Genomic DNA, 57671 nt, shown 5'->3' on the forward strand with positions numbered 1-57671 from the left:
AACGTCTCATCGTAATACTCCGACTCCGCAAACATGCGCTCACCTTCTCCTGGCTTTTTTCATGATAACGAAAATCACGCGCTACTTCGCCGGCAGCGACCTGACATAACGCAGCGCGTCGTAAGCGAGCGGCTCCCACCGGTCGGCGTAAATCGCCGGCACTTCGACCCAGCCGTTCATTTGCCGTCCGCCCGCCATCGGCTCGAACATGCGCACCCCTTCCAGTTCGAACAAGGCGGGGAACGTGTCCGGCGGCAGCTTGAACACCATTTTCCCCTTGTGGAACATGGCATAAGCTTTGCCGCCAATCTTCAGGCACTTCGCGCCGAACATCGAGCCCGCGGCGACACTGTCGGTGTGCTTCATGTGCTCGGCAATCGCCAGGTACTTTTCCATCTCTGCCACTCCTTCCGTTTCCCCAAAATTCAGCCCGCATACTGGCTGGCGTGAAGCTGCGCATAAAATCCTCCCGCCGCCATCAGCTCCGCATGAGTGCCGCGTTCGATCAGCCGGCCCCCGTTCAGCACCAGAATGGTGTCGGCGTCGCGGATCGTGCTCAAACGATGGGCGATGACGAGGCTCGTCCGGTCCTTCATCAGCCGGCGCATCGCCTCCTGAATATGCATTTCCGTACGCGTGTCGATGCTGCTCGTCGCTTCGTCCAGAATGAGAATCGCCGGATCGGCGAGAATCGCCCGCGCAATCGTCAGCAGCTGCCGCTGGCCCTGACTGAGATTGCTCCCTTCCGGAGCGAGCGCCGTGTCGTAGCCGTGCGGCAAACGCGCGATGAAGCTGTCGGCGTTGGCCAATCGCGCCGCTTCGCGGATCTGTTCGTCGGTCGCGTCCAGTTTGCCGTAGCGGATATTGTCGCGGATCGTGCCGGAGAATACGTACGAATCCTGCAGCACCATCCCGATCAAACCGCGCAGCGCGTCCTTGTCCAGCGTGCGGATATCGGTCCCGTCGATCCGGATCGTACCGGCGTTCGTTTCGTAGAAACGGTTTACCAGGTTGACGATCGACGTTTTGCCGGCGCCGGTCGGTCCGACGAGCGCGATCATTTGCCCCGGCTTCGCTTCGAACGTCACGTCCGTCAACACCGGCGTGTCCGGGCGGTACGAGAATGAAACTCCTTCAAACGAAACGTGGCCGCGCGTATGCCGCGGCTTATTCGTATCCGGCGGAAGCTCCCCGCCCCGCTGCGCATATTCCGACTCCATGTCGATCATCTCGAACACGCGCTCGGCCCCGGCGACGCCGGACTGGATCAGGTTGTACTGGTTGGCCAGGTCCGCGATCGGCCGGCCGAATTGCCGGGAATAGTTCAGGAAAGCGACCACAACGCCAAGCGTCGTCCAGTCGCGGTACACCATCCAGCCGCCTATGGCGGCGATCAGCGCGAACCCCAGATTGTTGAACAGGTTCATAAAAGGACCGACAAGGCCGGAGACGATTTGCGCCTTGATGGCCTGTGTCGTCAACTGACCGTTAACCGCCTGGAACTGTGCGGCCGACTCCCGCTCCCGGCGGAAAATCTGCACCACCTTCTGACCGCCCACCGTTTCTTCGATCAAACCGTTCAGTTCGCCAAGCTTCTTCTGCTGTCCGGCAAAATAAGTCCGCGACAGCCGCGCGATCGAACGCGTGGCCAGCAGCACAAGCGGGATCGTGATCAGGCTGACCGCCGTTAGCGGCAAATTCAGTCGCAGCATGAGGAACAACGAACCGCCCAGCGTAATCAGGCTGGTCAGCAGTTGGGTCACCGTCTGGTTTAGCGTATTGGCGACATTTTCGATGTCGTTGGTCGTCCGGCTCATCAGGTCGCCCTTGGACTGCCGATCGAAAAACGACAGCGGCAGCAGTTGATAACGGTCGAACAAGTCGCTCCGCAACGATTTGACCATGCGCCCCGTAATGCCTGTCATCACGTACGTTTGCAGCCACGTAAACACGCTACCGGCAAAATAAAGGACGAGCAGAAACGCACACAAACGAAGCAAATCGTTCAAATCGCCCGCAAGCACATACTTGTCGATCGCCGTGCCGAGCAAATACGGGCTGAACAAGGCAACGCCGGCGGCGCACAGCGTCAGCGCATAAACGAGCCCCAGCCCGCCGCGCTGCCGGGCGAGGTAGCCCCACAGCCGGCGCACGGTTGCGCCCGTGTTGCGGGCGCGCACCTTCGGCACCGGCGCGCCGCCGCGGCCCGGTCCGCCGGGACCCGGCAGGCCCGGAATCGCCTGCGGGCGCCCGTGGTCGCGCTCTGCGCCGGCCCGGTTGGCGCCTCCATTTTCGTTAACCGACATGCAAGTTGTCCCCCTCCCGCACCTGCGACCGGTAAATCTCCCGATAAATTTCGCTGTCCCGCAGCAGCGATTGATGCGTGCCTTCGGCCGCAATCGCGCCGTCCTCCAGCACGAGGATGCGGTCGGCGTCCGCCACCGAAGAGATGCGCTGCGCGATCAGAATGTTCGTGCTCCCGCGCATGATCGTGCGCAGCGAAGCGCGGATGCGCGCTTCGGTCGCCGGATCGACGGCGCTCGTGCTGTCGTCGAGAATGAGAATGCGCGGCTTCAGCAGCAGCGCCCTGGCGATGGCGACCCGCTGCTTCTGCCCGCCGGACAAGTTGACGCCGCGCTGGCCGAGCTGCGAATCGTAGCCTTCCGGCATCCGGGCGATAAACTCGTGGGCTTCTGCGGCGCGAGCCGCTTCCTCGACTTCCGCGTCGGTCGCATCGGGCTTGCCGAAGCGGATATTGTCGCGGATCGTGCCGCTGAACAGCGTCGTCGCCTGCAGCACCATGCCGATTTGCGCGCGCAGATGATCGAGGCGAATGTCCCGCACATCGGTGCCGTCAATCAGCACCGCTCCTTCTTCCGCGTCATACAGCCGCGGGATGAGCTGGACGAGCGACGTTTTGCCGGAGCCGGTCGCGCCGAGCACGGCCAGCGTTTCGCCGGGACGCACCGCGAACGACACGCCGCGCAGCGCCTCCGCACCTTCCGCGCCGGCATAAGCGAACGACACGTCGCGAAATTCCACCGCTCCTTCGCGGATGACGCCGTCCCGCGCAGCGGGGCTGTCCTGGATGTCCGGCTCGGCGGCGAACACTTCGTTGACCCGGTCGGCCGACGCCTTGGCCCGGGAAACGAAGCTCAGCATCATGCCGAGCATCAGCATCGCCGACAGCAGCTGCGTCACATAGTTCAAATACGCGATGAGATCGCCGACCGGGAGGTCGCCGTCCCGCGTCAGCTGCCCGCCGAACCAAAGCACGGCGACAACGCTCGCGTTCATGATCAAGCCCAGCACCGGCTGGTTCAACGCGAGAATGCGTCCCGCTTTTGTCGCAACCTTCGTATAGTCGCCGTTGGCCGCTTCGAACCGTTTCCGCTCGAACGGCGCGCGCACGAACGCTTTGACGACGCGGATGCCGGAGAGGTTTTCCTGCAGCACGTTGTTCACGCGGTCGAGTCCCGCCTGCACGCTGCGGAACAGCGGGAACGAGCGGCGGATCAGCAGCGTCAGGAACAGCGCCAGCAGCGGGATCGCCACGGCGAGAATCGGGCTGAGCCGAAGGCTGATCAGGATCGTCATCGTCAGGCTGCCGATCACGAGCAGCGGGAAACGCACGAACGTGCGCAGCGTCATCTGCACGAACGTCTGCAGCTGCGTCACGTCGTTCGTCAGCCGCGTGATGAGCGAACCTTGCTGCAGTTGGTCCAGGTTGCGGAACGACAGCGACTGCACCTTCTCGTACAGGCGGTTGCGCACATCCTGGGCGAACCGCTGCGAGGCGATGCTGGAGAACAGCGTGCAGCCGGCGCCGCCGATCAGCCCGACGAGCGCCACGCCGATCATCAGCAGCCCGGTATTGCGAATATGGGCAAAATCATGCTTGGCGATGCCGTCGTCGACGATGCTGGCAATCAGCGCCGGCTGCAGCAGGTCCATGCACACCTCGAGCACCATCAACAGCGGCGCCAGCACGGATGACAGCCAGTACGGCTTGAGGAATCGCGTCAGCTTGCGCATCGCGGGGTCCCTCCTTGCGCGCGGACACAATCGGCCGCGTCGACACAATCGGCCAAATCGATACTTCCGTTACGCTTCGTCATCGGGCGATTCTCCGTTAGCCGCTGCATCGTCGTCAGGCACACCATCCGCTGCTGCTCCAGGGAGCTTCTCTTGTTGTTCGCCGGATTCCGGCGGCCGATTGGCCTCGTACAGCTCGAATGCGTGAATGAACTCTTCGATGATTTGGTCCGTCGCTTTCAGTTCCCCGCCGATCACGTCGCGAATGCCGCTTAGCTCCGGCCGGGCGAGCTGGCGCTCCAGCGTGCTGCGCCGCAGCTGCAGCCGATCCAGAAACGCCAGCGCCCTCCCCCGACGAAACGTCTGCGCGTTGCGGCCATCCTCCCGCTCGCCGTGCCTTCCGTGCCGGCCGCCGCCATGCCCGCCGTGGCCGCCGCGTTCGCCGCGCCCTTCCCGGCCGGGCCCGCCGTGCCCGTCATGTTCGGGCCCGCTAGGCCCATCATGCTCGGGCCCGCCGCGCCCTTCTCGGCCCGGTCCCCCGCGGCGTCCGTGCCGGCCGTCGGGGCGAAACTCATTTTCCGCCATCATTGGTGTCACTCCCATGCGTTGTCGATGATACAATTGTATACGTTTGTATACATCGAAGTCAAACCATTTCACTGCGAGACCAGACAGGGCAGGGATAGCCGCCTTGGAAAAGCGGCGTTTGGCAAATAGGCCATGTTTTACTGGCTATTGCCTCAAAAATCGAGGACAACAAAAAAATAGCCAGCGAAATCGCTGGCTATTGCGGAGAAACGTCCCATTTTGAGGTAGTTTGGCCAGAATAGCCAGTGTTTTCGCTGGCTATTTTCGGCGAAGCGCGCGAAATGAGGCAAATAAGCCATTTTTCATGGGCTATTTGGCAACTTACTTCCGGCGAACGCCCGCCCGCGACGGGTCGAACGGCACGAACCCGAGTCCGGCGGCCGGAGAATCGCCCGGCATGGCGAAATTGCCGCCGGCGCTGTCGGCAAACTGCGGATCTGCCGCAAGCGAATGCAGATCGAATCCGCGTCCGCGCCATTCATCCGGCCCGATCTCGCGAAGATAACGCCACGTCGCCGTGTCGTCGTAGCGGGCGTTGGCCGCGTAAACCGGCTCGCCACGCGCCGTGTCCCAGATCAGATTCAAGTCGCTGATCAAATGGATGCCGGCAAAATCGGACTTGCAGACAAAGGCCGGCGTGTTGTCCGCGAGCACGATATTCCGCTCGAACACAATCGAGATGTGCTCCTCCTGACGGGTGAAGCTGATTACGCCTTCCTTGCCGAAAGCGAAAATGTTGTTGCTGATCCGGTTCTCGCGGCCGTAATGCTGGTGGAAGCACTGGCTGCTCAGCCGGTAGACGAGGTTGTCCTCCACCGTGATGTGAGAGCTGCCTTCGTCGAGATAGATGCCCCAGCCGCCGTAGTTTTTTTTGACGATGTCGTGAATGACGTTGCCCCGAATGACCGTGCCCGGTTGGACGCCCAGCATATAAATGCCGCCCATGTCGTTCAACATCCCGTGGCCGAGATCGTGAATGTGGTTGTATTCGATCCGGTTGTCGCGCGATACGTTGTCCGCGTAGCCCCACACCCACCCGCAGGAAATGCCGGTGTAATACAAATCGTGAATATGGTTGTGCGCGATCACATTGCCGTACGCATGCCGCGACACGACGCCGATCCCGCTATGGAATACAAGCCCGCCCCGGTGGATATGGTTGTCCGTAATATGGTTGAGTCCGGTTCTGCCGGCCAATGACTTTGCCGCATCGGAGCCGCTCAGCTTCACGCCGCCCGCGCCCATGTCGTACATCGTGTTGCCGACCACATGATTGCCCGTGCAGCCGGGTCCAAGATTGACCGCGTAAAAGCCGACATGGCGAATATCGCAATCCTCCAGCACGCAATGCCGGGCCCCCGTCCAGTCGATGACCCCGGGGAGATGATAAGCGGCTTGCGGCGCGCAAGCCAGGTCGCGCTGCTCCATGCCCGGGTGGCCGCTGGCCCGCTCCGGATCGCCGCCGCGAGGAAGACTCCAGTCGGTGTGGCGGAACGACAGCCCGCGAAAGTGGAGGTGATCGATATAAACGCCGCGCTCGGGATCGCCGAACAAGCGCAGCAACTGCTCCGTCCGCGGAGCGCTGATTTGCGTTCCGTCGATCGTTTCGCCGTCCATCGGCATATAGTAAAGCTTGCCGCTGAGGCGGTCCAAATACCATTCGCCCGGCTCGGTCAAATGCTCAAAAACATTGTCGACGTAATATTGCGCGTAATTCAGCGCCACGTCGTCCTTCAGGCCAAACGTCGAACGCCGGCTCGACTTCACGAGGCGACGCTCCTCGTCGAGCGAAACGATCGGCATCCGCTCCTCGACCCAATAATGCAGCACGACGATATCGACGTCGTCCAGATTGGACCAGCGCCCCAAATCGCCCGCCGCGTAATGAAACGTGTCCGAACCGTCGAAAAAACCGTTCAGCAGGCCCGGCACCAGCTCGAACCCCGGCACGCTTTCGATCCGCAGCAGCCCCTGTTTCGGATAACGCGGCCGCATGCGCCGTTCGCCGTTGACGAACAAGGAGCGGAAATACCAGCGGCCCGCCGCAACCTCCGGCAGCTCGGCCACCCAAACCGTGCGGCCGTGCAGCTGCTCTTCCGTCCAGCCCGCGATCGCCTGGCCGCCGTCGAGAATCGGCTCTTCCCCGGGATATGCCTCGTAAACGACGGTTGCGCTGTCCTCCGCTTCAAAATCGAGCGGTTCCTTCATCGCGTACACGCCGCCGCGAAGCTGCACGCGAATCAAGCCGCGCACGAGCCCCCGGCGTTTCAGCTGGCGAACGGCGTCGCGCGCCCGCTTCAGTGTGGCGAACGGCCCGTCCGTTCCTTCCCCGCTGCGATCAGGCAATAGGCCCGTCCAGGAATCGTTCCCGCTTGGAGACACGTAGTATACGGTTTCTTCCATGTTCTCTCTCCTCATGGCAGCAGCCGGTCAGGCTCGCCAAGTATCGACTTCCCCCTGATTATAGCGAAAATCGCCGCGGGAATGTTGGAGAAAACCGGAACAATGTTGCACGTTTCGCGCTTCCGGCGGCGCCAAATTCCAGTTCAGCAGCATCGCGCCGCAGGTGAACCCGCCCCCGAAGCCGCACAGCAGCACGCGGTCGCCCGGCCGGATCCGGCCGTCCCTGACTCCCATATCGAGAGAGAGCGGAATTGTCGCCGCCGAAGTATTCCCGTAGTATTCCAGGCTGTGAATCGTCCTGTCCATGCCGATGCCGGTTTTGTCGCACAGCGACTCGATCATGCGCAGATTGGAGCTGTGGGGGACGAACCAGTCGATGCGGTCCTGTGTCCAGCCGAGCTGCTGAAGCAGCGCCTGCACGACCGACGGCACCTGGTTCACGACGAAGCGGTACACCTCCCGGCCGTTCTGCCGGAACAGGCCTTCGCCCGTCAGCGGCTGGCCTTCCATGGTACTGCTGAGTCCGGAGCGGTACAGATGGGGAGCGCCGCGTCCGTCGGTGCCGAAACGATGGGCCAGCAGCGCGTTTTCTCCCGCCGCCGCTTCCAGCAGTACCGCGCCTGCGCCGTCGCCGAACAGGATGCACGAGCCGCGGTCGTCGTAATCGACGATTTTCGATGCGGTATCCGCGCCGAGCACGAGTATTTTGCGGTGCATGCCGGCCGCGATCAGCCCGTGCGCCACATGAAGCGCATAAACGAAGCCGGTGCAGGCTGCGTTGATGTCCATCGCCCCCGCGGCCGCGATCGCAAATCGCCTTTGAATCAGGCACGCTACGGAAGGAGTCTGGTAATCGGGCGTATACGTAGCCACGAGAATCAGGTCCGTGTCGCTTACGGACACGGCATAACGGCTCATCATATTTTCGATTGCCGCGTAACAGAGGTCGCTGGTAAACTCGCGCTCCCCGGCGATTCTTCGCTCGCGGATGCCGGTGCGTTGCACGATCCAGGCATCGCTGGTGTCGAGCCGCCGCTCCAGATCGGCATTGCTGAGCACGGCCGACGGCACATGGCTGCCGACCGCGACAATGCGAACGCCCGTCGTCATGAGCCCACCCGCTCCCCGCCTGCCGGCGCCAGCCGCGTTTCGTCAAAGCCGTGGCCAATGGCGAAAGCGAGCAACGACGGCAGCGCGGCCGACATATCGGGCTCGGGAATATCCGGCAGCAAACCCCGCAGGCTCGCCGGATCGAAGCGGTTGTCGGGATGGATGACATACGGCGTGAAGGCGTTGCCGGCGGAACGGTAATACATTTTTTCCAGCGGCTGCGGATTGTCCGGTTGTTCGCCGACCCAGCGGCAGCCGGCAAACCCGAGTTGGCCGACGATTTCGTTCAAATATTCAAGATGGGGCACCGAGCGGGAATGCACGATATTCAGCTCGCGCATGTCCGTGCGGCTCATGCGAATGCACGCTTTGGCCACATAATCGACAGGCACGATGTTCAGCGCGCCGTCCTGCCGGACGGCGATGCGGATCGGCGCCTCCGCCCGGCGCCGCACGAGCGCCCAGATGAATTTGCCCCAGCCGTAGATGACGTCGAATTTCGATGTATAGTAGAGCGGCGCATCGAGCAGACGGCCGACGACGACGCTGGGCCGGGCGATCTGCATCGGCAGCCCGGTTTCTTCCGCGTAAGCGAGCAGCCACTTTTCAATCCGGTGTTTGGCCGCTTCGTACGGGTTGCGATAAGCCGTCGCTTCCGGCAAGTCGGCGTAGCGATCGGTAAGCGTACCTTCGCGAATGCCGCAGGAGAACGCCGTGCTGACGAACAGCAGCCGGCTGTTGAAGCCTTGCAGCGACTTGACCATATTCTGGGTGCCGCGCAAATTGTGCGTCTCAATCTCCGACCGCGCCGATTCGTGATTGTACAAATTGACGCTGCCTCCGCTGTGATACACCTGCAGCGGCGGCTGAACCGGGATATGCCGCAGCAGCGTTTCGCGCAGATCGGGGTCGGTCAGATCGCCTTCGATCGTCACGATCGGCGCAAGCAGCTCCTCCAGAGAATACGCGCGCAAATAATCGGGCGACCAGCGGCCGCCCAGCATGGCGGTCAGCAGCTCGTCCGCGCTGCGGCCCGGTTTGCTCCGAATCAGCAAATAGATGGCGCCCCGGAGCTTGCCGCTCATATAATCCGGCAGAAGCTCGAACAGCAGATGCTGTCCGATCAACCCGGTCGCGCCGGTAATCAGAATGTTCTGTTCCATTGGCAATCCCCTCTCGAACCGCTACGGCATTTGTCGAACCATAGCGACAGTATAGAAAGGTCACCCAAACAAAATCCAAACAATGAACGCGCGGGGAACGTGCAGCCACCCTTCCCCCCGTCTGCTATAATGAAAGAAAACGGAAGGACGGCAAGCATCCGATGATATCTGTCGTGGTCATAGACGATGAGCGGCGCGCCGCGAACATGCTGCATCGGCTTCTGGAGGAGATCGGCGGCGTGCGCGTGGACGGCGTATTCACCAATCCGCTCGAGGCGCTGGAGCGGCTGGAGAGCGGACAGTTCCGGCCGGACGCGGTGTTTCTCGACATCGACATGCCGGGTATGCGCGGCACGGAAGCGGCGCAGCGCATCCAGAATGTCGACGAAACGATCCATATTCTGTTCGTTACCGCCTATCGCGACTATGCGATCGAGGCATTCGATCTTCACTCCCTGGATTATGTGCTGAAGCCGGTCAGCAAGGAACGGCTGGAGAAATCGGTGGCGCGCATCGACGCGAATTTGCGGCGGAGAGCGACGCGTCCTCGCGCCGTTCCGGCTCCGCTTGCGGTCCGCTGCTTCGGCAAATTCCAACTGATCGGCCCGGATGGCGAACCGCTCAAATGGCGAACCGCACGAACGAAGGAATTGTGCGCCTTTCTGGCGCATTACGCCGGCCAGGCCGTCGAGCGGGACGTCATTCTGGAGACGATATGGCCAGACACACCGCTTGAGAAGGCGCTGGCGCAGCTCTACACGATCGTTTCCTATCTGCGCAAAATGTTCGCCGACGAAGGGGCAAGGCAAGTCATTACGAAGGGCGATTCGGGGTACAAAATGGATTTGTCCGGCCTCGGCAGCGACGTGCGGGAGTTTGAAGCGCTCATTTCCGCAGGCGGCGAGGAAAACCAACGAAAGGCTGCCGCATTGTACGAGGACCACTACATGCAGGAGGAGCAGTATCCGTGGGCGGTCGGACGGCAGGAGCAGCTGAAGCGCGAGGCGATGGCCGTTTTCGGCCGATTGTCTGCCGGCTGCCGGGCTCGCGGCGAACGGAAGGAGGCTGCCGTCCATGCGGAGCGGATGCTCCAGTTGGCCCCTTACTCCGATGAGGCGTGCAGACGGCTGATGGAGCTGTATGCCGAAGCCGGCAGGCGCTCCGATGCGCTGATCGTCTTCCGCCGCTTCGAAGCGGCCCTGCGCGGCGAGCTGCGCGTGGAGCCCGAAGATGCGACGCTGCAGCTGAGCCGCGCTATATCCGGCGCCGCCGCGCCTTGATTTGCCGTCCCCGCCGTCATGTCGCGCGCTCCGCTTCCCCGGCCGCCGCTTCGGACGCCGAAATTGGAATGAACAGCCGGACGACCGTTCCTTTGCCCGGGGCGCTTTCCACCTGCAAATCCGTGCCGAAGGCGTGCTTCAACCGGCGCCGGACGTTGCGCAGCCCGATGCCGGCCGCATCGGCCTCGTCTTGCTTCCATCTCGCCAGCGCGGCGGCGTCCATGCCGACGCCGTCGTCCTTGACCTCGATGACCAATCCGTCCGCCGTCCACGCTGCCGCCACAACGACCGTGCCTCCTTCCAGCCGCGGCGTGATGCCGTGCCGGATCGCATTCTCCACCAGCGGCTGCAGCAGCAAGGGCGGCATGTGCGCGTCGCGCCGCTCGGGAAGCGCAAATTCGACGCGCACCCGCTCCTCAAAGCGGTACTGCTCGATGATGCAGTACGCCCGCACCAGTTCGATTTCCTTGTCCAGCGTAACCAGCGTTTCCGAGTTGCCGAACGACAGGCTGCCGCGCAGAAACTGCGAAAAATGCTGGATAAGTGCCCGCGCTTCGCCAACATCCTCGTAGCTGAGCGCCGTAATCGTATTGAGCACGTTGTCGATAAAATGCGGGCGGATCTGCGCCTGCAAAAACGCGAGCTCCATCCGTTTCGCCAGCTCGGCGGACTTGCGGGTCGACAGCAGGCTCTGAATGCGCATCAGAAACTGTTTGTAATCGAACGGCTTGTTCAGAAAATCGTTCGCCCCCGCCTGGAACGCCAGCAGGCTGTCCTCCGGCTGAACGGCCGCCGTCAGCATCAGCACCGGCAGCTCCGTCATGCTGTAGCTCTCGCGGATGGCCGCGCACAGCTCGTAGCCCGGCATGCCCGGCATCATCACGTCCAGAATGGCGAGATCGACGGAACGGCCGGACCGCAGCTGCTCCAGCGCTTCGTTGCCGTTGCCGGCCGCGATGACGGCGTATCCTTCCGCGGCGAGCAAATCCGCCAGCATGTCGAGGTTGGTCCGATCGTCATCGACGATCAGCATGGTCACCGGATTGGCGCCATTGATCCGATAGGGCGTTGCGCGAGCCGCCTCGTCTCCGGTCGACGCGGGACGCGGCGCCGAAGGAGTGCCGTCGGCATAAGGCGAGACGGGGAGCAGGAACGTCACCTCCGTTCCCGCACCGGGAGCGGACGCGATGCGCAGCTCGCCTCCGTGCAGCGCGACGAGCTGCCGGCAAATGCCGAGTCCGATGCCGCCGCCCGGCGTATCCTGCGGCGTCTCCAGCTCCCGTTGCTTGTCCGCCGGGATGCCCGCGCCGTTGTCCGACACCGTTATCGCGAGGAAGTCTTCTCGCCGTTCGGCGGCCACCGTTATCGTTTCTCCTCCGGAATGTTGGAGGGCGTTGTCGACGAGGTTGGAAAGCACCTGCCGGAGGCGGTTTTCGTCGGCCCATACGGGCGGCAGCTCCGCGCCGACGGCATTGACGAACGCAACGGCGCGTTCGCTGGCAATGAAGCGAAACACGTCGAGCACGACCGTTACGGAAGCGCGAACATCGGCATGCGTGCGCTCGAGCCGCAGGGCGCCTTCCTTCAGGCGGGAGCGGTCGATAATATCGTGGACGAGCGTCGACAGCCGTTTGGCCGTCGACACGATGAGCGCGAGCCTTTCCCGCTGCTGCGCGTGCGTCAGCAAGTCGAGCCGCTCGCTTAGCGAATCGGCGATATTCATAATGCCGTGCAGCGGCGTGCGGAACTCGTGCGACGTGCGGACGAGGAACTCGTCCTTCATGCGGTCGGCCGCAAGCAGCCGTTCCGACAGCTTCCTGTTCGTGTGGAAGGCGTTCGTATAACGACCGGACATCAGAAGCGCAAGGCCCAGCGATCCGACGAAAGGAAGCGCCTGGAACACGGGGGAGTTGCGGCCCGCATTTTCGACGGCGTACAGGCTGGCATCCAGCCCGCACAAAATAACGAGCGCAACGATGCCCATATAGACGGAACCTTCGTATCGCCGCATAACGCCCGTCGCAAGCATGAACAGGATATAGCCGAGACAGAGCAGCACGAACAACGAAAAGGCCGGATCCAGCAGCGTCAACACCTTCAGAGGCAACAAGAGCGCCATGGCCAGCAGGCACAGGAAAACGGCGCCGCAGGCGCGCATCATCGTTGCCTGCGCAAGCTCGCGAAACGAAAAGCCGACATGAAGCAGCAGGCAATAAATGCCGACCAACCCGCTCCCGTATTGTAGCCGGATCAGCACCTCGAACGGCAGGCCGGGCAGCAGCCGCAGCAGCGTCATTTCACCGTGTGTCATAACGAATAAAGCGCCGCCGAAACAGAAGCCGGCCAATTGAATCACATAAACGTCCTCGCGACGCTTGAAGTACAAGCCGAACAAATAAAGCCCCATCATGAACAGCGACGCGGTCAGAATCCAGTCGTACTGCAGCTTCCTCTCCTGAAGCCGGATGACCGGCCCGGGTGCGCCCAGCGCAATCGACTGCTGAATGCCGCTGCCGCGATCAAGATCGAAATTGGCCGTTTGCACGATCAGATCGGCCTCGCGGTGCCGCACGTCGACAACGGCAATGCCGGGTTTGATGCCGGGCGTATACGTATCGTCCGCTTTGGGCTCCCCGGCCTGCGCCACGAGCCGGCCATCCAGGTAAATCCGCTGCGACGACCGGATCTCTCCCGTCTTCAGCGCCACCGGGCCGGCGTCGTCGAACTGCAGCCGCAGCCGGTAAGTGCCGAATCGCGCCGGCTCCTCCCGCTTGCCGTTCACGATCTGCGCCGACCACCGGTTGGGAACGGCGATCCGCTTCTTACCGGCCGGCGAAGCGCCGGCTGCAAAATCGTCCGGCCCGAGCAGCACGCCCGGATAAAACTCCCATTCGCCGTCCAGCAGCACGACGCCTTGCGCCAGCGTCTCGCGCGTCAGCTCGAGCTTGCCCTCACGCACGACAGGCTGCGGCTCCATGCTCGCGTTCCAGAACAATACCAAGGCGCCTACCGCCGCAAACAGCGCCAGCGTAACCGCAATGGCGATTCGATTGTGTGCGATTGCCCTCTCCCCCGCCCGTTGCCGCGCTTCATTTCTTCTCATGCTTATCTTACCCGCTGCGAGGGGAACGCGGGAAGAGCAAATTTTGCCGGGACCACATCTTGCGAATCAAAGCGCCGTTCCAGGCATCTGCCCGTTAATGGCTCTTCACCAGCAGTTCGATCGCTTCCCGAACCAGCTTGCCGGTGTCCTTGTTGCCTGCCGCTTGTTCCTCCATGATGCATTGCTGCAAATTTTCCGCCACGATCTGGGCGAGCGCTTTATCGGATGCGTTGCGGACCGCGGACAGCTGCGCCACAACCTCCTTGCACGGCTTCCCTTCCTCCATCAACCGGAGCACGCCGCGGATCTGCCCTTCGATCCGGCGCAGGCGTGTTTTCATCGCATCATTGTACGTGTATTCCATTCGTTGTTTGCTCCTCTCGATATACCAGTATAGGTATAGTATAGAGCAAAAAATAAAACCGGGCACGCGGATATCCAACCCCCTCCGACCACGGATTTCATCATCAAAGAATGGAAGCCCAAATTTTCACCGCGGTTGCGGCAATCAGCAGCACCAGCCCGCGCCGCAGCACCTTCACATTGACCAGCGCGCTTGCCCGGGAACCGAGCGATGCGCCGATCAAGCTGCCGATCACGGTAAATACGGTCGGCCAGAGCGGAATATCGCCGGCCATTTTGCCGACAACTCCGCCAATCGCCGATATCATGACGATGGCCAGCGAAGAAGCGATCGTGGTGCGCAGCGGGATTCTCAGCACGGTCAGCATAATCGGAATGAGAATAAACGCCCCGCCGGCGCCGACGATGCCGGACACGACCCCAACGGCAAAAGCGGCTCCCGCCGCAACCGCCTTGGGAAAACGAAGCTCGGCCGCAGGCTCCGCATCCGCCCCTCCTCCCCGCGGCACCAGCATGAGCATGACGGCGATGACGGCCAATATGCCGTATGTCAGGTTGATCGCGTCGCCTCGCAGCAAGCCGGAAACGAAACCGCCGATCAGGCTGCCTGCCAGAATGCCGCTTCCCATATACAGCACAAGCTCCCTGTTGACCGGCGAAGGTCCGTTCTTGTTCTTTTTCCGATAGGCCCATACGCCGGCCAACGAGGAGAAAAAAACCTGAAACATGCTGATGGAGGAAACTTCATGCGCCGTGTAGTGAGCGACCCCGGTCCAGGCAGGCACGTACAGCAACAGCGGGTAGTTGATAATCGCCCCGCCGATGCCGAGCAAACCGGACAGGAAAGAGCCCAGCATCCCGAGCGCCGTCATGACGATCATGGCGATACCGTCCATCGGCTTCCTCCTCCCCTTACTCCCTGCTCCCGAGAACGCTCGACTATCGATCGTGCACGGCGCAGCGGTTCGGACCGATCTCCATCTCGCGCTGCTCCTCATCGCCCGGTGCGAGAAGGCCCATGTTCGTCTGGCGAATTTCACGGTACGCATGCGGCTGCGGAGGCAGATGCCCCGTCACCTCGCGCCGGAACGCCGCTTCTTCGCGAATGTTCAGGCCCGGATTGCTGCGATACAGTTCTCCCAGCGTTGCCATCACGCGGCCTTCTTCGCCCAGCTCGCTCGTTTTGCCGAAGTGCGCCGGCAGCACGTTCAACTCCTGCGCCAGCGCCTTGTAGCGATGGTAAAGCGTTTCGCGCAGGTCGCCCACCCAATCCTCCGCCTTGCCGGCAAGATCGGGTCGACCGATCGACTCGATAAACAGGATGTCCCCGGTCAGGAGATACCGGTCGTCGACGATAAACGACGTGCTGCCGATCGTATGGCCGGGCGAATAAACCGGCTGGATGCGAATCGTCGTTTCGCCGACCGCAATGTCGCGCCCTTCCTCCAGCTTCTCATAAGCGAACGTTACCTCGTCCGCGTCCTTGGGCGGCAGCCAATACGTTGCCCCCGTGCGCTCCGCCAGCTTGCGTCCGCCGGAAATATGGTCGGCATGCAGGTGCGTATCGAGCGCATGCTTGATTCGAACGCCTTGTTCCGCGGCGAACTGCTCGAATACCTGCGTCATCCTTGTCGCATCGATTACGGCTGCTTCGCCGCGCGAAATCGCCATATAGGACAGGCAGCCTTTGCCGAGACGCACGAATTGGTACAACGAGCCTCCGCCCGCAAGATCGCCGATCCTGACCGGCTCCAGATGTTCGCTCCACGCCTTCATGCCGCCTTCCAGGTAAAAAACGCTCTTTAAGCCCGCAGCAACGAGTTGCTCCGCCACGAACATCGAGGCACCTTCCTTGGCACAGACAACGAGCACCCTGCGGCCGGCCGGAATGTGAACCAACGCTTCGTCAACACCGTCCAGCAAGTCAAAATAAGGAATGTTGACCGTGTCGATGCTTTTGCCTTCGATACGCCACTCGCGATAGTCGCTTTCGTTGCGCACGTCGAGAATGAACAGTTGTTCCCCGGCCAACACGATCCGGGCCAATTCCCGGGCCGTCATCGCTTGCCGTTCTGTTGTTGTTGCCGTCATCCGACCGTCCCTCCTTGGCGATTCGGTTAGAAAGATAAAGTGATATCGGCATCCATGGCAAAATCGAGAAAAGTAACCGCTCCGCCAACCTCGATGCCGTCGACGAAGCTTTCCTTCGTCAGGTTCATCACGTCCATCGTCATTTGACAGGCAATGAACACGACTCCCAGCTCCTGCGCCATTTCCACCAGTTCGGGGATCGACGGAACGTTCGTCCGTTTGAAGCCTGCGGCAACCGGTTCCGCGCCGGCCGGCAGCGGCAACTGGCGATGAGCCTGCTTGTGAATCAGGTTCAATCCCTCAAATGTGAAGAAGACGGCAACCTCGGCATTCGTCGCCGCGGACGCGGTTGCGATATTGAACACCTTGTAGGCATCGAACATGCTGCCGTTGCTCGCAATAATCGCCACTTTTGTTCCCATGACAGAAAACCTCCTTGAAAAATGGTTGATCAGTCGATCGATTCCGTCGATCCCGTCCATTCGGACATTCCCGGCACTACGTTGTACACGCGCTTGAATTGATGTTCGGCAAGCAGTTGGCAAGCGAGATCGCTGCGGACGCCGCTGCGGCAAATCACATACACGGCATCGTTCCGGTTCAGCTCTCGCAGCCGGCTCTCCAGCTCGCCGAGCGGTATCGGCAGCGCGCCGGGAATGCGGCCGAACGCGTATTCGGCGGGCTCGCGAACATCGAGAAGCGTCAGCGGCTCGCGGCCGGCCAGCTTGCCAAGCAGTTCCTCGTTGGTGATTGCGTGCGGGTGCTTCGTCTCCCGGCTGGCTTCGCTTCCGCGCGATTTGCGGATGAAATGCCGGAGCACATCCCCGTCGGCTGCCGTGCCCAGGTACTGGTGCCCCGTGTTTTTGGCCCATCCCCGAATATCCGCCAGCGAGCCTTTATCCGTCGCCAGCACTTCCATGACCTGGCCGGGTTCGAGCCGGTCCATCGCCTTTTTGGTTTTGACAATCGGCATCGGACAGGCAAGCCCCTTGCAATCCAGCGTTTCATTCGCCTTAATATCCGGCATCGAACCAGTCCCTCCTTTGGAGCGATCGTGTCGGGATTACGTCATTATTATTACGTATACCCCTATAGGTATATTACGAGTGCAAAATCTTTTTGTCAACTTGGAAAAAAGCTTGCTGATTGGCGGGGCAGTCGCGGCAAAACGGAGAGTTGGGGGAAAGACGCAGATCGGTGAGGCGGAAGAATGGGTGTGGTGGCATCATCCCTGAAAAATGCATCGTTCCGATTCGTAGGGTGAGGGAAAATAGACCATAAAAAGTGGCTTATTGCCCCGATTTCGGCCGTCTCCTCAAAAATAGCCAGTGAAATCACTGGTAATTTGGACGCAAACCGCCCCGATCCGGGTAGATTAATGCAAATAGCCAGTGAAATCACTGGCTAAATTGTGGCGGCAGCCTATTTTTAACGAAATAGGCCAGAAAAAATGGCCTATTTCGCCACTCCCCTCAACAAGGGGAGCAAAAAAACCGGCGATTGCCTCGGACGCGGGTGTTCGCGCCAAGGAAGCCGCCGGCTTCGTTCAATTTTCGCTCATCGTGTGGTGCGTCTGCACGAGCCAGTCCGCGACCGCGCCCACGATCGCCTCCAGGTAGCGGCGGCCGCGCTCGGCCGTAGCCGCTGTCGGCGCGTCGGTGAATCCGTTCGCGCCGGTCAGCTCGCCGTGCTTGGCGACGAACACGCCGGGCAAGCCGCCCTGGATCCACGCGTGCTCCGGATGCGTGTCCACAAACTTGTCCGCGCGCACCCGCTCCGGCAGCAGCGCCAGCACGAGCGACGTCTCGAAGCCGCCGGCGTGGCCGGGCACCATGCCCGACTCGCTCGCCTGCGCCGCCTCCAGCGCCTCCCGCGATACGCTCCAGTACGAGGCCGCCGCCGTCCACACGGGATGGCGCACCGCCGCGTCCGCTGCCGCTTGCCGCATCAGGTTTTCATTGCCTCCATGCCCGTTGAGAAAAATAATGCGGCGAAATCCGCTCGTCGCCAGGCTGTCTGCAATGTCTCCCAGCATCGCCAGATAAGTGGACGACGAGAACGAAATCGTGCCGCCGAACCGCAAATGGTGCTGCGAGCAGCCGATCGCAAGCGTCGGCGCAAGCAGCATCGGCACCGAAGCCGCCGCCCGGCGCACCGCCTCGCGCGCAATATGCTCGCAGGCGAGCGTGTCGGTGTACACCGGCAAATGGTCGCCGTGCTGCTCCGTCGCCGCAAGCGGCACAACGACCGAGGCGCCGGCCGCGGCCATTGCCGAAATTTCCTCGCGCGTATGATAATGCAGCCATTCGTTCATTGCCGCCGCTCCTCTCTTTCGGTTCAGTACCGCACCCGCAGGTGCGGCGTTTCGATTTTGCCGCCCGCGTGGTGCGACCTCATGCAGGCGTCCAGCCCGCCCGTCGTCAGCAGCGATCGTTCGACGGGAAACGGCGGCCGGCCCGTATGGATGAACTTCTCGATTTCCAGCGTTAATGTGCCGAAATGGCTGTAAGGCTTCTGGTTCTGGATCCAGAACTCGACGCAAACCGGCTCCTCGTGCGGCAGCACCTGGAAAGCCGAAGCGAAAGTCGTTACCTCCGGATTGGCCGCAAGCGGATCGCAGTACAAGAGACCGCCGCGCAAGCCGTCGACGTAATCGAGCTCAAAAAAGACCGGCTCCTGCAGCTCGTGCGGATAAGCGTCGACGTCGCGCAGGTTGATGAAGCCGCCGAGCGCGCGGTACATGCCGTTCCACTCCGCCGACAGCAGACGCTCTAACGCGTCGCCGCCCTTGAACGCCTGCACCGCCGCGATGCCGCTTTCGCCGCAAGAACGCTGCTCGGCCACCGATTGCAGCATCTCCAGCCCGTGGTACACATAGCGCTCCAGGGAGCCGTAGGTGAAGCCGAACATGCGATGCAGCGGCGCTCCGTGCGGAAACGGCCGTTCGATCGGCTGACGCCGCGCAAACGGCACGACCGAGCTGGACATGAACGGGATGGCGTGCGTTTTGATCTGCCCGTACATCCATTCGATATCTTCCTGCACAACGGCAAACCCTTTATCGGTATACACCGGCACCATGCGGTCGAACTCAAGCATGACGTCCAGGCATTTTTCGAAAAACAGCCGGCGCGGATACAGCTCCTGTCCGATTTCGTTGAACGGGTATACGCCGTGCTCGCCGATCAGGATGATGCCGTCCAGCTCAAACGCGTCGCCGCCGGCAAGCAGCGCTTCGCGGATCGTGCCGTACATCGGCACGCCGTGTTTGGCCGCCATGCCGCGACTCATATCGTTGTCCGGGAACCGGTCGACATACATCGACACGATGTCGAGCGTCGACTTGTAACGGCGCCCGTTAAGGGAAAAGCCTTCGAGCATTTTGCTCACTATGACGTCGGCATGCGAGATGTCCCAATATTCCGTGATGATGGCGGCTACTCTTTTGTTCAACGTCCTGCACCGTCCTTCTTATGAGTTCGAATCGGGGGAACGAGCCGCTCCCGTTGTACCCGGCAATTCCGCCGCCTCGGCCAACGCATCCGCCATAACGGCCCGCATCCGCGTTATGACAACCTCCGCCTCGTCCTCGCGCAAATGCAGCGGGTTCAGCAGCACGTCCCGCCGATCCCACGTCAGCGCAACAAGCACGCCGGGCTCGCCTTCCCGCAGCGCGGCAGCCAGCCGTTCGGCGCTGAACGGCGCCTCGCCCAGGTCGACGCGGACGAGCGGGTAGTCCTGGCCGGTCGGCCCGGGATATTGCCGCGACGCGGCGTACCCGGCTTCGCGCAGCCCGGCGCACAGCCGGCCCACGAGCGCTTCGTGCCCGGCCCGCACCGCCTCGTGATCGAGCGCGACGTACCGCTCGACTGCGGCAAGCAGCCCGGCCAGCTCCTCCTTGCCGACCTTCATCGGCCGGCCGATCGAGATGCGGGCGCCGACATGCAGCCGGCACGCCGCAACAAGCGCCTCCCGGCCGGCGACGAAGCCGGAGCTTTGTGGACCGAATAGCGTTTTGCCGCCGGAAAAAATCACCAGGCTCGCGCCCATCCGCGTATAGCGCCACAGATTGTCGACAGGCGGCAGCTGCGCGGCGGCATCGACGACAACCGGTACGCCGCGCGCGTCGGCGATGCGGATCACATCGGCCAGTGGCAGCGCGCCCCGGTCGTACTGCGAAGACGTAAAATAAACGACGCACGCGGTTCGCGGGCCGATCGCGTCTTCGAGCTGCCAGGCGAACGTCGATTCGACGTCGCCGATTTCGACGAGGCGCGCCCCCGTCTGCGCGATCGCCATGTCGAAGCCGTTGCGCTGGCAACGATGAATCACAACCTCGCACTTCTCGATGCCTTCAAGCGTCGGCAGCTTGCGAACCAGCTTCTCGTCGGTGCCGGTCATACACGCCGCGGTCGCCACGGTCAGCCCGGCGGCGGCGCCGCTCGTCACGACGGCCGCTTCATTGCGCGTCAGCTCGGCAATGCGCGCTCCGACGCGCAGGTGCAGCTCCTCCAGCGGCACGAAGTGGCGGCTTGCTTCCGCCATCGCCGCCACGACCTCCGGCGGCATCCGCGATCCGCCGATCATCGTGTACGAATCGGCGGCGTTGATGTACGTCTTGACGCCGAGCCGCTCGTACAGCCCGCCGCTCACAGCCGAATCTCCGCGCCGGTGCGGCACGACTCGACGATTGCCTGCGCCACCTCAATGCCGTGCACGGCGTCGGCGAACGAAACGCGATCGGCCGGGCGGCCGGAGAGCAGACAGCCGGTCAAGTAGTCGAGCTGCTCGCGCAGCATGCCGGAGACGCGCCCGTCGACCACGGCGTGAATCGTGAAGTCGGGATTGAGGCGTCCGCCGCCGACGGCGAGCTGCAAGCCGCCATGCGCATTGTCGAACGAGGCGATCCCCGCCTCGCCGATCACTTCCAGCGAATCGGCGATCGGCAGTCCCGCCTCCTGGGGCACCATCCAGTTGCTGTTCAACACCGCCTTGACGCCGTTGTCGAACTCCAGGCACGACAGCAGCACGTCCGGCGACTGGTCGTTCGTTACGTAGCTGTCGTACGCTTTCACCGCCTTGACGCGCGCGCCGGCGTACCAGATCGCCAGATCGAGATCGTGCACGCTTAGCTCGAACACCGTATGCGTGCGCCGGTACGTCTCGAACAGCGTCTTCGTGCGCGAGCGCTTCAAATACATGCTGACCGGCCGGCCGATCCCGCCGCCGTCATCCGCAAGCTGCCGCTTCACGGCGGCGTAACGCGGATCGAAGCGCAGCAGATGGCCGGGAAACAGCTGCCGGCCGTTCGTTTCGGCCGCCGCCTGCATCTCCCGCGCCTCCTCGAGCCGCGTCGATACCGGCTTCTCGACCAGCACGTTTTTGCCGGCGCGCAGTGCGGCCAGAACCGGCTGCAGATGGTCCTTCTCGAACGTCACGACGCTGACCAGCGCGATGTCGTCCCGCGCCAGCAGCTCGTCGCCGTCCGTATAGCGCCCTTCCACGCCGTGAAGCTCGGCCAACTCCGCCAGTCGCGCTTCATTCCTGTCGCACACCGCGACAACTTCGACCTGCGGCAGCGAACGATACGCCTCCAGATGGCAGCGTCCCCAGTCCCCCAACCCGATAATGCCTACCTTCAGCTTCTCCATGCTCCGTTTCCTCCCCGTAATCCCCTGCTTCGCTGCTCGTTTTCCCCGTCTAGCCAACCGCCAGCCCCGAAACACACGTTGTCGTGCAAAAATAGCCCATAAAAAATGGCTTATTGGCTTTCATTTTGCCGCTTCGTCGAAAATAGCCAGTGTTTTCGCTGGCTATTGGCAGCAAACAGCTCCAAAATCGCCCTTTTCTCCGAAATAACCAGTGATTTCACTGGCTATTACGTTACTGCCGCCCCATTTTTGCGAAATAGCCAATAAATCATGGCTTATTTTGCAAAGCGCCCGAACGTCTGCGCCAGCTGCGTGTAGAACGCCGCCGCCTGTTCCACCTGCGCGACCGACACCCATTCCTCGCGCGAGTGCGCCTGCGCGATCGAGCCGGGGCCGTACACGATGCTCGGCACGCCCTGGAAGTGCGCGAGCTTGCTCGCGTCGCTGCCGTACGGCACGCCGAGCACCTCGCCCGGCAGCCCGAGCGCCGCCGCCGCCCGGCGCGCCGCCGACACAACCGCCGCGTCCCCCGGCGTGTCGAGCGCCCAGTCGAGCAGCAGCCGCTCGACCGACACCTTCAGCGCCCCGCCGCATTCGCCGGCCGCATAAGCTTGCAGCTCGCGCTCGAACTCCGCGAGCACCACGTCGGGCAACTCGCCGGGAATCAGCCGGCGATCCACTTCGATCGTGCACGACTCCGGCACGATGTTGATTTGTTTGCCGCCGCGAATCGTGCCGACGGCGATCGTCGGCGAGCCGACGCGCGGATCGCGCTTCAGCGCCAGCTGCGGCTCGACCCGCTCGCGGATGAAGCGCAGCACCTGCATCATCTGGTAAATCGCGCTGTCGCCTTCGTGCGGCACCGACGTATGCGCCGCCCGGCCGTGCGTATGCACGGCGAAGCGCGCGCAGCCCTTGCTCGCGGCGACGATGCCGAGCTCCGTCGGCTCGCCGATGACGGCGCCGGCGAGCGGCATGCCGAGCTCGAGGAAGGCGAGAATGCCGCGGTACGCATGCTCCTCGTCGACGGCGGCGAGCAGCACAAGATCGCCGCCGGCCAAGTCCGGCCGGCGCGCGCACGTTTCAATCGCGTGGATCATGCCGGCAAGCGAGCCTTTCGTGTCGCAGGCGCCGCGCGCATACAGCCGCCCGTCCCGGTAGACCGGCGTCAGCGGATCGTCCATCGAGCCGAGCGACACCGTGTCCATGTGCGCCTCGAACAGCAAGGCGCGGTCCGGCTTGCCGACCCGCAGCTCCACGATGACATTGTCGCGGCCGGGCAGCACCGGCTGGCGCGTCACCCTCACGCCCGGCAAGCCGCCAAGCCGGCGCGCGACATAGTCGGCCACGCCGCCTTCGCCGGCGGCGCCGTCCCCGTAGTGCGGGTTCACGCTTTGTATTTTTACCAAATCTTCCAAAATATTTAAGGCGGTTAACGAACCGCTCGAGCTTTCGATCGTCACGGCTGCCTCTCTCCCTTACTCTTTTACGCCTCCGATGACCATGCCTTTGACAAAATATTTCTGCAGGAACGGGTACAAAATCAAAATCGGCAGCGCACCGAGCAAAATTTGCGACGCCTTGATCGTACGGTCGGAAATTTGCTCCATCTGGCGCAGCTCCTCCATGCCGACCGACGTATAATCGCGCGTAATCATCGTTTGCAAATAGCTTTGCAGCGGATAGTTCGCCGGCGAATTCATCAGGATCAGCCCGTCGAACCACGCATTCCAGTGGCTGACGACGGTCAGCAGCGTAATCGTCGCCAGCGCCGGCACGGACAGCGGCACATAGATGCGCAGAAGCGACGTCCATTGGTTCGCGCCGTCGATGAAGGCGGCTTCTTCCAGCTCCTTCGGCAGCGTGCGGAAGAAGTTGAGCAGCAGCACAACGCTGAATACCGGGACCGCGCCCGGCAACACGAGCGCCCAGATCGAATCGAGCAGCCCGGTCGCGCGCACGACCGAATAGAACGGCACGAGGCCGCCGCTGAACAGAATGGTCAGCACGAAGAACCACGCGTAAAACGAACGCGAACGAAAAATGGCCACGTCCTTGGAAAGCGGGTACGCAATCAACACGACGAGCGCCATGCTGAGCGGCGTTCCGATCAGCTCGCGCTGCAGCGTCATCCACAGCGAGCGGAAAAACTCTTTTTTGGCGGCGACGTATTCGTACGACTTGAGATTGAACTCGACCGGCCACAGCTTGACTTCCCCCGCCGATGCGGCAGCGTTCGAGCTGAACGAAATCGCCAGCACGTGGATCAGGGGAAGCAAACACATTACGGCCAGCAGGATTAAAAAAACGTAGTTGCAAACGAGGAACGCTTTCCTCGGCCAAGAAGGCGTAACGACCATGCGGCTGCACTCCCCTTTCTAGATAACCCCACAAAGTGGTGCTTTTGCTTCGAAGCTTATTCAGGTACTTTGCGGGGGCCCCGGAAACTTATACATTCTTTATATACTAGAAGATCCGGTAGCGGGCGAACTTATAGGCAAGCCAATAGGCGGTCGAGATGAACAGGAACGACACGACCGACTTGAACAGGCCGACGGCGGTAGCCGGGCCGTATTGCGCTTCGAGCAGCCCCATCCGGTACACGTACGTGTCGATGATGTCGCCGCTGGCGTAAACTTGCGGGCTGTACAGGTTGAACACCTGCTCGAACCCGGCGTTCAGCACGTTGCCGAGACTCAGCGTCGTCATCAGCACGATGATCGGCGCCATGCCGGGCAGCGTGATGTGCCACGTCTGGCGCAGCCGGCCGGCGCCGTCCATGACGGCCGCCTCGTACAGCGACGGATTGATCCCGGTAAGCGCCGCCAAATAAATAATCGTGCTGAAGCCGAATTCCTTCCATTCGTGCGAAATGACAAGCGTATACGGAAACCAGGCATTGTTGCCGAGAAAATAGATCGGCTCGATGCCGATCCACTGAAGCGCATGATTCACAATCCCGTTCGCCGGCGACAAAATGTCGATCAGCACCCCGCCCAGAATGACCCAGGACAGGAAGTGGGGCAAATAAATGACCGTCTGAATCGTCCGCTTGACCACTTCGCGCGCAATTTCGTTCAGCAGCAGCGCGATGCCGATCGGCACGACGAGGCCGGAGACGATCTTCATCCCGGCGATGGCAATCGTGTTGCGCAGCACGGTCAGCGTATCGGGAATGCTCCAGATATAGCGGAAGTTTTTCAGCCCGACCCACTGCGAATCGAAGAAGCCTTTGGCCGGAATAAATTTCTGAAACGCGATCACGATGCCGAACATCGGGCCGTAGCAATAGATGAGCACGAGCAGAAAGCCGGGCAGAATCATCAGATGCAGCGGGATGTTGATCCTGATTTTGCGCAAGTGGGTTCCCTCCGTTCGGTCCGCGCGAGCCGCAAGGCAGAAGGGGAGGTCGCCCTCCCCGCCCGTCATTTGTTTTTGGCGTACCAGTCGTTGACTTCCTTCGTGATGTCAGTGCCGCCCTGCTTTTTCCAATTGTCCACGAACTTGTCGAACTCGTCGACGCTTGCTTCGCCGAGCACGATTTTCGTAAAAATTTCGGTTTGCATTTTCGCCAGGTTGGCGCCTTTTTCGACCATGCTAGGCAGCGGTGCGGTAATGAACTCGTTGCTCAAATACTGCTGCTTGTTGCGATAGTCAAGCTCGATGGCGGCCGATCCGCCCTTGTTGAAGATCGCGTTCCAATACCAGAAGTTTTTGTCGCCCTTCAAATATTTCTGCACGTTGTCGAAGGCGCCCTTGTCGTCCGGCGTCAGCGCGCTCGTATCGTTCGTTTCCAGCGCCTTGGAGACGCGCACCGCCTCGTCGGTATTTTTGAACGGCTTGTAGGCGGCGATTTTGTTCATGATGTAAATTTCCTGGTTCGTTTCCTTGTCGTTGTTGTATTCGTAGTGCACGTCCATCGATTTGTTCAAATAGAAGGTGTTCAGCCAGAAGTCGAGCATTTTCAAAATCGCTTCCGGATGCTCGTAGCCTTTGCGCACGACCCAGTAGCCGTTGATGCCGAGGCTGACTTGGCTGAGCGCCGGTTTGGCGTCGGCCGAAACGACCGGGTACGCCTTCCAGTCCATCGCCGCGTCTTTGACGACGCCCGCCTGGAACGCCAGCACGTCGAACGGCGACTGGTACGTCATGCCGATTTTGCCGGCCGTCAGCATTTCGCCGACCTTGGCCTTCGCCTTCGTGCCGAATTCCGGATCGATTTGCCCGCCTTTATACATTTCTTGCAGCTTCTTCAACGCCGTCTTCATTTCCGGTTGAATCGTGCTGTAGACGAGCTGATTCGAAGCGTCCTTCACCCAAATATCGAGATTCGCATGATAGCCGTTCAGGAAGCCGTTCAGCCCTGCCGTACCGTTCACCAGCGTGGCGAAATCCTTATCCACGGCAAGCCCGTATGTGTCGGCCTTGCCGTTGCCGTCGGGATCCTTGGTTGCGAACGCCTCGCTCATCTTGAGCACGTCGTCCATCGTCTTCGGCTCCGGCAAATTCAGCTTCTTGCGCCAGTCCTCGCGCACCCACAATACCGGCGCGCGCTCCTTCGGACCGCCGGTGAACGGAATCGCCATCAGCTTGCCGCCGATCGTCGCCGACTTCATCGGCTCCGGACCGCCTTCGGTCAGCAGTTGCTTGACCCCTTCGGAGGCGTTCTTGTTGTAGGCGTCGGTCAGGTCGGCGATCAGTCCCGCATCGAGCAACTGCTTGAACTGTGTCGGGTTCACTTTGAAAAAGTCGGGCAAATCGCCGGATGAAATCGTCAGGTTGATCTTCTGGTCGAGCTGCGCCGTCGGCACCTGCCACAGCGTCTTCACTTTGATGCCGTATTCCTTCTCGTAAGCGCGCGTCCACGGATTGTTGTCGACCGTGTCTCCATTCTTGTATTTGACGGAAGCCGGTTCTTCTCCTGCCGTCGTAATCGTGATCGGCGGGTTATACTTCGCGGGAGCCTGGCCGGTCCCTGCGCCCGTCGCGGACGGAGCCGCCGATTGTTTGCCCGGCGATTGCGTCGCGCTGCCGCTTTCCTTGTCCCCGCTTTTGCTGCACCCCGCCATTACGGCAGTAACCAGCAGCGCGCCGGCTGCGAGCGTTGCCATTGAACGTTTCATTGATGCGCGTCCTCCTCTGGAATCGTTCTGAACCGCTGCATTGTTCCCGCTTTGCTTTGCCTTGTCCTCCACTGTTCTGCAATGCCCACGCATTGCCTTGCTTCGTTTCGCCTGATACCCACCCGTATGTTCCCAGCACGATCAAATTATGTTTTTTTGTAACACCACCCTTTATTTTACATTTCCAAAGCCAGCATGCTGTATATGGATTGGATTAATCCCGTTAAAGAGGCGCCGCCGGGGCGGCGCGCGTCAAAAGGCAGGGAACGCCGCGCTGTCGCCGTCGACGGCGCCGAGCTCGGCAAACTCGCGATACGACCGATGCACGTGCATGCGAATCACGCGTTCCCCATTGTCAGGGTCGCGCGCCAGCAGCGCATCGATCAGCTCCTTGTGCTGTTCGACTTCCTTCAGCTTCGTCGACTCGCGGCCGAGGATGCGGTTGACCAGGGCGATCTGGAACGAAATCGACTCGTACGTGGCGATCAGCCGCTGATGGCGCGAGAGGTTGACGATCGTCTGGTGAATGTGCGACGAATCCGGCAGCAGCGTCCGCACGGCGTCATCGTAGCATTTCACTTTCATCTGCATATAAAATTGCTCCAGCTCGGCGACTTCCTTCGGCGACGCGTGCTGGATCGCCAGCCGCATCGCCAGCCCTTCGAGCATGGCCCGGATCGAATAAATCTCAAACACGTCCTGCGGCGTCATCGTCTTGACGACCGGCCCCTTGTTCGGCACGAGCGTGATGATGCCTTCGCCGGACAGCCGCTGCAGCGCTTCGCGGATCGGCGTCTGGCTGATGCCGAGTTCCTTGGCCAGCTTCGTTTCGATGATGCGGTCGCCAGGCTTGATTTCTCCATCGATAATTTTTTCTTTTATAAGAGCCATGATATCTTCGCTCATGTTCGTTTTTTTGACGATCATTGTTGCTCGACGCTCCGTTTCGCTTCGCTTGTTTAGATTATAGATTATATATAATATGGCCTTTTCTTTTTGTCAACGAATTTTTATTGGCGAAAAGTGTTGATTTATCTGTTGTTTCGCTATTATAGATTATATATAATATAGACGTTACGTCGAACTATGATGGAGGAACCATGGAAATCGCCCATCGGATTCATTTGATCGGCGGCGGCAAAAACGGCATGCAGCTGACCCACGAGCTCGACTGCAACGTTTATGCGATCCATTGCGGCGCATCCTGCGTGCTCGTCGACGCCGGCGCGGGCGTGGCGCCGGAGCGAATCGTGTCCCGGCTCGAAGCGGACGGCATCCCGCCGGAACGGGTGTCGCACCTGCTGCTGACGCATATCCATGCCGACCATGCCGGCGGCGCCGCTTATTTGCGCGACCGATTCGGCTGGTCGGTCGTCGCCTCGGCCGAAGCCGCTCCCTGGCTCGCAAGCGGCGACACCGACAAGTCGAGCGTGCGCCAGGCAATGGCCGCCGGCCTGTATCCAGCCGATTACCGCTACGCGCCATGCCCCGTCGACATTCGTGTGGCCGACGGCGATACGCTGGCGGTAGGCGAACTGCGCTTCCGCGTGCTGGAGACGCCCGGGCATGCGCGCGGGCATGTTTGTTATTTATTGGAGGAAGACGGCGTTAAGAGCCTGTTCGCCGGAGACGCGCTGTTCGCGGGCGGCAAAATTTATTTGCAGCACACCTGGGACTGCCACATCCAGGACCACGCCGCCTCGATCGCCCGGCTGCACGCGCTTCGCATAGACCGGCTGTTCGCCGGACACGGCCCGTTTCTGCTGGAGGACGCCTGGCAGCATGCGGCCAAGGCCCATCGCGCTTTCGAACGGCTGGACCTGCCGCCGAACTTGTGACGGCTTGGCGAACAGCGCCGTTTGTCGAAACATCGAACGATCAGCTTGGCAATACATGGACTGTGAGATGAAAGGAGCGCCACTTCGTGCAATCATTAATTCCAAAATCGGATTTTATCGGCCTGGAAGACGCCGTCTGGTTCTACAGCGGCGCGGAAACGCCGCCGCATGTCGGCTGCGCGGGCGCGTTGAACGACTACATCGCGTCCCGCGCCCTGGGGCCTCGCGGACGCGAGCGCAACGCGGCGACGGAACGGAGCTGCAAGCGGCAAATCGGAGAAATGATCGGCGCGCGGGAAGAGGACATTGCGATTCTGTCCAACTCGTCGGAAATCATTTCGATGATCTCGCTGTCGCTGGGCCTGGAGGCCGGCGACAATGTCGTCATCAACACGCTGGAGTTTCCGTCCGGCGTTCTGCCATGGCTGGCGCTGCGCGAGCGCGGCGTTGAAGTGCGCGTCGTGCGCGACCGCGACTGGGAAGTCGCCGTTGCCGACATTATGTCGCAAGTGGACGCCCGTACGCGGCTTGTTGTCACGAGCCATGTCAGCTATATTTCCGGCGCCCGGCTCGACCCGCAGGCGCTTTACGAGCAGTTGCAGCCTACCGGCGCCTTGCTGCTGCTCGATGCGACGCAGTCGCTCGGAGTCGTGCCGGTGCGGCTCGCCGACGCGGATTTTATTGTCTGCAGCTCTTACAAGTGGCTGCTGTCGGTGCACGGCTACGGGCTGCTGGCGGTCAATCCGCGCCGGGTCGGCGACTTCCGCCCGTGCAGCGCCGGTTGGCGCAGCGTCTCGGACATGTTCAGCCCGAACCGCTTCGAGTCATACACGCTGCAGCCGGACGCGCGACGGTTCGAGCTCGGTTATCCGAGCTATCCGTCATTATACACGCTGGCGTTTTCGTCGCGGCTCTTGCTCGATGTCGGCATCGAGCGCATCGAAGCGCATGTCGCCGCGCTCGGCACTTATTTGATCGAACGCCTGCAAGCGCTCGGCTTCGCAATCATGACGCCGGTCGATCCGGCGAAGCGGGCGGGCAACATTTCCATCGCCTATCCGGGCGACGCGGAAGCGTTCGCCGCCCGGCTGCTGGACCGGGGCATCTACGTCTGGGGCGGCGACGGCCGGTTCCGCGTCTCGATCCATCTGTTCAATGACAGCGGCGACATCGACCGGCTGCTGGAAACGCTGCCGGCTTGCATGGAGCCGGATCGGCAAGGAGGCGGCGCCTGATGGCCGGGGGCGGCATGAATGCCTTGAGTTGGACCGCGCCGCAGGAGATGGCGTGGATTCGCACGGACATCCCCTCGCCGGCAGCCGGCGAGGCGCTCATTCGCGTGGAGGCCGTAGGCATCTGCGGCTCGGAGATCGAAGGCTATCTCGGCCACAACAGCCTGCGCGTACCGCCGCTGGTGATGGGCCACGAGTTTTGCGGCGTTGTCGAGCGGCTCGGCTCCGGCGTCGATGCGCTTGTTGCGGAGCATAGCGACGGCGAGTCGCCGCCGCTTCGGGTCGGCGCGCGGGTCGTCGTCAATCCGCTGCTGTTCTGCGGCGATTGCGGCCTGTGCCGCAAAGGGCTGACGCAGCTGTGCCGGTCGCGCCGCATCGTCGGCATCCACCGCCCCGGCGCGTTCGGGCAGTACGTGTGCGTGCCGTTGTCCGCCATCGTCCCGGTGCCGGACGCGCTGAGCCCGTTCCGCGCGGCGCTGGCGGAGCCGCTCGCCTGCTCGCTGCGCGCGGCCAAACGGGCGATGCAGCGGCATCGCTTCCCGCACGTCGTCGTGTTCGGCGCCGGAGGCATCGGCTTGCTGTGCGGAATGACGGCCCGCCTGCTCGGCGCAGCGACGCTCACCGTCGTCGACACGAACCGGGCGCGCCTGGATATGGCGCTGCGGGCCGGCTTCGACGCCGCGATTCACCCGGGCGAAGCCGATGTCGCGGCGGAAGTCGTCCGGCTGCACGGGAGCGAAGGCGTCGACGTCGTGTTCGATGCCGCCGGCTTCCAGCCGACTCGCGAGACGGCGCTGCGGCTCGTGAACCCGGGAGGCACGCTGATGAACGTCGGCCTCGGCATCGACGAAACGAACATGCGCGTCAATCACGCGATCCGCAGCGAAATCGACATCCTCGGCTCGTTCTGCTACACGCGCCAGGATTTTCACGAGGCGGTCGGGCTGCTCGCCGCCGGCCGCGTGCGCGAAACCGGCTGGACCGAAATCCGGCCGCTCGCGGAAGGCGCCGTGGCGTTCGCCGACCTTGTCGAAGGCCGCGTTACCAGCGGCAAGATTTTGCTGGAGGCGTGACGACTCGCGCCGTTTGAACCAATGCTTGCATGACGGGATGGGGCGGCGGCTGTTCCTGCTCCCGAACGGATGTCATCATTACCGTCACGGTCGCCACAACCGAACAAGATCGCAAAAGCCGTCAGGGGAACCCCTTGACGGCTGCCTTTTGTGGAAGCGTCCGGAGTCGCTGCCGAAGGATTGGATCGATTGGCGAGAACGGATGGATGCAGAGATTATAGATGATTTTTCGCATATAATTTCGAAAATGAGGCTAAAATCGCGAATTATGTATGAAATTTCGCATATAATTGCTGGAATTGGCAGGATCACCCGTCATTTTATATGATTTTTCGCATATCATTTCGTGCGCCCCGCAGATTCCAGAAGTGATAAACAGTTAATCGACAGCCTCTTTATAGGGGCTATTTTGAAGAAGCTGTCCTGCTCATGGCCGTTCGACAGGACGTGCTGGCATACCCATCACAATCCGCTTGGTCGGTTCAGCTGCAGCGCCCGGTAAATGGTCACCGCCGCCGCCGCTCTCATTCGATCTTAACTTTATCATTGTCGAACAAACATGTATACGGGTTCCATATATGGAAGTGTAAAAATGCCAAAACAGCGGTCGTCCCGGACTCGGGTAATCGAGTCCAAGGCCGCCGCTGCTTGTGAAAGCGAAAGCTCCCTGTTTATCGTTCCTGACAAATGTTTATATCCCCAGCTGATGCCCCCGCTCCAGCCGCTGGATTTGTTTCTCGCCTTCTTCGGCCAGGTCGCGGAACTGTTCGATCGTATCGCGCATCTGCGGCAGCGCCTCCTGCTTGAATGTGCTGATCGAATCCAGCGCTTCCAATACGTCGGAAAACGCCTGCTTCAGCGTATCGACCGATACACTCGATTGCAGCGCCTGCTTGTGGATCTCGGCTCCCTGGTTTTTCAGCATGCGCGACGTGCCGGCGATCAGCTCGTTCGTCGTTTGGTTAAGCAGCTCGATCTTTTTCAGCACAATCTTCTGGTTGTACAAAGCGCTGGCGACGGTGACGGAAATTTTCAGCGCCGATATCGTGACGTTTTTCGCCCGGTCGACGCCGCGGATCAGCTCTTTGTTGTTGCGGATAACCACTTCGATGGCGACGATCCCCTGCTGGTTCACGACGAGCATCTGCTGCAGATCCATCAGCCGCTGGCGCAGCGGGAACAACACTTCCTCGGTGATGAAGCGGATTTTGTCCGGATCCTCGTTGCGCACCTTGGCTTGCTCCACCTGGGACTCGATGGTCTGATCCATCAGCACCCCGAGCTCGATTTCCTTCTGCAGCTTCTTCGTCAGGTCGCGCAGCGCCATCTGCTCGATTTCGAGCGTGGTATTGTCGTTTTTGAGCGTCGATTTGCCTTTGTCGAGCGATACGATGATGTCGGCGATCATTTCGTCGGCCCGCTGGTACTTCAGGAAGTAGGCGCGCAGCGGGTTAAACAGCTTGCCGAGAAAACCGGTCTTCGTAAAGTCGATCAGGCTCGGGTCCAAATCCTTCAGCTGGGTATGAAGCTCGGCCAACCCTCTGGCCACCTGGCCGCCTTCGTCGCCGGTTTTCGACAGCTTGCCGACCGTCACCTGCAGCAACGCATTTTTGTCCGAGGACGACCGCATCGTTTTCATCCCGAACGTGTCGATCGATTGCAAAATTTCCCTGCGCTTGTCAAGCGAATCGAGATCGAGAGACATGATGGCCGCCACGTTGGCGTCCGCGGCTTCTTTCAGCTTCGCGACTTCTTCGGGGACCGGCTTCACTTCCTGCTCGATCGCCGCCTTGATCGTCTCCTGGCTGGGCACTTCCATTGAAAACGACATGTGGTTCCTCCTTCGGGCCGCACCGCTTCCGGGTGCCGGCGAATGTTACATCTGGACGTTGAACAGGTTGCTGATTTTGTAGACGACATCGTCGGTGTCGGCATTGATGCTCGCTGCCTCGTTGATGCTCGAAATGCTCTGCAGCGCTTTGATGTTGGCGTTATATCCGACGGTGTAGATCGGAATTTTATAAGTGCCGATCAATTTCTCTACTTGCTTGAGCGTGTAGCCCACATTCGTTTCGCCGTCGCTGAGGACGAAGATGATCGGCTTGACGCCGGGATTCGCGGCCATGTCGTCCTGCAGCATCTTCAGCGCAACGACGATGCCGTCGAACGTGGCCGTGTTGCCGCCCGCCTGCAGCCTGTTGATGGCGCCGACGAACAGCGACTGCTGGGTCGTGTCGTAGGTGCCGATCGGCAGGTCGATCGATACGTCGCTCGAATAGGAGACGAGCCCGATCCGGTTGTCCTTGCCGAGGTACTTCTGCCCCTTCAGCAGCGACTCCTTCAGCCGCTTGAGCGGTTCGCCCGCCATGCTTCCGGATACGTCCGCGACGAACACGGCCGACATCGTTTTGCTGCCGTTCTTTTTGTCCTTCCACAGCTTCTGGGCCGCCATGAGCAGGTCGCCGCCCGCCGTAGCCAAATCCGACTTGTAGTCGTCCAAATTATTGAAGCCTTTGTCCTTCGCCGCCTTCTGGTATTTGTCCTGGGCGACGAACTCGGCGAATTTCTTCACGATGGCGAGCTTATCCGCGGACAAATCGCCCAGCGCATAGAGCGGGCTGTCGTGGCGGGCGCCGAACGGCGTAAACACGTAGCCGCCTTTCAAATCCTCGGCATTGGTGTACGTTTGATACTCCAGCACGAACGCGTCCAGCATGCCCGATTTCGCCGCGTCGCGCATCTGGATCGTCGTCGACGCGATAAACGGCACGTTGGTCTGGAACCGCTCGAACGCTTGCACGGCTTTGTCGCCGAGCAGGTTGGCGCTGTCGAACGTATGCAGCGCGGTGACCAGGAAGTTCAGGCCCGTCGAGCTTGCGAACGGGTCGGTGTAGCCCATCGCCAAATCGTTGTTCGCCACCGCTTCGGCAACCGTTTTGGCATTGACCGCTCCGTACTTGGCGACAAGCGCGTCATATTTCGCTTTGGCGATCACGATGCCGGGCACGTTGCCGGCCAGCCGATCGGCGACCTTCTCCACCTTGACGCCGCTGGCCTTGACCATCTCGCCCCACAGCTCGTTCGACGGCGTGAACGCATCCGGCACATACTTGCCGGAGCGGATATAGTCCGTCGCCGTGCCGGAAGCGATATTGCGCACCTTGACGGATGCCGGCTTCCCGGCTACTTCCGGTTTCGTTTTGTTGAATTCGGTCGCGACGTCCGTCAGCCAACCGTCGACGCCGCTGCCCGATTTTTCCGTGGAGGAGAAAATTTCAATGAAGGAATCGGTCGTATTGGGGACCGTGACCGGGAATTTCTCGATATCCGGCAGCGAGTCCGCCACATTGGCCGGGTTCAGGTCGATCTGCCCTTTAACGGGCTGCGCCGTCGTCGCCGCAATATTGGCGTAATAGCTGTTCAGCAGTTTATTGGCGTCTGCAATCGCAATCTCCTTCTCCGTTTTGCCGTTGTTCGACGTCAATTTAACGCCGGCGTATACGAGTCCGAACACGACAACCAGCGAAATTCCGGCAAACAGGAGAAATTTTCCCGCTCTTCCCATACCATTTCACCTCATCTTACGATTTATATAATTTGGTCTGTTTGATCAGCGCGTCGATCTCCTGCAGACACGGCATGCTCTCCAGTTCTCCCGGCTCGATGCTGTCCAGGCGGGACAATTCCAGCAGCAGCTTATCCAGCTTCAGCAGCATTTCCTCGTTCGCGCCAAGCGAGCTTTTGACGAAGGCGATGTAGTCGCCGTAAACGCTCCGCTTCTCGTTCTGCAGCGCCGTGGAGAAGGCGGGAGCCGAAGCGTTCATGACGCGCAGGTACTCCGCTTCGTCGAACACTTGCAGCCGGTTCAGGATACTGCGAATATTCAGGAAAAACAGCTTCTCCACCTCGCCGGCGACGGAAACGAACTTCCTGTAGCTCAGCTCCGTGCGCTCGAACCGCTGGTCGAGCACCTCGATCAGCGTATCCCGCTTCTTCTGCAGCCGGTCGATTTGCTCCAGCGAAAGCGCGATGTCGCCCGACAACGTGCGGACGCCGCGAAATTGCTGCAGCGCGGCGATGTAATCGTCGCGGGTAACGATTTGTTTGACCGGCAGCGGCGCCGCATGGCGCGGTTTAAACAGCCAGACGTAGCCAAAATAAAGCAGCGCCATCGCACCCGCCAGCAGCAGCGTTATTCCGAGCGCGGTTTGAAACGCGTCTCCGCCGATAACGATCCCGAGAAAGGCGGGCGAAAGCGCGATAATATCGACCGCCACGATTGCCAGCGCCAGCGCGAGCCACTTGATGAATCTGGTCGTCACTTGCGATTCCCCCTCTGCCTGCATTACGGTTGACGCGCCTTCCGCGTTTCATCCCGCCGCCGCAGGCGACCAGTCGCTTCCATATTTTACGGACCCCGAACTATAATTCGACAACAGACGCCGATTACCTTCCGGGAACGGGCGACTTTTCCCGCAACCGCTCGCAGGCAAACGCCAAGGCTGCCATTTTTTTCGCAAATTGGGCATCCTATAATCGCATGTTCCGTTCCAAGGCCGTTCCGGCCCGCAACGTCACGATTCCGATGCTACAGGTGGACTGATGAATCAACAAGGCAATTCGATCTCCTTTCTGCAAATGGCGATGGTCTTCATGATGTGCATGGGGCTGATGAATCACGTGATCGTCATCCCGCTGCTGCTGAGCGCGGCCGAACGGGACGCCTGGCTGGCCGTGATCGCCGCCGCCGCCGTTTATGTCGTCTGGATTCCGGTCGTCGGCTACATCCTGCGGGGCATGAACGGCGAGCGGTTCGTCCCGTGGCTTGCGGGGGTGTACGGCCCGTTCGTCGCCCGCTTGATCGGCGCAACCGCGGCCTTCTATCTCTTCTTCTTCGGCGGCATCACGCTGAAGGATACGACGCTGTGGACGATCAGCTCTTACTTGCCCCAGACGCCCGCACTCGTAATCGCCAGTGCCGGGATGCTGCTCATCGGCTGCGCGGCGGTTGCCGGGCTGCGGCCGATTGCGATTACCGCCGGCATCCTGCTGCCTTTCGTCATCCTGTTCGGCTTCTTCGTCATGTCGGCCAATATCGAGCACAAGCGATATGAGTTGCTGCTGCCGATCCTCGAGAACGGCTACCGGCCGGTGATCCATGGCATACTGTACGTCGGCGGCGGCTTTCTAGAGCTGCTGGTGATCGTCTTCCTGCAGCAGCACTTGTCAACCAAAGTGAAAACATGGCAATTGATCGTGCTCGGCATGATCATCGCCGGCTTGACGATCGGCCCGACCATGGGCTCCATCGCCGAATTCGGGCCGTTCGAAGCAGCGAAGCAGCGGTACCCGGCCTATGAGCAGTGGCGCATGGTCAAAATCGGCAAATATATCGAGCACCTGGATTTCCTCTCGATTTATCAATGGCTGACCGGCGCCTTCATCCGGATTTCCGTCGCCGTGTTTGCGATCGCCGATCTGATCTGCCTCCGCTCGCCGCGGCGCAGAATTGTGCTTATTGTCGCTATATGCGCCTTGATGATTGTCTATACGCTCTATCCTTACGACGATGTGCTTTTTGTGCGGTTTATGTATCGCGTTTATTTTCCGGCGACGAGCTGCTATTTGGTCGGCCTGTCGCTGGCGCTTGCCGTTGCGGCCTGGATCGCGATGCGAAGGCGGAGGAAAGGAGAGAAGGCCTCATGAACATTTCGAAGCTGTTCCATTCCTGGCGGGGATCCCGCCATATGCCGCAAGCCCGGGAGGCTTTGGCGGAGACGGAGGGGCGCACGGAGCAGCCGGACGAAGCGGCGCCGTTTGCCGATGCAGGAGCTGGCCCGGACTCGCCCGGCTGGGACGAATCCTCGTTCCGCGGCCTGTTCCGGCTGTGCCAGGACGTCAAAATCAAGCCGTTCCGGTTCGGCGACGAGTCGGACAAGCAGGAAGTGCTGCTCGTCTACTGCGAAGGGCTGACCGACAGCAAAAAAATGATCGACCAGGTCGTGCTCCCCGGTCTGCAAACGTTGTTCGACAAGTGCGGCTTTCGTTCCGTCGAAGATATCGAAGCGGCCCGCACGATGCAGATGGCCGAGCTGCGCGTCAATCCGGACGAAGAAAGCATCGAGACGCGCATCGCCGACCGCGTGTTCGACGGAGGATTGCTGCTCTATTTTCAGCCGCTCCGGGCGTTGTTCGTGCTGAACATTTCCAACCGGCCGGAGCGGAGTCCGGAGGAAGCGAACACCGAGGTGTCGATCCGCGGTCCCAAAGACGGCTTCGTCGAAGACTTGTCCGTCAACGCGGCCCTGATTCGCAAACGGATGCGCACGCCGTCGCTTGCCTACGAACAATTCGTCGCGGGCGAGCGGACCCGGACAAAAATCGGCCTCATGTACGTGTACGACATCGCCCGCGGCGACGTGATCCAGGAAGCGCGCGAGCGGCTGCGCAACATTCGGATCGACGGCATCATCAGCACGACGCAGTTGGAAGAGATCATCGCCGATTCCTCCTATTCGCTGCTGCCGCTGCTCGGCTATACGGGCAGGCCGGACTTCGCCGTGCAATGCTTGCTGAGCGGCAGGTTCATCATCCTTGTGGACGGCAACCCGTCGGCCACTATCGCCCCGGCCAATTTGCTGCTGCTGCTGAAATCGCCGGAGGACGCACATTTTACGTACCTGTCGTCGTCGTTCGGCCAAGTGCTGCGGCTGTGCGGCCTGCTGCTGTCGCTGCTGCTTCCCGGCTTCTGGGTTTCGCTCGTGACGTTCCATCAGGACCAGCTACCGTTCCAGCTGCTGGCGACGATCACGCTGTCGCGCATCGGCCTGCCCTTGTCCGGTCCGCTCGAAATGTTCCTGGTCATCGCCATGCTGGAAATATTCCGCGAAGCGGGCGTGCGGCTGCCTTCCGCCATCGGCAACACGCTGACGGTCGTCGGCGGACTCATTATCGGCGACGCGGCGATTCGCGCGGGTTTGATCTCGCCTTCACTCGTCGTCGTAACGGCATTGACCGCCGTGGCGGGCTCCACGCTCGTTTCCCAGGCGCTCAGCGGCATTGTCAGCGTGCTGCGCATCGTCATCTTTTTAGTATCGTCAGCGCTTGGGCTTTACGGCTTCCTGCTTTGCACCATGGGACTGACCTTGTATCTGTCCACACTGCGTTCGTTCGGCGTCCCGTACCTGGCGCCGCTGTCGCCGCCGTCTTTTGCCGATATGGCCCGAACGCTGCTGCGGCTGCCCTGGGTGGTCCGCAAACGACGGCCGGATATGCTGCGCACGAAGGACGCCACGAAGATGGGGAGGAAACACCCGTGACCCTGTGGCGACTCCGTTTCCGCCGGCTGGCGCTCGCGGCCGTATTGGCTGCCGTTGCCGTGCCGGCGGGAGGATGCTGGAGCAGCAAGGAAATTCAGAACATTAACTACTTGTCCGCGATTGGCGTCGATTATGTCAACGACCGGTACGTGGTGTATGGGCAAATGATCGATTTCGGTCATGTCGCCAAACAGGAGGGCGCCGCGCTGCAAGGCCCGCCATCCATCTGGATCGGCAAAGGAGAAGGCAAGACGCTGAATGGCGCCGTGAACGAAGTGTACCGGACGTCGCAGCAGCAAACGTATTGGGCGCATGTGACCGCCATCGTTTTCAGCAGGCGCTTGCTTGCGCACGGCACGAGCGAAATGCTCGACCTGTTGAACCGCTACCGGGAAATTCGCTACAACATTTGGGCCTTTGCGACGGACCGCTCCATCGAGGAGCTGTTCAGCATAACGCCGTTTTTCAAATTATCGCCGCTCTCGTCGATCCTGCACGAGCCCGAGGATGAGTACAAACAGCGGTCGTACATTCGCCCGATGTACATGTACCAGTATATGGCCGATGTCAAGGAGCCCGCGGCAACGGCTTTCCTGCCTTCGCTTTCGACATCGCCCGCAGCCTGGACGGAGAACAAAAAACCGCACAAGCTGTTAAGAATCGACGGGGTGTATTATATGCGCCATTTCCAACTGATTGCGAAGCTGGAAGAGGAGCAGTTGGACGGCTTGCGCTGGCTCGATCCGCATACGGCAAGAACGCCGCTGACGCTCGCCGAAGACGGCGAACCGGTGGCGGTAATGGTGGCCGAGCAGCCCAAGGCGCGCGTGCGCACCTTCGTCCAGGACGGGCGTTTCTACGCGGACTGCGCGATCAAGGTGAAGCTTGGCTTGAGCGAGTTGGTGGAGGCGGAAACGAAGGATCGGCTGAAGGCGCTGGCGATCCAAACCATCGAAGCGGAGGTGCGCCGCACGTACCGGGAAGGGGTGGCCATAGGCGCCGACGTTTACCAGCTCGGCTGGCGGCTGCACCGCTCCAAGCCGAAGCTGTGGCACCAGCTCAGCGACAAAGACGCTTTTTTCCTGCGGGACGATTCGCTGCGATCTCTCAAAGTCGACGTCGACCTCGTCTACACGGGCAAGTACAAGCTGCAGTTGGAGTAAGGTTGATGCGACTGGGGCTGGGGCGAAATAGGCCATAAAACATGGCCTATTTCGCCATCTCCTTACTGTTCTGCGTAAGCGGGCCCCCGCTCCTTCACTGCGGTTTACTGCGCATTCAATCGACAAAACAACGAAAGCGTTCATCAAATCGGGAAGGGATAAACCGGATCGCCTGGTATTCGGCAGCTTGCCGGATGTAGAACGGGTCCTTGCGGATCGTTTCCCAAAGCTGCTCTTCATCGTCTCCCGATGCAAGAATGACTCCGCCTGTACGCGGTTCTTTCCTCCCGGAGCAAATAAAAGCACCTTGCTCGTATTGTTCGTCCATATACTGGAAATGCGCTTCCTTCCATTCATCAATCACCTCGAGAGGCTTGCAATAATGCAGCAAAATCACAAACATTCCCTCACGTCCTTCCGCCAATTCTATTCCAGTCGATACAATGCTTTGGCATTTTCATAGAAAATTTTGGATCTCGCGGCTTTCGGCATCCTGTTCCATATCATCGTAGGCGAGTCGAAATCCCAATGCGGATAATCGCTCGAAAACATAAGTATGTTCTCCGCATCGATCATATTGAGCAGCGTAGTCAGTTGGCTTGCATCATCCGGCTCCTCGATCGGTTGCGTCGTAAAATAAACACTGTCGCGGATATACTGGCTTGGCAGCTTTTTCAACCACGGCGCCAGATGACGAAGCCCCTTATAGTTCTTGTCCAATCGCCACATCACATGAGGCAGCCAGGTGACTCCTCCTTCTGTCAATACAAACTTCAGCCCGGGATATTTCACCATCACCCCTTCGCATACCAGACTGACCAGCTGAGCCATAAAATTTTGCGATAAACATGTATGCCACTGAAGATAGTTGGAGGGATATCCCGCAGAGGTTGGAGCGCCGCTCGCTCCTCCCCCTTCCGAACCGGGATGAATCGCAATCGGCAACCCGTTTCGCTCGGCTGCCTCGTAAATCGGGTGATAAAATCGTTGGCCGAGAGGCATCGCGGAAGCACTGGCCATAATGACCTGGACAATGTCAGGATGTGAGCCCAAGCGATCGATTTCTTTGGCGGCAAGCTGCGGGTCTTGCGTGGTTACCACCAAGGAGCCTTTAAATTTTTTATTGCTGCGCAGCCACACCTCAACCAAATAGTCATTGTAGGCCGAAGCGAGTGCGGCAGCATAATCCGGGTCGGGGTTAACCGACAGATGCATAATATCGTCGCCCGTAAGGATCGCATACTCCATCTGATATTCCTCGATCAGCTGTTTGTACAAGTAATCGGGGCTGGATCCCGGCTTGCCGCCATTCGGGGGAACGGCATCCTTGCGCATGACGCCTATGGGGGAGGTGTAAGTAAATCCGACATGGATGCCGAGCGACGCCACCCGGCTTTTCCACGGCTCTTTCAGGTAAGGGACAAGATCGGTATAGTGATTGAACTGATTGTGCACATCGCAGTCAATCACCTTGGTTAATGGGCTCATCATGCGCGCTCCTTCATTGCCTTGATGGCTATATTTTACCGTGCCGCTGCCGTATACTGACAGTAAGGAAACTTCTGTTTTTCTGATGATTCTACGATTCGGGATGAAGGGGAACTAAAGCTTGCTGACGATTCGCTCCGTGTTTCACGACTATAATATCGGGGAAGATTGGCACATTCCCGCGGGAAACGTTCAGTATCAAATTTTGCTGCTGGTTACGCAAGGGGAATTGGTTTACAGCATGGAGAAAGAGCAGCTGCATCTGAAGAAGGGAGACATCCTGTTCATTAAACCCGGAACGCTGCGAAGCGCCTGGAGAAGTCCAAGCCGCCCGCATGAGATGTATTCGGTTCACTTCACGTGCCGCCAGGGTGAACTGTCGCAATGGTTACAGGATATCCAAAGAGGTGGATACCAAAAACTGTGCACTTCGCATTACTATCATCTGAAACAGCAATTTTCCAACCTCATCCAACAATGGACCTCCAAACAGAGCTATTATGATCTTTATTGCAGCGGCACCTTGCTTCAAATGATGTCCATGATCGGCCGGGAATACGAACGCCAGCATCATCCTTCGCGAAAAGTAAAGCTCGTCGATCAACTGCAGGAATATTTGCAACAGCATTATCGCTCAAGCTTAAAAGTTGAAGACTTGTCCCGCATCGTGGAGCGTACGCCCAACTATGTCAGCACTATCTTCAAAGAAGTCGTCGGCTACACGCCGCTGGAATATATGCATCGCCTTCGCATTTCCGAAGCTCAGGATCTGTTGTTGAATACGCAAATGACAATCGCTGCAATAGCAGACTATCTGGGATACTGCGACCAGTCCTATTTCGGGTATATGTACAAGAAGCTCACCGGCGCAATGCCTTCTTCCTTTGCATACGTCAGGAAAGGAAGGTAAACCGTCTTTGTGCCCAAAAGTTCCGTTCACCGCCAATAGCAAAAAGGAGCAGTTGCCGTGGCAGCGCTGCTCCTTCTTTTTATCAACGAATCGGGATACACCGACCTCAATACGCCCTTACAAACTGCACATCCGCCACGCGGAACGAAAATTTCGGATACGCCTCCAGGCGGTCCAGCTTGGCCGTAAACGGGACATCGTCATTGGGCTGGACGCCGGAGACGGCTGCCGCTGCGCTGGCTAACACATTGCCTTGGTCGTCGATCGCTTGCAGCGTGAACGTAAACCCGCCATAACCTTCATACTGCGGCAAGCGCTCCACATAGATCCGCCCGGTCACCGTACGGTCGCTGCCGGAAATGACTTTCGGGAATACATGAATGAATCCGTTGTCGCCGGTTGCCTTGTTCGGATTCAAGATGCCGTCGTCATTATGCAGGACCCAGGCGTCGCCCATCCACGTGGGGATTTGCAGCCACGTATTCCCCCAGTCATCACGCACCTTGCCTTTGGCATGTACGGTTTGCGGCGCAAGCCGGCTCTGCAGGCTTTGCAGGTTCGGGTAGGCGTATATATCAGTGGGTTCCGTCAGCGCAATGTCCGCATCCGTCGGCTCCACGACAGCCGGCTGGGAGTAACGGGGCGACACCCAGCCCGTCTTGCCCTCGCCGGCGACCACTTTGTAGAAATCCCCGTAAAGCGCGATTGCCTTTAACGTCTGGGGAGCGATCGTCTCGGCATAGGAAACGTACGGCTGGTTACTCGGAGCCGTAAATAACGATGCTTCCCCTTGCAATGTAACCGTCTCGTAGGTCGCTTTGGTCACCCCTTCGATGACGAGGTTGTTGCTTGGCGTGAACCACTTGTCGCCGAGCCAGGTGTCAAGCAGCCAGGTCGGCAACTGCAGGTGACGGTAAAAGATGCCTTTTGTATGAACGATTTGACTGGCAAGCGTAGCGCCCGTGTACCCGTACTCCGGCTCGTTGTACAGCGGCATTTCGCCGGTTACGTCGAGAAACGTGTCTTTCGGCTCCAGCCACCCGATTTCGTGGGAATCGATGTGCACCCACTGGTCGCCAAGCCAGCTCGTATGGATTTTGACCCATTTCTTCTCGCCGTAGAAGGGATTGTACCAGTTGGCTTCCGCAAAGGCCGTTGCCACGTCCTGCGGGGCTAACGAAGCCCAGGACGGCGACGATTCGTCCGCCGACGCGTACAGCTTCGTTTCATGAAGCAGCGTAATCGTCTTGGGCAAACTCGGCCCCCACTCCTCCGCCAGCGCAACAGGCGCGCAAGTCGCGAGCACAACGAACCCCAATAAGCCCATCGCCGTTTTTTTCATCCCATGATCGCCTCCGGTACGTTTCCACGCATGAGGGAGCAGCAGCGTATGCGTCGCCATCATAAAGCCATTTCGCTCCCAACCACGTAGACGCCGGCAAGGACGCAAAAGTTGCTGTTGGCGTTACGCCGATCCGGGCAGATTGAGGCGAATAGCAGTGAAATCATGGGCTATTTCGTGGCGATTGCCCATTTTTGACGAAATAGGCAATAAAAGATGGCTTATTTCGCCAAGCGCCGTTTACTCGAGCTTGCGGCGGACTTGGACAGGCTGGCTTTACAACACGCCTTGCTTTCGATTACGCTTGTACCGAAGAAATACTGGCGACGCGGGGGAAACGACTTGCTCGCGCGAGGAGGAACAAACCGATGTTGAACAAAACGATGCTGGTTGGGGATGTCATGCATGAGTGGGCGGGGACGCGGCGACTGTTGGCCAGCTTGCCGGACGAGCAGTTCGGTTGGCGGCCGCACGCGAAGTCGCATACGTTAGGGGAATTGGCGACGCACGTCGTCAATTTGTTGAATTGGCAGCTGGGTATTCTTCGCGCCCCGGGAATCGATCTGGCGATCGCTTCTTCCCGCAGAACGGCATTAACCAGCCGCCATGCGCTGCTGGACGAATTCGACACGAATATCCGCGAGCTCGAGCAAGCGCTGGATGCTGTCGACGATGAGGCGTTGGCTTCGGACTGGACGCTTCGTCGCGGCGATACGATCATGGCCGTTCAGCCGAAGGCGTTGGCATTCCGCACGATGGGCATGAGCCACATGGTGCACCATCGCGCGCAGCTCGGCGTGTATTTGCGTCTGCTCGACCTACCGGTCCCCGGCGTCTACGGCCCAACCGCCGACGAACTCGGCAAGTAGCGAGCTGCATATAAGCCCGTCGGCATGTCCGGCGGGCTTATTGTTCTCCAGCGCCGTCCTCCCTCCTTCCATTTAATTGCCGGGATCTAAAAACTCCTTCTTATACTCGTCCTTCGGGTCCCATATCGACCACGCCGCTTCGAGCATATTGCCACCCGAGATCACGGAAATAAAAATATCTCGCCCCCCCCTTGCCAATCGGCGTTAGCGGTCCCGTCTCTACCCCTTCCCTGGTCAGTTGGCGATGGGTGTATTCGATGTCCGGGCAGTTCAACGCCATGATCGGAAATGAAGCTCCGTTCCGTATAATCTCCAGCGGTTTCCGATCCCTGGTTTCGACTAGGAGCAATGCGATCGCGTGCTGATGAGGATGATGAAGCACCGCAAGATGCGAACCCCTGTCCCGAAACTTTTCCAGCAACCGAAACTCCAGATGACGGGTATACCACTCGATCGATTCATCAATACTCGTGCTCGGCACATAAACGTAACCGACGCGGCTGAACTTAAACGCGGCTTCCATTGGCCACACTCCCTTTCATCTACTCGTTCTTTTGATACCAAATCCCTGAGGTTTCTAACCTTATGCAGAAAAAAGTCGGAGAAGCGCAAAAGAAGAGACCCGTCAATCCCCTGACAAGTCCCTTCTCTGCTGTTACCTGCCTTCAAGATTGTGCAGCCACCTCGATAATTGAAAAGGCCGCCAAACGATTCGGCAGCCTATTATGGAATTTCCATCTATCTTTAATAGGAAGAAAGATTCGCCGCAATAAGCTCCTCCATTGTAAACAGCGACAGGAAGTTCAGCCCTGCCTTCTCCAGATTGTCCCGGCCTTGTTGCTCCCGTTCGATGACGCAAAGTACATTGCGCACAAGGGCGCCATGGTGTTTCAAGTCCTGGGCGCTTAACAGGATTTGCCCGCCTGTGGTCACCACATCCTCCACGATACAAACCCGTTTGCCGCGGATTTCGGTCCCTTCCGCCAGCTTGCATGTGCCGTATTCCTTGGCTTTCTTGCGCACAAACACAACCGGAATGCCCGTCTTGAGCGACAAGGCCGTTGCGATGGGGATGCCGCCCATTTCGAGGCCGGCCAGTATTTCCGTATCCGAGGGAATTAACCCGGCCAGATGCTCCGCAATTTCACGCAGCAAACCCGGAGCCGACTCGAACAAATACTTGTCAAAATAATCGTTCGACACTTTCCCCGACCGCAACGTAAAAGTGCCTGTTAAATGTGCGGTTTGATAAATTTCGTTGGCCAACACCGTTCGTTCCATCCCGTACCGACCTCTCCCGAATTTTTTGTTTATTCTACCATAAAACCTTCCCGGAAGGTATTGACCCTCTGTGCATGCAGACGGCGTGGCGCGTGCGCAGGGCTGCTTTGGGTAGGAAAACTGGCGCCTTGGCGGACGGATCGTCGTTTAAACGTATAAATGCCCTTAACTGTTGCATACAGACTCGTTTGCCATGTTAAAGGGTAAATATGCGCTTAAATTCGGCGATATAGACCAAATGTTGAAAAAACACGGAAATTAAGTGCATTTTTTCCGTTAAGTTGCCCCAAACAGCCGTTTGGGGTGAGTTTTAGTGTATTTATGCACTTAAAGGTAGTGGTTCTGGTTCTGGTTCTGGTTCTGGTTCTGGTTCTGGTTCTGCTTCTGCTTCTGCTTCTGCTTCTGCTTCTGCTTCTGCTTCTGCTTCTGCTTCTGCTTCTGCTTCTGCTTCTGCTTCTGCTTCTGCTTCTGGTTCTGCTTCTGGTTCTGGTTCTGAAGGAGAACGCTCCCGCCCCCATCGCAAAGTAGACATGGTGCACAAAACGCCGCATTCTCCCTGCCAACTAACAAATTTGCTTTTTGTGCCGCTCCCTGTCGTACACTCAAGGCATACCGGCAACCAAGGAGATGGACCCGACGACGAAGAAGAGCTCGTTCGACGAGCCCGATCAAGTCGTCCATTGAAATATCCTTGCCGTATCGGCATCGGCGACTAGCCGCCAAGCCGTTCCCGCATCGATCAAAAAGCAGGCTATCCATTGACCGGATAGCCTGCCTTCCGCTATGTCTTCTCCCCTTACTCCACCACCAACTCGGTCTGCGCAAACGGCGCCGGATTGCGGCAAATTCGCGGTTGTTTGCCGCTCGCCGTCGTAAGGTTGCGGCAAACCACCTTTTGACAGGGTACATAAGGGTACGGCGGAGTGCCGGATTCCGTATAAACCGCATCCCTTGCCCACCAATTTTCGCTCGGATCGGAGAACAAATAAAACCCGTCCTCCTCTTCCGGCATATGCGAATCGTCGACATGCAAGTTGATGAGCTTCACGCGCTGCGGCATAAAACACGCATAACCAAAATCGTGCGTACCGTCATTTTTCATCGTAAACAGTTCGGGGGTATACACCGCTCCATTGTCCGGAATCCAGGTGCAATCCCGGATTGTGACATCGCCTTCCCACGTGCTGCCGTAATCGTTCCGGAACTGAACCAAGGACCGTCCGTACAAAACGACGCGTTCAAACGTCAGCTGTCCGCGGCCGATGGCATTGACGCCTTGCCAGCCCATCGTGCTGTCCTTGATCGTATAGGTGCCGGATACTCCCATATGCGCATCGAGCCGCGACAACGTACAGTTTTCGACCAAAATATTTTTGCAAAAGTTGGAGCAGATCACGCCCCAGCGGGTACGGTCCGTGATGTTGTTCATCGTACAGTTGATCAGCTTGTAATCCACGATATTGTCCGCCAGCAAATCGTACGACCCCATCATGACCGGTTCTCCGGCCGAGCCGATCGTCGTATAAATTTTATGCCCGCTTACAAAACAGTTTTGGACGGTCACGTATGCACAATGCGTCGCATGGATGAAGCCGCCGTAAGGGGAGCCGTGGCCGATCTCCCCCGCCACATAATGGGTGATGCCGTCAATGGTCGTATTCGAACGGGTAATGCGGATGCCGCGATGGTAGTAGTCGTATTTGGACTCGCCGCGGTTGGCCATCGTGGTAAAAATGCCGCCGCGCACCGTCAGTTCGTCCTTGTCGATCGGCCGCGCTTCGGCATCGGTAATGTCGTCGTAATCCCAATCGATCGGCGACACAATCGAACCGTCTTCATGGACAACAAAGCAGTCCGTCTGATCGAATCCGTTATTCTGATTGAGTCCGCGGCGAATAAACTTCTTCACCTTCGTGTTCGTCACCACGACGTAACAACGGCTATCCAGCGTAAACCCCACTTGTTTCTGGTCCCGGCCGAGCGACGTCATGTTCAGCTTGAACGGCCGAAGCGCCGACTTTACGTGGAAACAGAACGCCTTGTTATCCTCGGCTGCCGTATCGTCAATCGTAAAATGGCTCGTATTCCAGTCGACGTCCGTCTGGATCACGGCCGTCATCGCCTTCGGCCCTATATAATAAGTAGCGTCAGGCTTCGTCTTCACCGGAAGACGGTGGGCATTCGCATAGTCATGAGCGGCGCAAATCGCTGCGATATCATCGGTTACGCCATCCCCCACAGCGCCGAACTGTTCGTAATCGACAAATGGTTTGATTGTCTCCATCTCCTTAGCGGTGTTCGATTCGGGGCTGAATATTTCCCTGCTGAACCATTCGCCAACTTGACCTTCAACCGCCGCCATCACTTCCATGTTACCGGTAAATGGAGCGAAATTCGTATATTATTTTTATATGTTTGGATGGCATCTTTTACACAAGCGCCTTCCTCGCGTACAAGTAGTCGCGCGATTCGACTGCTTGTACACGAAGCTTCTTCATGTTCAGATGAAGCAGACTTCCGTTTCGTTTCACCATCCTGCCCGCCACGAAAACCGTATCCACATTGGCTGTATTCGAGCAGAGCACTGTCAGCTCGAAAAGACGGGCTTGGTCAAACGAACGGTTTTCCCGCTCGTCCCGCCGCAAGTGGAGTACGCGTTGACTCCGCTTGGCGAAACGCTGTTCGCGCCATTAACCGCCATCGGGCAATGGATGGCCGATCACGAGCAGGACTTGAAGCTGGAATTGCCTGCTTCAAAACAGAAACGCCGCCTGAAGCGATCGGCCGACTAGGCGGCAAAGTCGATTCGTAGGCGGCGTTATGCAGCCGATATGTCTTGGAGCAACAATCAACTAATAACTGGTTCCCCTCAGGAATAAGCGAACCAGCGAAGCAACTCATACGCAACCAGCTCATGCCCTTTGGCATTAGGGTGATTGGGCCAGGATAATAAATCCGAGGCTTCACCCGATGTACGTTCGTATGCTTCAAATGCAGCGAAACTATCGACCAAGCCGACTTTATATTCCGCTGCAAGATGGCGAATTTGCTGGGCATGAGCTTTAAGATTAATCCACGATTCTGATTCAGGGTCTTGCAACCTCGACGTATCCCAGGTCGGTGTCAGCAAGATGACTTTCGTACCGGCTTGCAAGGCTTGCTCAATCATCGCGCTCCATGCCCGTTTTACTTCGAACAGTCCGCCAGAGCGGTCATTTAACCCATAATCGATCGTCAAGACATCCGGTTTGTGGCAAAGCACGTCGCGGGAAAAGCGTTCGGCCCCGCGAATCGAATTTTCCCCGCCGATCGCCGTCACGATCACATTAATTACGGCATACGGAAACCGATCGTTCAACAGGCGGTGAAGCAAGTGCGGGTAAGCGTGAAACGTATCGACTCTCGGTGTCGCAAAATAGCCGGCAGGCACGCTATGCCCGTGGCAAACGATGTGGATGGCCCGATTGTTTGGCCATGTTTTCTTCAATTCCTCCACAATAGGTGTTAAATAATCCCGTGAACTGGCCGCCGTCATCTACAAACAACCCCTTTCGCACAAATGGCGAATCATTCGCTACTATAATAATCGACATCGTGCAGAAATTCGTTTACAGTTTTGTCTCATTGCCCATTTAATGGAACATGGCGCTATGACGCCTTTTTTATTCCTCCGTAGCGAAGAGAAGTCGCCGCAACTCCTTGACAACCGATTGGGCCGAGCCGTTTATGGTTAACCGATTGATGACCAACCCGACCGCCAAACGATGGTTCGGGTCGGCGAACGCGATGGAGCCGCCATAACCACCATGTCCAAATACAGGGAAATGCTCGTTTCCATTCCCGAATAACTGATAACCTAAACTCACCCGAGGCAACGTACCATCCGGCAGCTGCAGCGGCAACGTGGCACGCTTCACGCTTTCAGGTCGAAGCAGCTCTACTCCGTCAATGCCGCCCGGCAGCAAAGCGGCATAATGCCGCGCCACGGCCCGGGCGGTCATGATCCCATTGCTCGCCGGAATACAGGCGCGGCGGGCATCGGTACGGTTCATCCATTCGTGCAAGGGCAGGATTGCGGGAGGTACCGGTTGTTTGTCCGGCGAAAAGTCTGTTGAAGCTGACTGGAGATCCGACTGTTCCAGAATCGCTACCCGTTGCTCTGCCTCTTCGGGTATACCGATGTACAAGTCATCGATGCCAAGCGGCCGGCACACTTCTTCTTCTACCAGTTGCCCGAACGCTTTCCCGGTAATGCGTCTCGCGATTTCGCCGATCACATAACCGTACGTCATGGCGTGATAATGCATCTCTATCCCCGGATGATGAATCGGCGCTAATTGCGCTATCTTACTGCACATACCATCCCAGTCAGTCACCCCCTCATACTCCACATTTAGCGGCATATAGGGAATGCCCAGCGTATGATGGAGCGCCTGACCGATTGTGGCTCGCTCCTTGCCATGGGTCGCAAATTCCGGCCACAGCTCGCCTATAGGCATGTCATATTCGAGTTCTCCCCGCTCAACCAATCGATGAATGACGGTAGCGGCTACTCCTTTAGTTGTGGAAAAGGCAGGAAACAGCGTCGTACCGTCTACTTGCTGCCCCGTACGGCTGTCGGCGATGCCCGCCCACACGTTCACGATTAACTCACCTTCGTAATACGCGGCGAACTGAATGCCAAGTTCATCGCCTTGTAGAACCCGTTCTGACAATAGATCTTGCATCCTCTTCTGAATGTCCATGCTTGAAGCCCCCTCTTGTTAGCAGTCGGAAGCAGAGGACACCGTCGTGCCCCTGCTTAATAAATTCACTAGTTACTGCGTTACGGTGAAATTGTCAAACCGCAAATCTCCGAAGCGGCTGTCGAGCCCCGCCTTGCCGGCCGCCAATCTGTTATCGGTCGCCGTCAACTCCAGGTTGCCGTTCACATAAAGCTGGAGCGTCGTGCCCTGGACAACTGCTTTAAACGTGTACCACTGGCCGTTCTGGAACGTGAATGGCTTACTCGCCACTCCTCCGTTCGCTCCTGCCACACGTCGGTAAATGTTCAAACCGCCATTCCTATAGCCGAGAAAATAAAAGTTGTTGGAATCCGTAAACCGGAGCCGGATACCGGCATTTGGCGAATTCGTTGATGACCAGCTATCTACTTTTACACGCGTTTCGACCGTATAATCAGTCCACGAAGCGCTGCCGACGGAAGCTGAATTGTCGAACGTCGTGCTGGATTTGTACACTTTGCTGCCGTCGTTCACGACACTCCAGGTACCGGTCACGACTGACCAGTCGGCAGCACCGTTCTCGAAGTCGGAAAAGTATAAATAGTTCGGCGTCGTCACGACAGCCGCTGTACTGGCGGCCGATTCGTTACCGCTGTCGTCATACGCTTTGACCGTATACGAATACGCCGTCTGGGAACCGATCGTCGCATCCGTATAGGTGGTCCCGCTCGTCGTCCCGATGTTGACCCCGTCGCGGTATACGTGATAGCCGCTCAAGAGGCGATCATCGGTTGACGGGGACCAGGAGAGTACGACTGACTTTCCTGTTATCGTGGCCGTCAATCCGGATGGAACGCTCGGAGGCGTCACGTCCGGATCGAGTGTCGTTACGCATGCGCCACCTCCACCAGATTCGTTGCCGGCCGCATCATAAGCGAGCACGTAATAAAAGTAGGGCGTCGCTTGAGTCAATCCACTATCCGTATAGCTCGTTCCCATTGTCGTGCCGACAGAAATGCAGTCGCGGTATATGTTGTAATGATCGATACCCGTATCGTCCGTCGCTGCGCTCCAGTTGAGCGCGACTTCGCTTTCCGACACAGGGCCCGCCGACAAGTCGGCCGGAGCCGAAGGCGGCGTCGTATCACCAGACGCACCAGCGGGCGCGGCAAGCAACAGCACAGCAGTGACCATCACGAAGGCATGCAGCCAGCGAGGATGGCGGCCCCGATTCCATTTCCTTGTCTCCATTTGCGCACACTTCCTTTCCTCATCCTATTGGGTTACCGTAAAATCGTCGAACCGCGAATCGCCAAACCGGCTGTCCACGCCTGCTTTACCCGACGTCAGATTGCTGTCGGTCCATGTCAGCTCTAAATTGCCGTTGACATATAGCTTGAGCGTTGAGCCTTGTACGACGGCCTTAAATGTGTACCACTGGCCGGTTTGGAACGTATACGGCTTGTAGGCGGTGCTGCCATTATGACCAGCCACTCTGCGGTAAATGTTCAAACTGCCACCTTTGTAGCCAAGGAAATAATAATTGTCGGCGTCCGTAAACCGGACCCGGATGCCGACATTGGGCGAGTTGGTCGACGACCAGCTGTTCACTTTCACCCGTGTCTCCACAGTGTAATCGGTCCATGATGAATCGCCGATGGCTGCCGAGTTGTCGAACGTGGTGCTGGATTTGTAAACCTGGCTTCCGTCGGAAACGACGCTCCAGGTGCCCGATGTCACCGACCAATCGGAGGCGCCGCTCTCGAAATTGGAGAAGACGAGGAAGTTCGGCGTTGTGACGGCGAACGGCGCACTGGCGGCGGACAAGTTGCCGCTGGTGTCGACGGCCTTGACCGTATAGGAATACCCTGTCGCCGAAAGGATGTTGGCATCGGTATACACAGTGCCGGTGACAGTAGCGATTTCCGCGCCGTCGCGATAGACGCGATAACCGGCTATGCCGCGATTATCCGTAGACGCGGACCAGTTCAAAGCGACCGAATGGCCGGTCACGCTCCCCGTTAAGCTTCCGGGAGTGCTCGGCGGTGTCGCATCTGGCGACAACGTAACTGCACAACGGCCGCCTCCGCCCGATTCATTGCCGGCATAATCGTAAGCGACGACCGAATAGAAGTAACGGGACGAAGCCGTCAGGCCAGTGTCGGTATACGTCGTACCTGTTGCAGTGCCGATCGGCGTGCAGTTCCGATACACTTCGTAATGGCTAACACCGATATTGTCGGTCGAAGCCGTCCAGTTCAGCGTAGCCGAATAGCTCGCCGTCGATACGGCCGTCAGGCCATGCGGCGCCGTCGGCGCCGTCGTGTCGGCTGAATCCGAGCCGCTTACCGTCACCGAAAAATCGTCCTGCGTCAAATCGAGCGCAACCGTGAGCAGACCGGAGCCGCTTGCTGTCAATTGCTGCGAAGTGCCGTTACTCCATTGAAGCGTGTAGACGGCATTTGGCGCCAAGCCCGCAATTTCCATCTGGCTGGCGGTCGTGCTCGACTTCAGTGGTTTCGCCGCCCACAGCTGGAAGCCGCCAGGCAATTTCGCATAGCGCAAATTGACGGACTGGCTGAATTGGAACCGCTGATTCGGCAGCGTCAGTGCATCGCCTTGAATCATCATCGCATTTTCGACTGTAGTGCCGTTTTTCGTGTACACGAGCGATTGTGCATTCGCTTTTGCGTCCGTTGACGTCAGCGCTCCCGCACTGCCCGCTCGGAACGCGATCAGGTCCGTTTTCCCGCCGGCGCGCGTCACCGTCATCTTGGTGCCTTCGGCATCCTTCGTTACTGCCGGCTTCACGGCCAGCGAGCGGCCGTCGCGGTTCGGATAAAAGACGCCCAAAAATTGGCTTGCAATCGACGGAACCGCATTGCTGGCGCTCAAATTCGTGCCCATCACCGCTTTGTTCGCCGGACCTACGGTCGTTTGCATGCCATTCGGCTACAGCATGAACAGCTGCATGCTGTCGACACCTTGCGTAATTGTGTAGCCACTGTTCGCATCTCCTGTCCAAGTACCGTTGCTATTGTACAGGAACTGATACGTGCGTTCGCCGCTCGAAGAAACGAGATCGTCATAGACGATCGCATATTCGCTGTCGACGAAAAGCAAATTGCGGTTCATCCGGCTCATGTTGACGTAACCGTTATGCAAATCGCCGGTCGTATAACCGTATCCCGGACTGCCGAAGAACTCGCTGATCGACGCCAGGTCCCGCATATTCGCATACGGCTGATAAAACTGCAAATTGCCTTCTCCGCGCTGCCCCGCGCCGTCGACAAGCAGCGAGTTCATATCTTTCGTCCAGCGGTCGATCTTGTCATACGGCGGATACTCGCTCCACCGCTTGCCTGCGAACTCGATGTAAATGTTTCCGGCATCCGGTTTATCGTGGGCGACGTTGATGTACGTGCCGTCAGGCGCAATATGGTCCCGCCATTCGTTCAGCTTATGACCGCCGACCGGGCCGCTTTTGAACGAAACGCTCCAATCGCCATTGCCCCAGCCCGTGCGGAAATTGGCCATCTCGAGATCGGGGAAATATTGATACGGGACGTATGGCGTCGGGTCAGGCACAAGCGAGTCGTCATAGTACAAGAAGTCCCACACATGCCAGGAAAACGAATTGGAATCAACCGCATATGCATCGTTGATCATTGCTTGCAGCTTGGCGTCGTGAAATTTTGCGGCGATTTCGTACAGAAAGTTGTTAAAATACCCCAGCGCATTGGAATCGTCCCCGTACGGCGCGAGACGGGAATATCCTGGTCCATACAAGTACGCCTTGTAAAGACCAATATTATGAATCGTGTCGTTCCACAGCGTACTGTTGTTCGTCACCGATTCGTACATCGCGATGGAGCGGACGACGTGCTCGTCGCCGTACGACATATAATTCGACCCTTCGTGCTGGGAGCCGTCCGGCGCCAGTTGGGATAGGAGTGTCTGCAGTTCCTGCTCCGCGAATTGATACATCGTTGTTACTACGTCGTACCTTGCGCCACCGACTGATCGAGGTAATACAGATTCGACGTATAGCCGAGCAGCGTACCGTCCCGGTACACGGCATAGCCGGCTACCGCGTCGTTATCCGATGCCGCCGACCAATTGAAATCGACGCGGCCATAAGCGGATTCCCACACCGTAACGCCGGTTGGCACGCTCGGTGCGGTCGTATCGGTCGGCGCCGACGTTTCGTCGATCGACACGTTGTCGAAGCTGACGTTGCCATACGCCGTAATCAGGGCGGCCGGTCCTGCGGCGAACGTCAAGTCGACCGCGGTCAGCACCTCCACGCCGTCCAGCAGCAACCGCAGGCGGGCATGGTCGCTCACGGCGGTGATCGTATGCCACGTACCGACGGAGAGAGAATAAGGCGTGCTCGCCAGCACGGTCGAGACGCCGGCTACTTTTTTCTTAATATTTAGCACACCCAAATCATACGTGAACAAATAGTAATTGTTCACATCCGTATATCGACTGAGTAAACCAACCGTTTGAAACTGGCTCGAGCCCCAGCCGTTGACTTTGAAACTCAACGTCGTCTGGTAATTGTCCCAGGTCGAAGCCCCGAAGACGCTTCGCGAAATCGAATCGGCGGACAACGTTTGATATACCTTCGTACCGTCATTGACGACGGTCCATGTCCCGCTCGCGACCGTCCAGCCGGCGGCGGTGCCGCTCTCGAAGTTTTCGCTGTACGGCAGCGCCGTATCCGCATATGCTTTTAGCGGCGCAATGCCGGGATACACCGGCACCAGCGCGGCCAGCATTAGAACGACCAACAGGCGGGGCAGGAGCAGCTTGCGGTGTTTCCATTTCCACATCACTACCGACACTTCCTTTCCGTCTCATAGAATTGGGAAATCGTGCAACAACCTGTCATGCAAACGATTGAAATCGCTGGTTGGCCATCACCCCCTTAATGAAACTCCCCCTTGGTGACGGATCACAAGAGGGAGCTCGTTGGTGCGCTCACAATCTGTCACCCCTTGACGGAGCCGAGTAGCATACCTTTAACGAAGTATTTTTGCAAGTAGGGATAGACGAGCAAAATCGGCACCATGCTGATAACGACGGCCGCCATCTTGATGCTTTCCGGCGAAGAGGCGAGGTCACTTAAACCCGGCTGGTTCGCCAATGATTCTTCCTTCAGCATGCCATTCAGCACGACCTGCAGCACCCGCTTGTTCTGGTCGTTGATATAAATAATGCCTGGCAAATACTCGTTCCAACGCGCCACCGCATAGATGAGCGCGATCGTTGCGTTTACCGCACCCGACAGCGGCACGATGATGCGCAGCAGGATGTACCAATCGCCGGCGCCGTCGATTTTAGCCGACTCGGTCAACTCGGCCGGGATACCCCTGTAAAACTTGATCATAATCAGCATGTTGTACACGCTGACGGCGGACGGCACCATGAGCGCCCACAGCGTATCGACCATATGCAGCTGCTTGATGACGAGGTAGGTCGGAATCAAGCCCCCGTTAAAGAGCATCGTGAAGAAGATAAGCGAAAAGATCGCTTTTCGCCCGCGCAAGCTGTTTTTGGCCAGCGGATACGCGCAACCTATGGTCAATAGCATGCTGATCAGCGTACCGCCGGCCGTAACGATGACCGTATTTCGGAAGCCGATGTACAAGAACTTTTGCGTAAGTACATATTTGTATGTCGAAAGTGAAAAGTGCTCCGGGTACAAGTTCAGCTTGTTGACGGACGCGCGCAGCGGATCGCTGAGCGAAAACATCAGCACATACCAAAACGGATAAAACATGATTAAACCTAGCAGAACGAATCCGGTATAAAGGACAATCGGGTACAGGCGGCTTTTGCCGTAACGCTTCATCTAGCTCAGCCCCTCTTCCCCGAATAATTTGCTCACCCATTGCGCTGCCAGCACGAGCACAAGTGCGATAACGGAATTGAACACGCCGATGGCCGTGGCGAAGCTGTAGTTGCCCTGTTGCAAGCCGTATTTGAACACGAACGTATCCAATATTTCGGTAACGTTGAGAACGGCGGGATTTTCCATGACAAGGATTTGCTCGAAGCCGGCGTTCATCAGAAACCCGATGCGGAGTATCAGCAGCAGCACGATCACATTGCGGATCGAAGGCAGCGTTACATGCCACGTTTGTTTCCATTTGCCCGCCCCGTCGACGATGGCCGCTTCGTACAGCGACGGATCCACCTGGGTCAGCGCCGCCAAATATATAATCGTCCCCCAGCCGAGGTCTTTCCAAATATCGGAGGCAACAAGAATGCTGCGAAACAGATGCGGATCGATGAGTAAATTGCGCGGCTCTTGACCGAACCATTCGTATACGAACGCCACGACGCCGTTGTGCGGCGACATGATCGCCAGAATGAAGCCGGAAATGACGACCCATGAAATAAAATGCGGCAAATACAATACCGTCTGGATCACACGCTTGAAAAAACGGTTGCCAAGCTCGTTGAGAAGCAGCGCGACTGCAATCGGCGCCGGGAAGCCAAAAATGATTTTGTACAGGCTGATCAGCAGCGTATTGCGCAAAATGATCCAAAAATCAGCGTAATGAAACACGTCCCTGAAATTTTTCCAGCCAACCCACTCGCTCGGCCAAATGCCCTGGAAAATATCGTAATCTTTAAATGCAATTACAATTCCGTACAACGGCGCATATTTAAATAGGAGAAAATACAACAAACCGGGAAGCAGCATCACATACAACACTTTGTCGTTCCGAAGCTCGCGGAAAGCCGACTTTTTGTTTGCCTTCATTTGCCGCCTCTCGGCAGCCTGAATCGTTCCCATGATGCAAATCCTTTCCGCCGCGCGTTCCGGCCGGAGCGGTGCAAATGGTGCCCCGCTCCGCCGGGCATACGCTACTGCTTTTCTATTTTTTGGCTTTTTGAAGGTAAGCGTCGTTGAACGCCTTCGTATATTCGGTACCGCCGCGTTTGTACCACTCGTTCACGAAATCGTTGAATAGGTCGTCGATCGGCCCGTCGCTCAAGATCATTTTGGTATACTGCTGCGATTGGAAATCGCCGAGCTCCTTCGCTTTGCTCGTGTCCTCGACGACAAGCCCGTCCGCCGGATCATGGTAGCCGATCGTGTGCGCGTACTTAAACAGGTCCTGGAACCGCTGCGACGTATGGCTGTATAGCGCGTTGTAAGCAAGCTTCAGTTGGCCGATACCCTCCTGCTTCATTTGGTCGTCGTTGATCGTTTTCTTCACGATGCCGTTGTCGACGGTATAGTCCTTGCTCAGCTCGCCGTAGTTTTCATACATGTTGCCTTCGTCCGACGCCAGGAAGTCAAGGACTCGAATTGCCGCATCGATGTTTTTCGAATCTTTCGTCACCGCCGTTTTCAGCCAGCCGCGCTGGGTGAGCATACGGTACCCGATGCTGTTGTTGTTCGGCCCTTTCAGAATGCCGCCTTCGACGAATTCGGCGTTCGGGTTGTTCTGTTTAAGCGGCGCGTAGTAATTGTTCAGATTGGACGAATCCATCAGGAAGT

52 protein-coding genes (2 of these 52 cut by a window edge) are annotated in these 57671 nt (G+C 58.8%); 10 read left to right on the plus strand and 42 right to left on the minus strand.

The genetic code is table 11. The features are described from left to right. The 8 genes from EXY20_RS04490 to EXY20_RS04525 form a co-directional block, all read right to left on the minus strand. Positions 1-35 carry the beginning of a pentapeptide repeat-containing protein gene (locus tag EXY20_RS04490; protein ID WP_135548101.1) on the minus strand. 556 nt of this gene lie to the left of the window's left edge, so only the first 35 of its 591 coding nucleotides appear in the window; it begins with the start codon at positions 33-35; its stop codon lies beyond the left edge, outside the window. A 46-nt stretch (positions 36-81) separates the two neighbouring features. Continuing rightward, complete coding sequence (locus tag EXY20_RS04495) at positions 82-396, minus strand: hypothetical protein (protein WP_135548103.1); 315 nt, start codon at positions 394-396, stop codon at positions 82-84. A gap of 29 nt (positions 397-425) precedes the next feature. Further along, a complete protein-coding gene (locus EXY20_RS04500; protein WP_135548105.1) occupies positions 426-2306 on the minus strand; it encodes an ABC transporter ATP-binding protein in 1881 nt (626 codons plus the stop codon). After that, on the minus strand, positions 2296-4035 hold the full coding sequence (locus EXY20_RS04505) for an ABC transporter ATP-binding protein (RefSeq protein ID WP_135548107.1): 1740 nt from the start codon (positions 4033-4035) through the stop codon (positions 2296-2298). The genes EXY20_RS04500 and EXY20_RS04505 overlap by 11 nt, the downstream gene beginning before the upstream one ends. 69 nt (positions 4036-4104) lie before the next feature. Then, positions 4105-4623 carry a hypothetical protein gene (locus tag EXY20_RS04510; protein WP_135548109.1) on the minus strand — a complete coding sequence of 173 codons (519 nt, stop codon included), beginning with the start codon at positions 4621-4623 and terminating at the stop codon, positions 4105-4107. A 321-nt stretch (positions 4624-4944) separates the two neighbouring features. Next, on the minus strand, positions 4945-7026 hold the full coding sequence (locus tag EXY20_RS04515) for a right-handed parallel beta-helix repeat-containing protein (protein WP_167858987.1): 2082 nt from the start codon (positions 7024-7026) through the stop codon (positions 4945-4947). A gap of 27 nt (positions 7027-7053) precedes the next feature. Continuing rightward, complete coding sequence (locus EXY20_RS04520; protein ID WP_135548113.1) at positions 7054-8136, minus strand: ketoacyl-ACP synthase III; 1083 nt, start codon at positions 8134-8136, stop codon at positions 7054-7056. Next, the gene (locus EXY20_RS04525; RefSeq protein WP_135548115.1) at positions 8133-9299 is read right to left on the minus strand and encodes an SDR family oxidoreductase; all 1167 of its coding nucleotides are present in this window, start codon (positions 9297-9299) and stop codon (positions 8133-8135) included. Before EXY20_RS04525 ends, EXY20_RS04520 begins: the two co-directional genes overlap by 4 nt. A 161-nt stretch (positions 9300-9460) precedes the next feature. Between EXY20_RS04525 and EXY20_RS04530 the strand changes: the two genes are divergently transcribed. After that, positions 9461-10579 (plus strand): response regulator, encoded by a 1119-nt coding sequence (locus EXY20_RS04530; RefSeq protein WP_135548117.1) that lies wholly within the window; start codon positions 9461-9463, stop codon positions 10577-10579. Between the two features lie 16 nt (positions 10580-10595). Here EXY20_RS04530 and EXY20_RS04535 read toward each other — a convergent pair whose 3' ends face one another. From EXY20_RS04535 to EXY20_RS04605, 15 genes are all read right to left on the minus strand, one after another. After that, positions 10596-13682 (minus strand): ATP-binding protein, encoded by a 3087-nt coding sequence (locus EXY20_RS04535; protein WP_135548119.1) that lies wholly within the window; start codon positions 13680-13682, stop codon positions 10596-10598. Between the two features lie 94 nt (positions 13683-13776). Next, positions 13777-14046, minus strand: a complete 270-nt coding sequence (locus EXY20_RS04540; RefSeq protein ID WP_135548121.1) for a metal-sensitive transcriptional regulator — start codon at positions 14044-14046, stop codon at positions 13777-13779. Between the two features lie 103 nt (positions 14047-14149). After that, on the minus strand, positions 14150-14941 hold the full coding sequence (locus EXY20_RS04545; protein WP_135548123.1) for a sulfite exporter TauE/SafE family protein: 792 nt from the start codon (positions 14939-14941) through the stop codon (positions 14150-14152). 43 nt (positions 14942-14984) lie between these two features. Then, on the minus strand, positions 14985-16136 hold the full coding sequence (locus EXY20_RS04550) for an MBL fold metallo-hydrolase (protein WP_135548125.1): 1152 nt from the start codon (positions 16134-16136) through the stop codon (positions 14985-14987). Positions 16137-16162: 26 nt separating this feature from the next. Beyond that, positions 16163-16558, minus strand: a complete 396-nt coding sequence (locus EXY20_RS04555; RefSeq protein WP_135548127.1) for a DsrE/DsrF/DrsH-like family protein — start codon at positions 16556-16558, stop codon at positions 16163-16165. Positions 16559-16587: 29 nt separating this feature from the next. Beyond that, complete coding sequence (locus tag EXY20_RS04560) at positions 16588-17163, minus strand: sulfurtransferase TusA family protein (protein WP_135548129.1); 576 nt, start codon at positions 17161-17163, stop codon at positions 16588-16590. A gap of 519 nt (positions 17164-17682) precedes the next feature. After that, the gene (locus tag EXY20_RS04565) at positions 17683-18450 is read right to left on the minus strand and encodes a creatininase family protein (RefSeq protein WP_135548131.1); all 768 of its coding nucleotides are present in this window, start codon (positions 18448-18450) and stop codon (positions 17683-17685) included. Positions 18451-18473: 23 nt separating this feature from the next. Further along, on the minus strand, positions 18474-19589 hold the full coding sequence (locus EXY20_RS04570; protein WP_135548133.1) for a hypothetical protein: 1116 nt from the start codon (positions 19587-19589) through the stop codon (positions 18474-18476). Between the two features lie 18 nt (positions 19590-19607). Next, the gene (locus tag EXY20_RS04575; RefSeq protein ID WP_135548135.1) at positions 19608-20789 is read right to left on the minus strand and encodes an aminotransferase class V-fold PLP-dependent enzyme; all 1182 of its coding nucleotides are present in this window, start codon (positions 20787-20789) and stop codon (positions 19608-19610) included. Beyond that, a complete protein-coding gene (locus tag EXY20_RS04580; RefSeq protein WP_135548137.1) occupies positions 20786-21787 on the minus strand; it encodes a Gfo/Idh/MocA family protein in 1002 nt (333 codons plus the stop codon). The genes EXY20_RS04575 and EXY20_RS04580 overlap by 4 nt, the downstream gene beginning before the upstream one ends. Positions 21788-22062: 275 nt before the next feature. Continuing rightward, complete coding sequence (locus tag EXY20_RS04585) at positions 22063-23250, minus strand: M20/M25/M40 family metallo-hydrolase (protein ID WP_135548139.1); 1188 nt, start codon at positions 23248-23250, stop codon at positions 22063-22065. Positions 23251-23265: 15 nt separating this feature from the next. After that, entirely contained in the window at positions 23266-24147 is an 882-nt protein-coding gene (locus EXY20_RS04590; protein WP_135548141.1) for a carbohydrate ABC transporter permease, read from the minus strand. A gap of 106 nt (positions 24148-24253) precedes the next feature. Next, the gene (locus EXY20_RS04595; RefSeq protein ID WP_235885367.1) at positions 24254-25111 is read right to left on the minus strand and encodes an ABC transporter permease; all 858 of its coding nucleotides are present in this window, start codon (positions 25109-25111) and stop codon (positions 24254-24256) included. Between the two features lie 101 nt (positions 25112-25212). After that, entirely contained in the window at positions 25213-26910 is a 1698-nt protein-coding gene (locus EXY20_RS04600) for an extracellular solute-binding protein (RefSeq protein WP_167858988.1), read from the minus strand. 252 nt (positions 26911-27162) lie between these two features. Continuing rightward, a complete protein-coding gene (locus EXY20_RS04605) occupies positions 27163-27837 on the minus strand; it encodes a GntR family transcriptional regulator (RefSeq protein ID WP_135548147.1) in 675 nt (224 codons plus the stop codon). A 173-nt stretch (positions 27838-28010) separates the two neighbouring features. Between EXY20_RS04605 and EXY20_RS04610 the strand changes: the two genes are divergently transcribed. The 3 genes from EXY20_RS04610 to EXY20_RS04620 all read left to right on the plus strand — a co-directional run bounded on the left by EXY20_RS04610 (position 28011) and on the right by EXY20_RS04620 (position 31053). Beyond that, positions 28011-28748 carry an MBL fold metallo-hydrolase gene (locus tag EXY20_RS04610; RefSeq protein WP_135548149.1) on the plus strand — a complete coding sequence of 246 codons (738 nt, stop codon included), beginning with the start codon at positions 28011-28013 and terminating at the stop codon, positions 28746-28748. 86 nt (positions 28749-28834) lie between these two features. After that, a complete protein-coding gene (locus EXY20_RS04615; RefSeq protein WP_135548151.1) occupies positions 28835-29983 on the plus strand; it encodes an aminotransferase class V-fold PLP-dependent enzyme in 1149 nt (382 codons plus the stop codon). Continuing rightward, on the plus strand, positions 29983-31053 hold the full coding sequence (locus EXY20_RS04620; RefSeq protein WP_235885350.1) for a zinc-dependent alcohol dehydrogenase: 1071 nt from the start codon (positions 29983-29985) through the stop codon (positions 31051-31053). Before EXY20_RS04615 ends, EXY20_RS04620 begins: the two co-directional genes overlap by 1 nt. A 691-nt stretch (positions 31054-31744) precedes the next feature. On the opposite strand, the gene EXY20_RS04625 is transcribed toward EXY20_RS04620, so the two are convergent. Genes EXY20_RS04625 through EXY20_RS04635 form a run of 3 tightly spaced genes read right to left on the minus strand, consistent with a single transcriptional unit; the run spans position 31745 to position 35375 of the window. After that, the gene (locus EXY20_RS04625; RefSeq protein ID WP_135548153.1) at positions 31745-32884 is read right to left on the minus strand and encodes a toxic anion resistance protein; all 1140 of its coding nucleotides are present in this window, start codon (positions 32882-32884) and stop codon (positions 31745-31747) included. 45 nt (positions 32885-32929) lie between these two features. After that, entirely contained in the window at positions 32930-34618 is a 1689-nt protein-coding gene (locus EXY20_RS04630) for a vWA domain-containing protein (RefSeq protein ID WP_135548155.1), read from the minus strand. A gap of 16 nt (positions 34619-34634) precedes the next feature. After that, positions 34635-35375: a hypothetical protein gene (locus EXY20_RS04635; protein WP_135548157.1), complete on the minus strand. Its 741-nt coding sequence runs from the start codon at positions 35373-35375 to the stop codon at positions 34635-34637. Positions 35376-35655: 280 nt separating this feature from the next. Between EXY20_RS04635 and EXY20_RS04640 the strand changes: the two genes are divergently transcribed. From EXY20_RS04640 to EXY20_RS04650, 3 genes are read left to right on the plus strand one after another with little or no spacing between them, the layout of a single operon-like run. Further along, positions 35656-36759: a GerAB/ArcD/ProY family transporter gene (locus tag EXY20_RS04640; RefSeq protein WP_135548159.1), complete on the plus strand. Its 1104-nt coding sequence runs from the start codon at positions 35656-35658 to the stop codon at positions 36757-36759. Beyond that, on the plus strand, positions 36756-38372 hold the full coding sequence (locus tag EXY20_RS04645; protein ID WP_235885351.1) for a spore germination protein: 1617 nt from the start codon (positions 36756-36758) through the stop codon (positions 38370-38372). The genes EXY20_RS04640 and EXY20_RS04645 overlap by 4 nt, the downstream gene beginning before the upstream one ends. Then, positions 38369-39535, plus strand: coding sequence for a Ger(x)C family spore germination protein (locus EXY20_RS04650; protein ID WP_167858989.1), 1167 nt, complete (start codon positions 38369-38371; stop codon positions 39533-39535). Before EXY20_RS04645 ends, EXY20_RS04650 begins: the two co-directional genes overlap by 4 nt. A gap of 115 nt (positions 39536-39650) precedes the next feature. Here EXY20_RS04650 and EXY20_RS04655 read toward each other — a convergent pair whose 3' ends face one another. Both EXY20_RS04655 and EXY20_RS04660 read right to left on the minus strand, forming a co-directional pair. Continuing rightward, positions 39651-39959: a YciI family protein gene (locus EXY20_RS04655; RefSeq protein ID WP_207671220.1), complete on the minus strand. Its 309-nt coding sequence runs from the start codon at positions 39957-39959 to the stop codon at positions 39651-39653. Positions 39960-39961: 2 nt separating this feature from the next. Beyond that, the gene (locus tag EXY20_RS04660) at positions 39962-41023 is read right to left on the minus strand and encodes an amidohydrolase family protein (protein ID WP_135548164.1); all 1062 of its coding nucleotides are present in this window, start codon (positions 41021-41023) and stop codon (positions 39962-39964) included. 121 nt (positions 41024-41144) lie between these two features. On the opposite strand from EXY20_RS04660, the gene EXY20_RS04665 reads away from it, so the two are divergent. Next, complete coding sequence (locus tag EXY20_RS04665) at positions 41145-41933, plus strand: helix-turn-helix domain-containing protein (RefSeq protein ID WP_135548166.1); 789 nt, start codon at positions 41145-41147, stop codon at positions 41931-41933. A gap of 106 nt (positions 41934-42039) precedes the next feature. On the opposite strand, the gene EXY20_RS04670 is transcribed toward EXY20_RS04665, so the two are convergent. Then, positions 42040-43338 carry a hypothetical protein gene (locus EXY20_RS04670; protein WP_135548168.1) on the minus strand — a complete coding sequence of 433 codons (1299 nt, stop codon included), beginning with the start codon at positions 43336-43338 and terminating at the stop codon, positions 42040-42042. Positions 43339-43643: 305 nt separating this feature from the next. On the opposite strand from EXY20_RS04670, the gene EXY20_RS04675 reads away from it, so the two are divergent. After that, on the plus strand, positions 43644-44144 hold the full coding sequence (locus EXY20_RS04675) for a DinB family protein (RefSeq protein WP_407944890.1): 501 nt from the start codon (positions 43644-43646) through the stop codon (positions 44142-44144). 100 nt (positions 44145-44244) lie between these two features. Here the strand turns inward: EXY20_RS04675 and EXY20_RS04680 are convergent, their stop codons facing one another. The 4 genes from EXY20_RS04680 to EXY20_RS04695 form a co-directional block, all read right to left on the minus strand. After that, complete coding sequence (locus EXY20_RS04680) at positions 44245-44667, minus strand: VOC family protein (RefSeq protein ID WP_235885352.1); 423 nt, start codon at positions 44665-44667, stop codon at positions 44245-44247. 221 nt (positions 44668-44888) lie between these two features. After that, positions 44889-45425, minus strand: coding sequence for an orotate phosphoribosyltransferase (gene pyrE, locus EXY20_RS04685; protein WP_135548170.1), 537 nt, complete (start codon positions 45423-45425; stop codon positions 44889-44891). Between the two features lie 319 nt (positions 45426-45744). Continuing rightward, positions 45745-45957, minus strand: coding sequence for a hypothetical protein (locus EXY20_RS04690; protein ID WP_135548172.1), 213 nt, complete (start codon positions 45955-45957; stop codon positions 45745-45747). 264 nt (positions 45958-46221) lie between these two features. After that, positions 46222-47787, minus strand: a complete 1566-nt coding sequence (locus EXY20_RS04695; RefSeq protein ID WP_135548174.1) for a hypothetical protein — start codon at positions 47785-47787, stop codon at positions 46222-46224. Between the two features lie 142 nt (positions 47788-47929). On the opposite strand from EXY20_RS04695, the gene EXY20_RS40235 reads away from it, so the two are divergent. Continuing rightward, positions 47930-48217, plus strand: a complete 288-nt coding sequence (locus EXY20_RS40235) for a winged helix-turn-helix transcriptional regulator (RefSeq protein ID WP_268965974.1) — start codon at positions 47930-47932, stop codon at positions 48215-48217. 77 nt (positions 48218-48294) lie between these two features. Here EXY20_RS40235 and EXY20_RS04705 read toward each other — a convergent pair whose 3' ends face one another. From EXY20_RS04705 to EXY20_RS04745, 9 genes are all read right to left on the minus strand, one after another. Next, the gene (locus EXY20_RS04705) at positions 48295-48960 is read right to left on the minus strand and encodes an SGNH/GDSL hydrolase family protein (RefSeq protein WP_135548176.1); all 666 of its coding nucleotides are present in this window, start codon (positions 48958-48960) and stop codon (positions 48295-48297) included. 127 nt (positions 48961-49087) lie between these two features. Beyond that, complete coding sequence (locus EXY20_RS04710; protein ID WP_135548178.1) at positions 49088-50170, minus strand: serine hydrolase domain-containing protein; 1083 nt, start codon at positions 50168-50170, stop codon at positions 49088-49090. Positions 50171-50242: 72 nt separating this feature from the next. Beyond that, positions 50243-51400 (minus strand): fibronectin type III domain-containing protein, encoded by a 1158-nt coding sequence (locus tag EXY20_RS04715; protein ID WP_135548180.1) that lies wholly within the window; start codon positions 51398-51400, stop codon positions 50243-50245. 24 nt (positions 51401-51424) lie between these two features. Further along, positions 51425-53092: a fibronectin type III domain-containing protein gene (locus tag EXY20_RS04720; RefSeq protein WP_135548182.1), complete on the minus strand. Its 1668-nt coding sequence runs from the start codon at positions 53090-53092 to the stop codon at positions 51425-51427. Between the two features lie 9 nt (positions 53093-53101). Next, positions 53102-54136 carry a hypothetical protein gene (locus EXY20_RS04725; protein WP_135548184.1) on the minus strand — a complete coding sequence of 345 codons (1035 nt, stop codon included), beginning with the start codon at positions 54134-54136 and terminating at the stop codon, positions 53102-53104. An 8-nt stretch (positions 54137-54144) separates the two neighbouring features. After that, the gene (locus EXY20_RS04730) at positions 54145-54987 is read right to left on the minus strand and encodes a family 16 glycoside hydrolase (protein ID WP_135548186.1); all 843 of its coding nucleotides are present in this window, start codon (positions 54985-54987) and stop codon (positions 54145-54147) included. Between the two features lie 158 nt (positions 54988-55145). Then, positions 55146-56009: a carbohydrate ABC transporter permease gene (locus EXY20_RS04735; protein ID WP_135548188.1), complete on the minus strand. Its 864-nt coding sequence runs from the start codon at positions 56007-56009 to the stop codon at positions 55146-55148. After that, positions 56010-56927 (minus strand): ABC transporter permease, encoded by a 918-nt coding sequence (locus EXY20_RS04740; protein WP_135548190.1) that lies wholly within the window; start codon positions 56925-56927, stop codon positions 56010-56012. A gap of 115 nt (positions 56928-57042) precedes the next feature. Next, on the minus strand, positions 57043-57671 hold the end of the coding sequence (locus EXY20_RS04745; protein ID WP_135548192.1) for an extracellular solute-binding protein. The gene runs 934 nt beyond the window's last position; the window shows 629 of its 1563 coding nt (coding positions 935-1563); its start codon lies beyond the right edge, outside the window; it ends in the stop codon at positions 57043-57045.

The organism is Paenibacillus cymbidii (assembly GCF_004764705.1).
GTDB classification, from domain to species: Bacteria; Bacillota; Bacilli; order Paenibacillales; family NBRC-103111; genus Paenibacillus_AN; species Paenibacillus_AN cymbidii.

Bases quoted from the DNA above. Each gene is read 5' to 3' on its own strand.
- EXY20_RS04640 (WP_135548159.1), top strand. From the start codon at position 35,656: ATGAATCAACAAGGCAATTCGATCTCCTTTCTGCAAATGGCGATGGTC.
- EXY20_RS04735 (WP_135548188.1), bottom strand. From the start codon at position 56,009: ATGAAGCGTTACGGCAAAAGCCGCCTGTACCCGATTGTCCTTTATACC.
- EXY20_RS04675 (WP_407944890.1), top strand. From the start codon at position 43,644: ATGTTGAACAAAACGATGCTGGTTGGGGATGTCATGCATGAGTGGGCG.
- EXY20_RS04535 (WP_135548119.1), bottom strand. From the start codon at position 13,682: ATGAGAAGAAATGAAGCGCGGCAACGGGCGGGGGAGAGGGCAATCGCA.
- EXY20_RS04625 (WP_135548153.1), bottom strand. From the start codon at position 32,884: ATGTCGTTTTCAATGGAAGTGCCCAGCCAGGAGACGATCAAGGCGGCG.
- EXY20_RS04565 (WP_135548131.1), bottom strand. From the start codon at position 18,450: ATGAACGAATGGCTGCATTATCATACGCGCGAGGAAATTTCGGCAATG.
- EXY20_RS04515 (WP_167858987.1), bottom strand. From the start codon at position 7,026: ATGGAAGAAACCGTATACTACGTGTCTCCAAGCGGGAACGATTCCTGG.
- EXY20_RS04720 (WP_135548182.1), bottom strand. From the start codon at position 53,092: ATGCAAACGACCGTAGGTCCGGCGAACAAAGCGGTGATGGGCACGAAT.
- EXY20_RS04645 (WP_235885351.1), top strand. From the start codon at position 36,756: ATGAACATTTCGAAGCTGTTCCATTCCTGGCGGGGATCCCGCCATATG.
- EXY20_RS04530 (WP_135548117.1), top strand. From the start codon at position 9,461: ATGATATCTGTCGTGGTCATAGACGATGAGCGGCGCGCCGCGAACATG.
- EXY20_RS04695 (WP_135548174.1), bottom strand. From the start codon at position 47,787: ATGGCGGCGGTTGAAGGTCAAGTTGGCGAATGGTTCAGCAGGGAAATA.
- EXY20_RS04740 (WP_135548190.1), bottom strand. From the start codon at position 56,927: ATGAAGGCAAACAAAAAGTCGGCTTTCCGCGAGCTTCGGAACGACAAA.
- EXY20_RS04660 (WP_135548164.1), bottom strand. From the start codon at position 41,023: ATGAGCCCATTAACCAAGGTGATTGACTGCGATGTGCACAATCAGTTC.
- EXY20_RS04600 (WP_167858988.1), bottom strand. From the start codon at position 26,910: ATGAAACGTTCAATGGCAACGCTCGCAGCCGGCGCGCTGCTGGTTACT.
- EXY20_RS04540 (WP_135548121.1), bottom strand. From the start codon at position 14,046: ATGGAATACACGTACAATGATGCGATGAAAACACGCCTGCGCCGGATC.
- EXY20_RS04620 (WP_235885350.1), top strand. From the start codon at position 29,983: ATGGCCGGGGGCGGCATGAATGCCTTGAGTTGGACCGCGCCGCAGGAG.
- EXY20_RS04730 (WP_135548186.1), bottom strand. From the start codon at position 54,987: ATGTGGAAATGGAAACACCGCAAGCTGCTCCTGCCCCGCCTGTTGGTC.
- EXY20_RS04505 (WP_135548107.1), bottom strand. From the start codon at position 4,035: ATGCGCAAGCTGACGCGATTCCTCAAGCCGTACTGGCTGTCATCCGTG.
- EXY20_RS04670 (WP_135548168.1), bottom strand. From the start codon at position 43,338: ATGATGGCGACGCATACGCTGCTGCTCCCTCATGCGTGGAAACGTACC.
- EXY20_RS04605 (WP_135548147.1), bottom strand. From the start codon at position 27,837: ATGATCGTCAAAAAAACGAACATGAGCGAAGATATCATGGCTCTTATA.
- EXY20_RS04520 (WP_135548113.1), bottom strand. From the start codon at position 8,136: ATGACGACGGGCGTTCGCATTGTCGCGGTCGGCAGCCATGTGCCGTCG.
- EXY20_RS04715 (WP_135548180.1), bottom strand. From the start codon at position 51,400: ATGGAGACAAGGAAATGGAATCGGGGCCGCCATCCTCGCTGGCTGCAT.
- EXY20_RS04630 (WP_135548155.1), bottom strand. From the start codon at position 34,618: ATGGGAAGAGCGGGAAAATTTCTCCTGTTTGCCGGAATTTCGCTGGTT.
- EXY20_RS04555 (WP_135548127.1), bottom strand. From the start codon at position 16,558: ATGGGAACAAAAGTGGCGATTATTGCGAGCAACGGCAGCATGTTCGAT.
- EXY20_RS04500 (WP_135548105.1), bottom strand. From the start codon at position 2,306: ATGTCGGTTAACGAAAATGGAGGCGCCAACCGGGCCGGCGCAGAGCGC.
- EXY20_RS04545 (WP_135548123.1), bottom strand. From the start codon at position 14,941: ATGGACGGTATCGCCATGATCGTCATGACGGCGCTCGGGATGCTGGGC.
- EXY20_RS04710 (WP_135548178.1), bottom strand. From the start codon at position 50,170: ATGGACATTCAGAAGAGGATGCAAGATCTATTGTCAGAACGGGTTCTA.
- EXY20_RS04705 (WP_135548176.1), bottom strand. From the start codon at position 48,960: ATGACGGCGGCCAGTTCACGGGATTATTTAACACCTATTGTGGAGGAA.
- EXY20_RS04495 (WP_135548103.1), bottom strand. From the start codon at position 396: ATGGAAAAGTACCTGGCGATTGCCGAGCACATGAAGCACACCGACAGT.
- EXY20_RS04610 (WP_135548149.1), top strand. From the start codon at position 28,011: ATGGAAATCGCCCATCGGATTCATTTGATCGGCGGCGGCAAAAACGGC.
- pyrE (WP_135548170.1), bottom strand. From the start codon at position 45,425: ATGGAACGAACGGTGTTGGCCAACGAAATTTATCAAACCGCACATTTA.
- EXY20_RS04590 (WP_135548141.1), bottom strand. From the start codon at position 24,147: ATGGTCGTTACGCCTTCTTGGCCGAGGAAAGCGTTCCTCGTTTGCAAC.
- EXY20_RS04525 (WP_135548115.1), bottom strand. From the start codon at position 9,299: ATGGAACAGAACATTCTGATTACCGGCGCGACCGGGTTGATCGGACAG.
- EXY20_RS04550 (WP_135548125.1), bottom strand. From the start codon at position 16,136: ATGACGGCAACAACAACAGAACGGCAAGCGATGACGGCCCGGGAATTG.
- EXY20_RS04580 (WP_135548137.1), bottom strand. From the start codon at position 21,787: ATGGAGAAGCTGAAGGTAGGCATTATCGGGTTGGGGGACTGGGGACGC.
- EXY20_RS04680 (WP_235885352.1), bottom strand. From the start codon at position 44,667: ATGGAAGCCGCGTTTAAGTTCAGCCGCGTCGGTTACGTTTATGTGCCG.
- EXY20_RS04560 (WP_135548129.1), bottom strand. From the start codon at position 17,163: ATGCCGGATATTAAGGCGAATGAAACGCTGGATTGCAAGGGGCTTGCC.
- EXY20_RS04510 (WP_135548109.1), bottom strand. From the start codon at position 4,623: ATGATGGCGGAAAATGAGTTTCGCCCCGACGGCCGGCACGGACGCCGC.
- EXY20_RS04595 (WP_235885367.1), bottom strand. From the start codon at position 25,111: ATGATTCTGCCCGGCTTTCTGCTCGTGCTCATCTATTGCTACGGCCCG.
- EXY20_RS04690 (WP_135548172.1), bottom strand. From the start codon at position 45,957: ATGTCTACTTTGCGATGGGGGCGGGAGCGTTCTCCTTCAGAACCAGAA.
- EXY20_RS04725 (WP_135548184.1), bottom strand. From the start codon at position 54,136: ATGTATCAATTCGCGGAGCAGGAACTGCAGACACTCCTATCCCAACTG.
- EXY20_RS40235 (WP_268965974.1), top strand. From the start codon at position 47,930: ATGAAGCAGACTTCCGTTTCGTTTCACCATCCTGCCCGCCACGAAAAC.